Origin of the sequence: Arthrobacter sp. Soc17.1.1.1, from assembly GCF_036867195.1 — a bacterium.
In the GTDB taxonomy this organism is placed as follows: Bacteria; Actinomycetota; Actinomycetes; order Actinomycetales; family Micrococcaceae; genus Arthrobacter_D.
Map to the genome: position 1 here is coordinate 1,486,810 of NZ_JBAJII010000001.1, position 57,671 is coordinate 1,544,480.

Annotated in this window: 42 protein-coding genes and 1 pseudogene (2 of these 43 only partly in view); 27 read left to right on the forward strand and 16 right to left on the reverse strand. The window is 72.3% G+C overall.

Annotated features, from left to right (window positions below; genetic code table 11):
* The 3 genes in view from lipA to V6S67_RS06695 are tightly spaced (at most 9 nt apart) and all read right to left on the reverse strand, a layout consistent with a single transcriptional unit that may run on beyond the window.
* Window positions 1–153: the start of a lipoyl synthase gene (lipA, locus tag V6S67_RS06685; RefSeq protein ID WP_334209493.1), read on the reverse strand. The gene continues 849 nt to the left of window position 1, outside the view; 153 of the gene's 1,002 nt are visible here — the first part of the coding sequence; its start codon is at window positions 151–153; its stop codon lies beyond the left edge, outside the window.
* On the reverse strand, window positions 150–884 hold the full coding sequence (gene lipB, locus V6S67_RS06690; protein ID WP_334209494.1) for a lipoyl(octanoyl) transferase LipB: 735 nt from the start codon (window positions 882–884) through the stop codon (window positions 150–152). The genes lipA and lipB overlap by 4 nt, the downstream gene beginning before the upstream one ends.
* 9 nt (window positions 885–893) lie before the next feature.
* On the reverse strand, window positions 894–1,325 hold the full coding sequence (locus V6S67_RS06695; protein WP_334209495.1) for a hypothetical protein: 432 nt from the start codon (window positions 1,323–1,325) through the stop codon (window positions 894–896).
* 137 nt (window positions 1,326–1,462) lie between these two features.
* On the opposite strand from V6S67_RS06695, the gene V6S67_RS06700 reads away from it, so the two are divergent.
* Window positions 1,463–3,607, forward strand: coding sequence for a protein kinase domain-containing protein (locus V6S67_RS06700; protein WP_334209496.1), 2,145 nt, complete (start codon window positions 1,463–1,465; stop codon window positions 3,605–3,607).
* A 126-nt stretch (window positions 3,608–3,733) separates the two neighbouring features.
* On the opposite strand, the gene V6S67_RS06705 is transcribed toward V6S67_RS06700, so the two are convergent.
* Complete coding sequence (locus V6S67_RS06705; RefSeq protein WP_334209497.1) at window positions 3,734–4,642, reverse strand: TIGR01777 family oxidoreductase; 909 nt, start codon at window positions 4,640–4,642, stop codon at window positions 3,734–3,736.
* Window positions 4,643–4,831: 189 nt separating this feature from the next.
* Here V6S67_RS06705 and V6S67_RS06710 point away from each other — a divergent pair, with 189 nt between their 5' ends.
* Entirely contained in the window at window positions 4,832–8,305 is a 3,474-nt protein-coding gene (locus tag V6S67_RS06710) for a S41 family peptidase (protein ID WP_334209498.1), read from the forward strand.
* A gap of 167 nt (window positions 8,306–8,472) precedes the next feature.
* Here V6S67_RS06710 and V6S67_RS06715 read toward each other — a convergent pair whose 3' ends face one another.
* The 4 genes from V6S67_RS06715 to V6S67_RS06730 all read right to left on the reverse strand — a co-directional run bounded on the left by V6S67_RS06715 (window position 8,473) and on the right by V6S67_RS06730 (window position 14,325).
* Entirely contained in the window at window positions 8,473–8,904 is a 432-nt protein-coding gene (locus tag V6S67_RS06715; RefSeq protein WP_334209499.1) for an OsmC family protein, read from the reverse strand.
* Window positions 8,905–9,113: 209 nt separating this feature from the next.
* Window positions 9,114–10,961 (reverse strand): 2-oxoglutarate dehydrogenase, E2 component, dihydrolipoamide succinyltransferase, encoded by a 1,848-nt coding sequence (gene sucB, locus V6S67_RS06720; RefSeq protein ID WP_334209500.1) that lies wholly within the window; start codon window positions 10,959–10,961, stop codon window positions 9,114–9,116.
* A gap of 153 nt (window positions 10,962–11,114) precedes the next feature.
* A complete protein-coding gene (lpdA, locus tag V6S67_RS06725) occupies window positions 11,115–12,497 on the reverse strand; it encodes a dihydrolipoyl dehydrogenase (RefSeq protein WP_334209501.1) in 1,383 nt (460 codons plus the stop codon).
* A 280-nt stretch (window positions 12,498–12,777) separates the two neighbouring features.
* The gene (locus V6S67_RS06730) at window positions 12,778–14,325 is read right to left on the reverse strand and encodes a leucyl aminopeptidase (RefSeq protein WP_334209502.1); all 1,548 of its coding nucleotides are present in this window, start codon (window positions 14,323–14,325) and stop codon (window positions 12,778–12,780) included.
* A 124-nt stretch (window positions 14,326–14,449) separates the two neighbouring features.
* Here V6S67_RS06730 and V6S67_RS06735 point away from each other — a divergent pair.
* The 4 genes and pseudogenes from V6S67_RS06735 to V6S67_RS06750 form a co-directional block, all read left to right on the forward strand.
* A pseudogene (locus V6S67_RS06735) lies at window positions 14,450–15,400 on the forward strand (proteasome assembly chaperone family protein); the annotation flags it as partial.
* Between the two features lie 303 nt (window positions 15,401–15,703).
* A complete protein-coding gene (locus V6S67_RS06740; protein ID WP_334209503.1) occupies window positions 15,704–17,056 on the forward strand; it encodes an MFS transporter in 1,353 nt (450 codons plus the stop codon).
* A gap of 104 nt (window positions 17,057–17,160) precedes the next feature.
* Window positions 17,161–18,591 carry a DUF4192 family protein gene (locus tag V6S67_RS06745; RefSeq protein WP_334209504.1) on the forward strand — a complete coding sequence of 477 codons (1,431 nt, stop codon included), beginning with the start codon at window positions 17,161–17,163 and terminating at the stop codon, window positions 18,589–18,591.
* 333 nt (window positions 18,592–18,924) lie between these two features.
* On the forward strand, window positions 18,925–20,109 hold the full coding sequence (locus V6S67_RS06750) for an RNA polymerase sigma factor (protein WP_442884860.1): 1,185 nt from the start codon (window positions 18,925–18,927) through the stop codon (window positions 20,107–20,109).
* Between the two features lie 224 nt (window positions 20,110–20,333).
* On the opposite strand, the gene V6S67_RS06755 is transcribed toward V6S67_RS06750, so the two are convergent.
* Window positions 20,334–20,555 carry a DUF7455 domain-containing protein gene (locus V6S67_RS06755; protein ID WP_104049807.1) on the reverse strand — a complete coding sequence of 74 codons (222 nt, stop codon included), beginning with the start codon at window positions 20,553–20,555 and terminating at the stop codon, window positions 20,334–20,336.
* A 252-nt stretch (window positions 20,556–20,807) separates the two neighbouring features.
* Here V6S67_RS06755 and V6S67_RS06760 point away from each other — a divergent pair, with 252 nt between their 5' ends.
* The gene (locus V6S67_RS06760) at window positions 20,808–22,916 is read left to right on the forward strand and encodes a DNA gyrase/topoisomerase IV subunit B (protein WP_334209506.1); all 2,109 of its coding nucleotides are present in this window, start codon (window positions 20,808–20,810) and stop codon (window positions 22,914–22,916) included.
* A 114-nt stretch (window positions 22,917–23,030) separates the two neighbouring features.
* Here the strand turns inward: V6S67_RS06760 and V6S67_RS06765 are convergent, their stop codons facing one another.
* Together V6S67_RS06765 and V6S67_RS06770 are read right to left on the reverse strand one after the other, a co-directional pair.
* Entirely contained in the window at window positions 23,031–24,059 is a 1,029-nt protein-coding gene (locus V6S67_RS06765; protein ID WP_334209507.1) for a M56 family metallopeptidase, read from the reverse strand.
* A gap of 7 nt (window positions 24,060–24,066) precedes the next feature.
* A complete protein-coding gene (locus V6S67_RS06770; protein ID WP_334209508.1) occupies window positions 24,067–24,435 on the reverse strand; it encodes a BlaI/MecI/CopY family transcriptional regulator in 369 nt (122 codons plus the stop codon).
* Between the two features lie 221 nt (window positions 24,436–24,656).
* On the opposite strand from V6S67_RS06770, the gene V6S67_RS06775 reads away from it, so the two are divergent.
* The 4 genes from V6S67_RS06775 (at window position 24,657) to V6S67_RS06790 (ending at window position 32,146) form a co-directional block, all read left to right on the forward strand.
* A complete protein-coding gene (locus tag V6S67_RS06775) occupies window positions 24,657–26,228 on the forward strand; it encodes a cytochrome ubiquinol oxidase subunit I (protein WP_334209509.1) in 1,572 nt (523 codons plus the stop codon).
* A gap of 78 nt (window positions 26,229–26,306) precedes the next feature.
* Window positions 26,307–27,329: a cytochrome d ubiquinol oxidase subunit II gene (cydB, locus tag V6S67_RS06780; RefSeq protein ID WP_334209510.1), complete on the forward strand. Its 1,023-nt coding sequence runs from the start codon at window positions 26,307–26,309 to the stop codon at window positions 27,327–27,329.
* A complete protein-coding gene (gene cydC / locus V6S67_RS06785) occupies window positions 27,326–31,021 on the forward strand; it encodes a thiol reductant ABC exporter subunit CydC (RefSeq protein ID WP_334209511.1) in 3,696 nt (1,231 codons plus the stop codon). The genes cydB and cydC overlap by 4 nt, the downstream gene beginning before the upstream one ends.
* Window positions 31,022–31,084: 63 nt before the next feature.
* Window positions 31,085–32,146 (forward strand): GNAT family N-acetyltransferase, encoded by a 1,062-nt coding sequence (locus tag V6S67_RS06790; protein WP_334209512.1) that lies wholly within the window; start codon window positions 31,085–31,087, stop codon window positions 32,144–32,146.
* Between the two features lie 58 nt (window positions 32,147–32,204).
* Here the strand turns inward: V6S67_RS06790 and V6S67_RS06795 are convergent, their stop codons facing one another.
* On the reverse strand, window positions 32,205–34,880 hold the full coding sequence (locus tag V6S67_RS06795; RefSeq protein WP_334209513.1) for a DNA gyrase/topoisomerase IV subunit A: 2,676 nt from the start codon (window positions 34,878–34,880) through the stop codon (window positions 32,205–32,207).
* 109 nt (window positions 34,881–34,989) lie between these two features.
* Between V6S67_RS06795 and V6S67_RS06800 the strand changes: the two genes are divergently transcribed.
* From V6S67_RS06800 to V6S67_RS06820, 5 genes are all read left to right on the forward strand, one after another.
* Complete coding sequence (locus tag V6S67_RS06800) at window positions 34,990–37,827, forward strand: bifunctional acetate--CoA ligase family protein/GNAT family N-acetyltransferase (RefSeq protein ID WP_334209514.1); 2,838 nt, start codon at window positions 34,990–34,992, stop codon at window positions 37,825–37,827.
* Between the two features lie 70 nt (window positions 37,828–37,897).
* Window positions 37,898–38,575, forward strand: a complete 678-nt coding sequence (locus tag V6S67_RS06805; protein ID WP_334209515.1) for a DUF5998 family protein — start codon at window positions 37,898–37,900, stop codon at window positions 38,573–38,575.
* A 2-nt stretch (window positions 38,576–38,577) separates the two neighbouring features.
* Entirely contained in the window at window positions 38,578–39,777 is a 1,200-nt protein-coding gene (locus tag V6S67_RS06810; RefSeq protein ID WP_442884720.1) for an alkaline phosphatase family protein, read from the forward strand.
* Window positions 39,770–40,516: a thymidine kinase gene (locus V6S67_RS06815; RefSeq protein ID WP_334209516.1), complete on the forward strand. Its 747-nt coding sequence runs from the start codon at window positions 39,770–39,772 to the stop codon at window positions 40,514–40,516. The genes V6S67_RS06810 and V6S67_RS06815 overlap by 8 nt, the downstream gene beginning before the upstream one ends.
* Window positions 40,517–40,518: 2 nt before the next feature.
* A complete protein-coding gene (locus V6S67_RS06820) occupies window positions 40,519–40,728 on the forward strand; it encodes a hypothetical protein (RefSeq protein ID WP_334209517.1) in 210 nt (69 codons plus the stop codon).
* Here the strand turns inward: V6S67_RS06820 and sepH are convergent.
* Window positions 40,725–42,041 carry a septation protein SepH gene (gene sepH, locus V6S67_RS06825; protein WP_442884721.1) on the reverse strand — a complete coding sequence of 439 codons (1,317 nt, stop codon included), beginning with the start codon at window positions 42,039–42,041 and terminating at the stop codon, window positions 40,725–40,727. The genes V6S67_RS06820 and sepH overlap by 4 nt on opposite strands.
* Before the next feature lie 286 nt (window positions 42,042–42,327).
* Between sepH and V6S67_RS06830 the strand changes: the two genes are divergently transcribed.
* A complete protein-coding gene (locus V6S67_RS06830) occupies window positions 42,328–42,567 on the forward strand; it encodes a DUF4193 family protein (RefSeq protein ID WP_334211550.1) in 240 nt (79 codons plus the stop codon).
* 19 nt (window positions 42,568–42,586) lie between these two features.
* Here V6S67_RS06830 and V6S67_RS06835 read toward each other — a convergent pair whose 3' ends face one another.
* A complete protein-coding gene (locus V6S67_RS06835) occupies window positions 42,587–43,063 on the reverse strand; it encodes a DUF3093 domain-containing protein (protein WP_334209519.1) in 477 nt (158 codons plus the stop codon).
* Between the two features lie 116 nt (window positions 43,064–43,179).
* On the opposite strand from V6S67_RS06835, the gene dut reads away from it, so the two are divergent.
* The 4 genes from dut (at window position 43,180) to V6S67_RS06855 (ending at window position 45,861) form a co-directional block, all read left to right on the forward strand.
* Complete coding sequence (dut, locus tag V6S67_RS06840) at window positions 43,180–43,677, forward strand: dUTP diphosphatase (RefSeq protein ID WP_334209520.1); 498 nt, start codon at window positions 43,180–43,182, stop codon at window positions 43,675–43,677.
* An 87-nt stretch (window positions 43,678–43,764) separates the two neighbouring features.
* Window positions 43,765–44,652 carry a DUF3710 domain-containing protein gene (locus V6S67_RS06845; protein ID WP_334209521.1) on the forward strand — a complete coding sequence of 296 codons (888 nt, stop codon included), beginning with the start codon at window positions 43,765–43,767 and terminating at the stop codon, window positions 44,650–44,652.
* A gap of 5 nt (window positions 44,653–44,657) precedes the next feature.
* Window positions 44,658–45,068, forward strand: a complete 411-nt coding sequence (locus tag V6S67_RS06850) for a hypothetical protein (RefSeq protein WP_334209522.1) — start codon at window positions 44,658–44,660, stop codon at window positions 45,066–45,068.
* Window positions 45,069–45,078: 10 nt separating this feature from the next.
* Window positions 45,079–45,861: a DUF3159 domain-containing protein gene (locus V6S67_RS06855; RefSeq protein ID WP_334209523.1), complete on the forward strand. Its 783-nt coding sequence runs from the start codon at window positions 45,079–45,081 to the stop codon at window positions 45,859–45,861.
* Window positions 45,862–45,887: 26 nt separating this feature from the next.
* Here the strand turns inward: V6S67_RS06855 and V6S67_RS06860 are convergent, their stop codons facing one another.
* Together V6S67_RS06860 and V6S67_RS06865 are read right to left on the reverse strand one after the other, a co-directional pair.
* Complete coding sequence (locus V6S67_RS06860) at window positions 45,888–46,574, reverse strand: potassium channel family protein (RefSeq protein WP_334209524.1); 687 nt, start codon at window positions 46,572–46,574, stop codon at window positions 45,888–45,890.
* Window positions 46,571–47,245, reverse strand: a complete 675-nt coding sequence (locus V6S67_RS06865; protein ID WP_334209525.1) for a potassium channel family protein — start codon at window positions 47,243–47,245, stop codon at window positions 46,571–46,573. The genes V6S67_RS06860 and V6S67_RS06865 overlap by 4 nt, the downstream gene beginning before the upstream one ends.
* A 102-nt stretch (window positions 47,246–47,347) precedes the next feature.
* On the opposite strand from V6S67_RS06865, the gene V6S67_RS06870 reads away from it, so the two are divergent.
* The 6 genes from V6S67_RS06870 to rpmA all read left to right on the forward strand — a co-directional run.
* Entirely contained in the window at window positions 47,348–49,324 is a 1,977-nt protein-coding gene (locus V6S67_RS06870) for an APC family permease (RefSeq protein WP_334209526.1), read from the forward strand.
* A 5-nt stretch (window positions 49,325–49,329) separates the two neighbouring features.
* A complete protein-coding gene (locus V6S67_RS06875) occupies window positions 49,330–50,730 on the forward strand; it encodes a class I SAM-dependent RNA methyltransferase (RefSeq protein ID WP_334209527.1) in 1,401 nt (466 codons plus the stop codon).
* A gap of 142 nt (window positions 50,731–50,872) precedes the next feature.
* Complete coding sequence (gene dxs / locus V6S67_RS06880) at window positions 50,873–52,846, forward strand: 1-deoxy-D-xylulose-5-phosphate synthase (protein WP_334209528.1); 1,974 nt, start codon at window positions 50,873–50,875, stop codon at window positions 52,844–52,846.
* 458 nt (window positions 52,847–53,304) lie between these two features.
* Window positions 53,305–56,778, forward strand: coding sequence for an Rne/Rng family ribonuclease (locus V6S67_RS06885; protein WP_334209529.1), 3,474 nt, complete (start codon window positions 53,305–53,307; stop codon window positions 56,776–56,778).
* A 332-nt stretch (window positions 56,779–57,110) separates the two neighbouring features.
* Window positions 57,111–57,419, forward strand: coding sequence for a 50S ribosomal protein L21 (gene rplU, locus V6S67_RS06890; RefSeq protein WP_087073581.1), 309 nt, complete (start codon window positions 57,111–57,113; stop codon window positions 57,417–57,419).
* A gap of 56 nt (window positions 57,420–57,475) precedes the next feature.
* On the forward strand, window positions 57,476–57,671 hold the 5' portion of the coding sequence (gene rpmA / locus V6S67_RS06895; protein WP_028280075.1) for a 50S ribosomal protein L27. It continues 65 nt past the right edge of the window; the window shows 196 of its 261 coding nt (coding positions 1–196); its start codon is at window positions 57,476–57,478; its stop codon lies off the right edge, out of view.

Consider the following 57,671-nt stretch of genomic DNA (forward strand, 5'->3'; position numbering starts at 1 on the left):
CAGCCCCTCCTTCTTGACGAGGTTCTTCATGGCCACGAACTCGGGGCCGATGTTGACCTTCGCCTTGATCCAGTCCGGCTTGCGCTCCACCGGTGTCTCGGCATTGCGCGCCTCGATGCGCAGCAGGCGGCGACCCTCGGGTGCAAGGCTCACAGTAAGGCTCCTTCTGACGGGGTGTGCTGGGCCGGGCCGGTCTGGCCGGCGTCGGTACCTGCCCGGGGCGCGTCGGTCCCGACGCCGCCCACGAGCACTGCCTCATTCTCGCGCAGTCCCGCCTCGATCAGCGACACGAGCTCATCCGGCGTCACCGTCCGTCCGCACTCGGCGGAGATGGAGGTCACGCCGGCGTCGCTGATGCCGCACGGCACGATCTGCCGGAACGGGGCCAGGTCGTTGCTGCAGTTGACCGCGAAACCATGCATCGTGACGCGGTCCTTCACCCGGATGCCGATCGCCGCGATCTTCCGGGCGGGCCGGACGCCGTCCGCGGCGAGCCATACGCCGGACCGGCCGTCGATCCGGATGCCGTCGATGTCGAAGCGGCGCAGCGCGACGATGATGATCTCCTCGAGGGTGTGGACGTACTCGGCGACGCGCGCAGGATCGCGGAGGGCGAGGATCGGATAGCCCACCAGCTGTCCCGGCCCGTGCCAGGTCAGCTTCCCTCCGCGGTCCACGGGCACGACGGGGGTCCCGTCGAAGGGCCGTTCGTGGTCCTCGGTGCGTTTGCCCGCCGTGTAGACGGCGGTGTGTTCGAGGAGGAGCACGGTGCTGGGCGCGGAACCGAGGACCACCTGCTCGTGCAGGGACTTCTGCATCTCCCAGCCCTGCGTGTACTCGACGAAGTCCGGAGCGAGGCCGACGCGCGACAGCACAAGAGTCATGGGGCAAGCCTAGTCCTGTCCGCCGACACCTCCTGCCGGGACGGCGCCTGCACATCCTGCGACGACTCCCGGGGAGTTCCTGTCCGCGGCGTCGGGGGCCGGCAGATCGAAGGTCGCGCCGAGTCTCACCAGCCGCCAGCCGCTCCCGGCCCTGCGCACCTCGAAGTGCAGGATGGGCGAGACGGGGTTGGACTGGGCCTGGAATCTCCAGAAATCGGCTCTGAGCCCGCGGCTCGGCGGGTGGTCCTCGGGGTGGCGGGGTTCGACGGGAAGGGCGCGCCAGGTGGACCAGTGCAGGCTCTCCCCGACGACCCGCCAGAGCGATCCCCGCCAGCGCAGGGCGAGGGGCTGCGGCCCGCTCGTGGCGGCGCCGAACGTCACGGTGACCGGTTCGTCCAGCGGCCGCCAGCCGCCGGCCGTGCTCGATGGATCGATGGTCATGGCACACCTGTTCCGGGGGGATCTGGGATCTTAAAATTAGAACACCTGTTCGAGTAGCGCAAGCAGATCTCCGTCGACCACCGATCGGGGGTGTGGATAACGGCGGAGCCGCCATCCGCGTGACCTAGAACTGATGCATGAGTGAGGTTCCGCGATCAGGCCATGCCGGGGAGCGGGCCATGCCCGCGGTCGCAGGAGGGTCCGCGCCCGGGCCCGCGCCGCTGCCCGAGGATCCTGCGGAGGCCGCGGACCGGCCTTCCGTCGCGGGGCTGCGCGTCGGGAGGCTCCTGGGGCGCGGTGGCTCCTCCACCGTCTGGCTCGTGACCGACGACGCCGGTCGGCCTTTCGCGCTGAAGGTGGCGAGGGCACGGCGGCCCGCGGACGATGTGGGCCCCGGACCGGTGCCGGACGGGCGGCGGCACGGACGGCGGGCCGCCGCTCCCGGCGGCCCTGCATCGCCACCGGGCGGCCCTGCAGCGGTACCCGGGGTGCCGGAGTCCCGTCCCGTTCCCGCACGTCCCGGTGAGGGCCGGTCCGCGGCGGAGGCGCCGCAGCGAGCGGTGACGTCGAGTGGCGGTGCGGGAGGCGTGGAGCAGGAGCTCCGCCTCCTGCGGCGGTTCGCGCACGAGCACCTGCTCCGGGTGCACCGGATCGTCGACACGGACCGCGGGCCGGGGCTGCTGATGGATCTCGCCAAGGGAGGGTCCCTGCTGGGCCTCGTGACGAGCCGCGGTCCGCTGCCCATCCGGGAGATCGTGACGGCGCTCGTGCCCGTGGCCCAGGTGCTCGACTCCCTGCACGGCGCGGGTGCGCTGCACGGCGACGTGACGCCCGCCAACATCCTCTTCACCGAGGAGGGGAAGCCGCTGCTCGGCGACCTGGGGACCGGGAGGGTCCTCGGATCGGCGTCGGGTGCCGTCGCGGGTACACCGGGTTTCCTCGATCCGGTAGGGCGGCGCTCCTTCGACCCGGGAGCGGACGTGTTCGCCCTGGCCGCCGTGGCCTGGTTCGCGCTGACCGGGCGTGTCCCCGGTCCTACGGAGACGAGGCCGCCGCTCGCGGTCATCGTGCCGGAGGTGCCACCCCACCTCGTGCAGCTCATCGAGGACGGGCTCGACGCCGACCGGGACCGTCGGCCGACCGCCGACCAGTTCGCGCGCACGCTGCTGGCGAGCGCCGTGCCCGCGCCGGTGGATCTGGTGTCCGCGGTCCACGCCACTGTCCTGCCCGAGCTGCTCACGCGCCGTGCCGACCTCCCGGGTGCAAGCGCTTCGCGGTGGTACCGGGTGACCCGCCGGGTGGCCTTCCCGGAGACGCGACCCGCCGGTGTCCCGTCCCCTGTGCGGCCCGGCAGGTCCCCGGGCCGCGAGGTCCCGCCCGGTCCGCAGCCGGGTAAGCAGTCGGGTCCCCGCTCCGGCCGCCGCACTGCCCGTCGCGGTGGACGGGCGCGGAGGGCGGTTCTGGACGGACGGCGGACGCGCGGCGTGCTCGCGGTGATCGCCGGGCTGGTGGCCGTCGTGCTCCTCGTCGCGGGGATCGTGCTCACCCTCGACGCGACGGGTGCGTCGCGGGCGCTGTCCGGCAGTTCCGTGCCCGCGCGGCAGGGCGACGGCAGGGGAGCGGAGGAGCCGATGCCGGGCGGGGTGCCGGACCCGGTGCCGGACAGGGCACCCGGTGCGGGTGTCCCGCCGGTCGATGGCCCGCCCGTTGATGTCCCGCCGGTTGAGACGCCGCCCGTTATCGTCCCGCCCGTTGAAACGCCGTCGGTTGATGTCCCGCCGGTTGAAACGCCGCCGGTTGATGCCCTGCCGACCGAGGATTGGGTGGCCGACCCTGTGACTGCACTGGGCGGACTCGCCGCTCGCCGCGCGACGGCGTTCGCGACGGCCGATCCCGCGGTCCTCGCGGAAGTGGACGCCGAGGGGTCACCGGCGATGCGCGCGGATCTCGACGCCGTGGCAGCGCTCGCCGACACGGGCAGGGTGCTCCGGGACCTCTCGATCGGCATCCGGGATGCCGTGGCGCTGACCGGCGCCGATCTCGCGAGCCTCCCGGGGGTCGGATACCTCCCGGCAGTGGCTGCGCCACCCGGCGACGCCGAGGTGGCCGTCGTCCGGGCGGCGGCGGCCCTCTCCTCGTACAGGGAGACGGCGGTGGGATCACCGCCGTCGGACACCGGATCCCTCCCGCTCACGGCCGCCGGGCAGCAGGAACTCCTCTTCGTCCTCTGGCGGACGGAGCCCGGCTGGCGGATCCACTCCGTCCTGTCACCGACCGGGTGACCGCGCGGGCACGACGAAGGAGGTGCGCAGGAGGCTCCTGGCGGCAGCACCCCGTACCGACCGGTGGCGGTCCGGCGACGGCCCGGCGACGGGCCTACGGCGCAATGACGGGGGTGGCGCTGTCGGTCAGGCGCTGGCGTGCTGCGTGACCGTACGGTGCACCCAGTCGGCGAGCGCCTCGGGCGTCGGCTCGTCGAAGACGAAGCCGGCGCGCGTCAGGGCGCGCGGTTCCATGCGGGCACTCGTGAGGAGGAGCTCCTGGCCGAGCTGCCCGATCACGGCGGTGAGGACGGCACCGGGGACGCGGAACCAGACCGGTCGGTGGAAGACCCGGCCGAGCTGCAGCGTGATCGTGTCCAGGGTGGCCGGCGCCGGGGCGCTGACGTTGACCGGACCGGACAGGGGCGCGGTGAGGAGGAACTCGAGGGCGCGTACCTCGTCGTTCAGGCTGATCCACGGCCACCACTGGCGCCCGGAGCCGAGGGCCGTCCCGGCGAAGAGACGGATGGGGATCAGCAGGTTGGGCAGGGCCCCGCCCTCCTTCGCCATCACGATGCCGGTCCGCGTCAGCACCACCCGGACGCCCTCGGGCGCGCGCAGCGCTTCTGCTTCCCAGCGCCGGCAGATGTCCGCCATGAGGGTGTCACCGGAGGACGACCCCTCGGTCAGCAGCTCGTCCCCGCGGTCCCCGTAGTAGCCGGACGCCGACTGGCTGATGAAGACGGCCGGCGGGTCCGATGCCCGGCGCATCGCCTCGACGAGTGTCCTGGTCGGCATGATGCGGGACGCGTAGAGCGTCTCCTTGTAGCTCCTGGTCCAGAGACCGCCCGCGATGCCCGCCCCCGAGAGGTTGATGACGGCGTCCGCCCAGTCGACGGCGGCGACGTCGAGCTCGCCGGCCGAGGGATTCCAGCGGACCTGCTGGGGGCCTTTCGGTGCCCTGCGGACGAGCCGCCTGACCTCGTGGTCCTGCTCGAGGTGGCGGGTGAGGGCTGTACCGATGGTCCCGGACGCGCCGGCGAGGAGGATGCGCATGGAACCATCGAACCACTTGCGACCCGCGAAGGGTACCGGACGGTGCGTCGCAGGCAGGACGACGGACCCGCCTCGCGCGAGGAGATACGCCGTCCCCCGTCCCGGGCGACGACGGGCGACGGCGCAGCCCCGCCGGCACTGGTGCGGCGCGCACCGCGCCGGCAGTGGTGCCGTGGCTAAGATCGACGGATGCGCTCCGATTATCTCCGCTTCCCGCACCTCCACGGCGATCGCATCGCCTTCGTCGCCGAGAACGACGTCTGGGTGGCCCCGCTCGGCGGAGGACGCGCATGGCGCATCTCCGCGCTGCAGCTCGCCGCGAGGAGCCCCCGTTTCTCGCCCGACGGGTCGACCCTCGCATGGACCGTGATCCAGGGAGGGGCGCCCGAGGTGGTGGCGGCCGACGTCGAGGGCGGCAACTTCCGCAGGCTCACGTACTGGGGCCACCAGAGCACGCGCGTGAAGGGCTTCACCGCGGCCGGCGAGGTGCTGGCCACGAGCGCCTTCCGGCACGAGGACGCGAGACTGGCATGGGCCTACCGCGTACCGCTCGACGGATCGTCGCAGGCCGTTCTTCCCTACGGTCCCGTGGACACGATCGCCGAGGGCCCTGCCGTCGGTGGTACCAGGCCGCTGGTCATCGGCAGCGTCCTCACCCGGGAGCCGGCGTGGTGGAAGCGCTATCGCGGCGGGACCGCCGGCAAGTTCTGGCTGGACGCCGACGGGAGCGGGGACTTCCGGAGGTTCCTGCCCGAACTCGACGGCAACCTGAGCGATCCGATGTGGATCGCCGACCGGGTGGCCTTCCTCTCCGACCACGAGGGCCACGGCAACCTCTACTCCGTCGACCGCCGCGGCGGCGACCTGCGCAGGCACACGGACCACGACGACTACTACGTCCGCCATGCGAGCACCGACGGCACCGCGATCGTCTACGAGTCGGCGGGCAGCCTCTGGCACCTGCCGTCGCTCGACGAGGAGGCCGTGCGGCTGGACATCACACTCGGTTCCGCGTCGACCGCCCGCCGGCCGTTGCCCCTCCCGGTGGGCCGGCACCTCGCCGCCGCCGTGCCGACCGCCGACGGTTCCGCGTCCATCGTCGAGACGCACGGGACCCTCCACTGGCTGACCCACCGTGACGGACCGTCGCGCATCGTCGAGGCCGCGCCCGGCGTGCGGGCGCGGCTCGGCCGCCCCGTGGACGGCTCCCGCGCGGCGTACATCGCGGACCTGGACGGCGAGGAGGCCCTGTACGTCCGGGACGTCTTCGCCGACGTCCCCGGCGGAGGACGGGCGGACGCAGCGGAGCGGGACGGCGAACCCCGGCAGGGCAGCGGACACGGAGTACCGACCGGACTTGGAGTATCGACCGGACCCGAGGTGGCGGGCGGGCCCGCGGTGCCGCCCGGGTCGCAGGGCGGCCCGGAGGCGGACGGGGAGGCCGCGGTGCTCCAGGCCCAGGCATCCGGGACCGTCGCGGACCTGCAGCGCATCGGGTTCGAGGGCCGCTTCCGCGCCTCGGCGCTGGCCGTCAGCCCGGACGGGACGCGGGTCGCGGTGGCATCGGAGACAGGTGCCCTGGAGCTCGTGACCCTCGCCGGTGGCGAGCGCCGGCGGATCGCGTCCACGGACCACGGGCCGATCGACTCCGTCACCTTCTCGCACGACTCCGCCTGGCTGGCCTGGGCCGAGCCCGTGGCGCAGGAGGGGACGCGCAGCCGCATCCGCCTCGTCGACGTCACGGCGGGGGACTCCGCCGAGATCCACGCCGTGACCGACGGGCGGTTCCGCGACTGGTCGCCGGCGTTCACCCGTGACGGCAGGTACCTCGCGTTCCTCTCGGACCGCAGCTTCGACCCCGTCTACGACACCCACCGCTTCGACCTCAGTTTCCCGGCCTCGACCAAGCCCTACCTCGTGGCGCTCGCCGCCGCCACACCGTCACCCTTCGGGCCCAGCGCGGCAGGCACCCGAACCGGGGAAGCACCGCGGGACACGGCGGAGGGCGCCCCGGACGCAGGAGCACCCGCGGCCGTCGTCGTCGATCCTGCCCTCCTGATGGCCCGCACGATCGCGTTGCCGGTCGCCCAGGGCACCTACGACCACCTGCGCACGGTGGACGGCGGCCTGCTCTGGAGCGCCGGGGAGATCGGGGGCGTCACGGGGGACGGCCGCGCGTCGTCCTCCGCCGAGGCACCGCCCCGGCGCCTGGAGCGCTTCGATGTCGCCCGCAGGACCGTGGAGGTCCTCGCGACGGAACTCGACGCCTACGAGGTCAGTGGAGACGGCGCGACGGCGGTGGTGAGGGCCGGCGGGAAGGTCACGGCGATCCCCACCGACGGCAGGACCGACGCCGACTCCCCGAAGCGCACGGAGGTGGCTCTCGAGCGCATCCGGGTGACCCTCGACCCGGTCAGCGTGTGGCGGCAGGCGTTCGAGGAGGCCTGGCGGCTGCAGCGCGACTTCTTCTGGACCGAGGACATGGCGGGCGTGGACTGGGACGGCGTGAGGGAGCGGTACCTGCCGATCGTCGACCGGCTCGGCTCGCACGACGACCTCGCCGACCTGCTGTGGGAGCTGCACGGTGAACTCGGCACGTCCCACGCGTACGTGGCACCCGCGCTCACCACCGAGCCGGGCGGCCGCCAGGGCTTCCTCGGTGCCGACCTCGCGCCTGCGGACGACGGCTGGCGCGTCACCCGGGTCTTCGACACGGAGTCCTCCGACCCGCAGGCGGTCTCCCCCCTCAGCGCCCCGGGCGTCGGGGTGCGGGCCGGCGACGTCATCGAGGCGGTCGACGGGATCCCGGTGCCGGCCGCCTTCGGCCCGGCCGTCCTCCTGACGGGGGCGGCAGGCATCGCGGTCGAGCTCACGGTCCGCTCAGGGAGCGACACCGCCGACGGACCCGAGGGGTCCCGCCGCCGCGTCGCCGTGGTCCCGCTCCGCAGCGAGGAGCGCCTGCGCTACCAGAATTGGGTGGCGGCGAACAGGGCAGCCGTCCAGCAGGCCTCGGACGGCCGGTTCGGCTATCTCCACATCCCCGACATGGTCGCCCACGGCTGGGGGCAGCTGCACCGCGACCTCGACCGTGAGACCGCGCGGGACGCCCTCGTGGTCGACGTCCGCCGCAACCGGGGCGGTCACACCTCGCAGCTCGTGGCCGAGCTCATCGGCCGGCGTGTCACGGCGTGGTCCATGCCGCGCGGCGAGGCGCCCGGCACCTACCCGGCACACGCCCCCCGCGGACCGGTCGTCGTCCTCACCGACGAGTTCGCCGGGTCCGACGGCGACATCATCACGCAGGTCGCGAAGCTGCGGGGGATCGGGCCGGTCGTCGGCACCAGGACGTGGGGCGGGGTCGTGGGGATCGACGGGCGGTTCACGCTCGCGGACGGCACCGGCGTCAACCAGCCGAGGTATGGCTTTCACGTGACGGGCGGCGTCGGCTGGGGCATCGAGAACCACGGGGTGGACCCGGACATCGAGGTGCCGTTCCCGCCGCACGCCTACCGCGCCGGCGAGGACCCGCAGCTCGAGCGGGGAGTGGCGGTCCTGCGGGAGATGCTCGCCGACTTCCCCGCGGACGTGCCGCCCGCGAAGGAGGGCTACCCGTCCCGCCGGCCCGCGCCGCTGCCGCCCCGGCCGCAGGAGCTCCGGGACTGAGCCGGGTCGCACCCGGCCCATCGGCCCAGTGCCCCTCGGCACGGATCCGGCTCTGGGGGCCCGTCGGCCGGGCGACCCGGGCGAGCCTGACGAGCCTGATGCGACGGAAGGCCCCGGACGATGTCCGGGGCCTTCCGTCCTCGCCAGCCTGTCCCGGCCGGGTCGGCTCAGCTATTGAGCGTCGCCGTCAGTGAGATGTCCTTGACGGCCGCGAGGGCCTGCGAGACGGGGCAGCCCTCCTTGGCGGCCTGCGCGACGCGCTGGAAGTCCTCCTCGGACAGGTCCGGGACCGTCGCGTCGAGCGTGAGCCGGATGGCGGTGATGCCCGTGCCCGGCTGGAAGTCGACCTCGGCCTTAGTCTCCACGCGCTCGGGCGTCTTGCCCTCCTCGCCGAGGGCGTGGCTGAAGGCCATGGAGAAGCATGCCGAATGGGCGGCCGCGATCAGCTCCTCGGGGCTCGTCTTGCCGCCCGACTGCTCGGCGCGCGCCTTCCAGGTGACGTCGTAGGTGCCGAGACCGGACGAATCGAGCGACACCTGGCCCGAGCCGGAGGGAAGGTCCCCACTCCAGACGGTGTGGGCTGTACGAACGGTAGCCATGGTTCTCCTTGCTGTCTGACGGACGCGGCGATCGCACCCGCTGTCCCCATCCTAGGGAGGGCCACCGCCGAGTTCCATCGGGCCCCGAGGGGGTTGCGCACCGACGCCGGCGCGGGGCGGGATCCGATGTCCCGGACGCACAGGAGCCGCGCCCCGTCATGGGGCGCGGCTCCTGGTGATGCGGTGCGGTACGGGGTGCGGTACCGGTCCTACAGGCCGAGGTCCGCCTCGAACGCGCCGCCCTCAAGCCGCGCCTTGAGCGTCTGCAGGAAGCGGCCCGCGTCGGCGCCGTCCACGAGGCGGTGGTCGTAGGTCAGGCTGAGGTACATCATCGACCGGATGGCGATGGTGTCGTCGCCGTCGACGCCCGTGATCACCACGGGGCGCTTGACGATGATGCCCGTGCCGAGGATGCCGACCTGGGGCTGGTTGATGATCGGGGTGTCGAAGAGTGCTCCGGCGGATCCGATGTTCGTGATCGTGAACGTACCGCCCGAGAGCTCGTCAGGGCCGATCTGGCCGTTACGGGTGCGCGCACCCACGTCCGCGATCTTCTTCGCGAGGCCGCCGAGATTCAGCGTGCCGGCGTCCTTGATCACGGGGACCAGAAGCCCCTTCTCGGTGTCGACCGCGATGGCGAGGTGCTCGGCGTCGTGGTACGTGACCTCCTTCTTCTCCTCGTCGAAGGACGCGTTCAGCTTCGGGTGCTGCTTCAGCGCCTCGGTGACGGCCTTCGAGATGAAGGGGAGGAAGGTGAGCTTCGCGCCGTTCTGCGCCTGGAAGGAGTCCTTCGAGGCGGCCCGCAGCTTCGCGATGCGGGTCATGTCCACCTCGATGACCTGCGTGAGCTGCGCGGAGACCTCGAGCGACTCGCGCATGCGCTTCGCGATGGTCTGGCGGATACGCGGGGCCTTCTCGACCGTGCCGCGCAGCTTCGAGGGCTCGACCGCGGGAGCGGCGGGCCTCTGCGCAGCTGCCGGCGCTGCCGGTGCAGGGGCCGAGGGGGCCGCCTGCGGTGCGGCTGCCGGCGCTGCCTGCTCCGCCTTACGGGCCTCGGCGGCCTCGAGGACGTCCTGCTTCCGGATGCGTCCGCCGACCCCGGTGCCCTTGACGGTCGAGAGGTCGACGTCGTTCTGGTTCGCCAGGCGGCGCACGAGCGGCGTCACGTACGAGGTGTCCGAACCCGCGGATTCCTGCGGTGCCGACTCCTGGACTGCGGGCTTCTCCTGCGCCGCAGGCTTCTGCTCGGCGGTCTCGGCGGGCTCGGGGGCACCGCTGGCGTCGTCGTCGGTCTCGGACGTGCCCGAGGCGCGGCCGGCCTCCTTGTCGGCGCCGGGCTTCTCGGTCGGGGCGTCGTTGCGTTCCTCGGCGGGCGCGGCCACGAGGGGCTCGCCGGAGGCGGCTTCGACCTTCTTGGGGGCGGCCGCCCCGGATCCGATCACGGCGAGGACGGCGCCGACCTCGGCGGTCTCGTCCTCGTTCACCCGGATCTCCTGCAGCTTGCCCGCCACGGGGGAGGGGATCTCGGTGTCGACCTTGTCGGTGGAGACCTCGAGCAGGGGCTCGTCGACCTCGACGTCGTCGCCCACGGCCTTCAGCCAGCGCGTGACGGTACCCTCGGTCACGCTCTCGCCCAGGGCGGGGAGGGTGACCTCGGTGCCCTCGCCGGACTCGCCGGAATCGTCGGAGGTCTCGCTCGCTGCGGGGGCGGCGTCCGCCTGGGGCGCTTCCTCGGAGGCGGGCTGCTCGGGCTCGGGAGCTGTCTCCTCCGCGGCGGGAGCCGCGGTGCCGGAGTCGCTGTCGTCCGAGCCGCCGCCGGAACCGTCGCCGATCCGCACGAGTGGGGCGCCGACCTCGGCGGTCTCGTCCTCGGCCACCAGGATCTCCTCGATGACCCCGGCGATGGGCGAGGGGATCTCGGTGTCGACCTTGTCGGTGGAGACCTCGAGCAGGGGCTCGTCGACCTCGACGCGGTCACCGACGGCCTTCAGCCAGCGGGTGACAGTGCCTTCGGTGACGCTTTCACCGAGAGCGGGCAAGTTCACGGATTCAGACATAATGCGCCCGTTTCTCCTTCGTAGATCATTCCTTGGCAGCTGGTCGACGAGCCTGGCCCGCTCAGCTGGACGTGCTTTGATTTCCTGCTCCCGAGCTTAGTCCACGCCCTCATGGCATGGACCAGGCCCTTCGATGACACCCGGACCCCGGCCTCAGCCGTGCAGCGGCTTGCCGGCGAGGGCGAGGTGGGCCTCGCCGAGGGCCTCGTTCTGGGTCGGGTGTGCGTGGATGAGCGGGGCGACGTCCTCGGGGTACGCCTCCCAGTTGACGATGAGCTGCGCCTCGCCGATCTGCTCGCCCATCCGGCTGCCGAGCATGTGGACGCCGACGATGGGCCCGTCCTTCTCGCGGACGAGCTTGACGATGCCGCCCGTGCCGATGATGGAGCTCTTGCCGTTGCCGGCGAGGTTGTACTCGTGGGTCTCGACGCGGTCGTCGCCGAACTTCTCACGGGCGGCCTTCTCGGTGTACCCGACGGAGGCGATCTCGGGATCGCTGTAGGTGACCTTGGGGATGTTGATGTCGGCGACGACGACGGGCTTGAGCCCGGCGATCTCCTCCGCCACGAAGATGCCCTGCTGGAAGCCGCGGTGGGCGAGCTGCAGGCCGGGGACGATGTCGCCGATCGCGTAGATGGTGCCGACACCGGTGTGGAGGCGCTCGTTCGTGATGACGAAGCCGCGGTCCATGGTGAGGCCCGCCTCCTCGTAGCCGAGGTTCTGCGTCACGGGCCCGCGGCCGACGGCGACGAGCATGAGGTCCGCCTCGAAGGTCTTCCCGTCCTCGAGCGTGACCACGACGCCGTCGTCGTTCTGCTGGACGGCCTTGAAGCGCGTGCCGGTGTTGAACTTGATGCCGCGCTTCTTGAACGCCCGCTCGAAGTTCTTCACGATCGAGGCGTCCTCGTTGGGGACGAGCGAGGGGAGGGCCTCGATGATGGTGACGTCCACGCCGAAGGACTTCCACACGGAGGCGAACTCGCAGCCGATGACGCCGCCGCCGAGGATGACCGCCGTCTTGGGGACGAAGTCCATCGTCAGGGCCTGGTCGGAGGTGATGACCTTGCCGCCAATCTCCAGGCCGGGGAGGCTGCGGGAGAAGGACCCGGTGGCGAGGACGATGTGCTTGCCCGTGTAGACGGTGCCGTCGACGTCGATGGTGTTCTGCGAGGCGAGCCGGCCGGCGCCCTCGATGACGGTGATGCCCTTGGACTTGATGAGGCCCTGCAGTCCGCGGTACTTGCCGGCGATGATGCCGTCCTTGTAGGCGTTGACGGCGGCCATGTCGATGGACTCGAAGCTGGCCTTCACGCCGTACTTCTCGGAGTCCCGGGCGCCGTCGGCGATCTCCGCCGAGTGCAGGAGGGCCTTGGTGGGGATGCAGCCGTTGTGGAGGCAGGTGCCGCCCAGCTTGCCCTTCTCGATGAGTCCCACCGTGAAGCCCAGCTGTACCGCGCGGAGGGCCGCAGCGTACCCGCCGCTGCCTCCACCGAGTACCAGGATGTCGAATTCTTGCGCAGTTGCCGCTTCGGCCACTTGAACGCTCCCTCGCGTGGTCTGTCGACGCGCAGGGCGCGTCGATGGATGGATCGGTTGCTGATGCGGTCGCGGTGCGGCCCTCAGATGCTTGTGCTCTCGTTTTTCACCCTATCCCCACAGGGGGCCGCCATCCACCCGAACACCATGTCGTGTACGCCATAGTGTCCGGGATGTGCGCAGTGTCACGTGCCTGCTGTCGGCTGTCCCCGACGGCCGTGGACGGGGACGCGACGGGGGGAGCGGGGGCACCGTGCCGGGCACGGTGCCCCCGATCGGGTCAGACGGCGCGGGCGAGGACGTCCTCGACGTAGGCGAGCAGCGTGCGCACGCCGACGCCGGTCCCGGCCTTCGGGGTGTAGCCGTAGGGCGCACCCTCGTTGAACGCGGGTCCGGCGATGTCGAGGTGCGCCCACGGGATCTTCTCGCCGTCGACCTGGCCCACGAACTCGCGGAGGAACACGGCGGCGGTCATCATGCCGCCGTTCCGCTCGCCGATGTTGGCGATGTCCGCGACCTGCGACTCGAGGCTCGGGCGCAGCTCCTCCGGCAGCGGCATGGGCCAGAACTGCTCGCCGGCGCGGTCGGCGGCGGCCTTCACGGCGTCGCGCACGCCGTCGTCGCCCATGACGCCCGACACCCGCGTGCCGAGGGCGATCATCTGCGCGCCCGTGAGCGTCGCGATGTCGATGATCGCGTCGGGCGACTCCTCGCTCGCGGCGGCGAGGCCGTCGGCCATGACGAGGCGGCCCTCGGCGTCCGTGTTGAGGACCTCCACGGTGCGGCCGCCGTAGATCGACAGCACGTCCTCCGGGCGCTGTGCGGATCCCGACGGCATGTTCTCGGCGAGGCAGAGCCACGCGGTGACCTTCGCGGGGAGGCCGAGTTCGGCGACGGCGAGGAGTGTGGTCAGGACGACGGCGGCACCGGCCATGTCGAGCTTCATGGTCTGCATGCCGGCGGCGGGCTTGAGCGAGAGCCCGCCGGAGTCGAACGTGATGCCCTTGCCCACGAGGGCGAGGTGCACGGCGGACTTCGCGGGGGAGTACTCGACCTTGACCATGCGCGGCGGGCGGGAGGATCCCTTGCCGACGCCGAGGATGCCCCCGTAGCCGTCGCGCTCGAGGCGCTTCTCGTCCATCACGGTGATCTTCACCGGGAGCCCGCGCGAGAGGTCCTTGGCGGCCTGCGCGAACGTCTCGGGGTAGAGGTGGCTCGGCGGCTGGTTCACGAGCGAACGCGTGGCGTTGACGTTCTTGCCGAGGATCACCGAGCGCCGCAGCGCCGGGGCGAGGTCGGCGTCGTCGGCCACGCTCGTGTGCACGACGACGTTCCGGACCGCGTCCTTGTCCTTGGCGGGGGCGACGGTGCCGTCCGGCTTCAGGCCGGACTTGTGGCCCTCGTAGCTGTACGCGCCGAACGCGGCGCCCTCGGCGACGGCGGTCGCGGCGTCCACGGTCCCCGCGGGCAGGGCCAGGACGACCGTGTCGAGGCCGGTCAGCTGGCGGACGGCGGCACCCGCGGCGCGGCGCAGCGTCTCCGGGGCGAGCGCCTCTCCGGGCGTGGCGGGGCCGACGCCGGACAGCACGAGCGAATCGGCGCCGGTCTCGGGGAGGCCGGGCAGTCGGCGCACCTCGTCGGCGGCACCGGTGATACCGAGGACCTGGAGGCTGTCGCCCAGCGCGCGTGCCGCCTTCGCCGGCAGCGGGCTCTCGAGCAGGACCGGCCCGTCCGTCCCCTTGGCCACCGCGATCACGAGGGCGTCGCTGGGGATCTTCCTGAGCTCCGCGGCGGAAGCGGTCAGGTGTAGTTCGGTCGTCTTGATCACGGAATCTGTCTCCTCGTGTCCGGCTGGGTGGTCCAGATGCATTGCTCGTGGTCCCCGGGATCTGGTGGTCCGGGAACCGTCCTGACGATCGTAGTCCGTGCGCCCGGTGCATTCTTGTTCCGGAATGAAGCCGGCGCCGGCGGTGTTGAGAACAGCAGGACCCAACCGTCAGGAGAGAGCCATGCTGGATCCACGCACCCTGTACAACATCGACGCCGAGGTCTTCGAGGACCCCGCGAGCCGTGGCCTCCCCCTGCTCGTGAGCCTCACGGGCTTCATGGACGCCGGTCACGTCGTCTCGCAGGTCAGCGAGGAGCTGCTCGAGATCCTCGACCACGATCTCGTGGCCGAGTTCGACGCCGACCAGCTCATGGACTACCGCGGCCGGCGCCCGAAGATCACGTTCGCCGAGGACCACCTGACGGACTACCAGCCGCACCGCCTGGAGCTGCACCGCCTGTACGACGGGCTGGGGGAGCCGTTCCTGTTCCTCACCGGCGTGGAGCCCGACCTGCAGTGGGAGCGGTTCGCGAGCGCCGTCGTCGGGCTCGTGGAGGAGCTGGAGGTGACGATGACCTCGTGGGTCCACGCCATCCCGATGCCCGTGCCGCACACGCGCCCGATCGGCGTGACGTTGCACGGCAACCGGTCGGACATCATCGACGGCATGAACGCGTGGCGCCCCACCGCGGAGCTGCAGGCGTCGATCGGCCACGTCCTGGAGCTGCGGCTGATCGAAGCCGGGCACGACGTCGTCGGGCACGTCATCCACGTGCCGCACTACCTGGCCGAGGCCGAGTACCCGCCCGCCGCGGTGGCCGGGCTCGAGTACCTCGGCGCGACCGCGCGCGTGGTGCTGCCGACCGACCGGCTGCGTGAGACGGGGCGCGACGTCGAGCGCCAGATCGCACGGCAGGTCGGCAACTCCGCGGAGGTGCAGTCCGTCGTCGCATCCCTCGAGAAGCGCTACGACGAGTACGCGGACGGCGCCGAGCGCAGGTCGCTGCTCGTGAAGGACAACAGTGAGCTGGCGAGCGCGGAGGAGCTCGGTGCCGCCGTCGAGGCGTATCTCGCGAGCCCGCAGGCCGAGGAGGAGTCGACCCTCCTGTGGGACACGGAGTTCCCCGGCACCTCTCCCATCGACTACTCGGGGCACGGCGAGGGGCACGGCGAGGGGCACGGCGAGGGGCACGGCGAGGGGCACGGCGGAGACCATGCCGAGCCGGCCGGGCAGAACGCCCCGGACGCCCCGGACACCCGGGACGACGGCACGTCCCGATCCTGACCCGCCCGTCCGTCCGTCTTCCACAGCCGGCCTAACGGCGGGCGGAGGATGGTCGGAGGACGGGCGGCACGCCGGCCACGCGATAATGGACACGTGAATTCTTCGAGGGCACTCCTGGTCTGGGCGGCAGGGGTGGCGGCCTACCTCGTCGCGGTGACGCAGCGCACCACCTTCGGGGTGGCAGGGCTCGAGGCGACGGACCGCTTCGATGCCTCGGCCTCGCAGCTGTCGGTCTTCACCGTGGTGCAGCTGCTCGTCTATGCGGGCCTGCAGGTCCCGGTGGGCGTGCTCGTGGACCGGTGGGGGCCGCGGAGCCTGATCGTCGCGGGCGGCATCCTGATGGCGCTCGGGCAGGCACAGCTGGCCTTCGCCGATTCGGTGGGGGCCGGCATCGTGGGGCGCCTGCTCGTGGGCGCGGGCGACGCGGCGACGTTCATCAGCGTCCTGCGGTTGCTGCCGGCATGGTTCGAGCCCCGGCGCATCCCGGTCCTCACGCAGTGGACCGGGATCATCGGGCAGCTCGGGCAGGTGGTCTCCGTCATCCCGTTCGTGGCGCTGCTCGCGGCCTACGGGTGGCAGCCCGCGTTCCTCGCGGCCGCGGCGCTGTCGGTGCTCGCCGTCGTCCTCGCCGTGACCGCCATCAGGGACTCGCCCGTGCCCGGCAGCGGGCGTGCCGCCCAGACGCTGAGGCAGACCGGTACGTCCCTCGCGCAGGCCTGGAAGCAGCCGGGCACGCGCCTCGGCCTCTGGTCGCACTTCACCATCCAGTTCCCGGGGACGGTCTTCGTGCTCATGTGGGGCTACCCCTACCTGGTGCGGGCCGAGAAGATCGGGGAGGGCGCCGCGTCGGCCCTCATGACCCTCTTCGTGGCCGTGGGCATCGCGTGCGGGCCCTTCCTCGGCCGGTACGTGGGCCGGCACCCGCTGCGCCGGTCCACCATGGTCCTCGCGATCGCGGGGCTGATCACGACCGCCTGGCTCGCCGTCCTCCTCTACCCCGGGCCCGCGCCGCTGCCGCTGCTGGTCCTGCTGGTGATCGCCCTGGCCGTCGGCGGACCGGGGTCGATGATCGCGTTCGACTTCGCCCGCACCTTCAACCCCGCAGCCCGCATGGGCACCGCCACCGGCATCGTGAACATCGGCGGTTTCGTGGCCTCCCTGGTGTCGATGTTCGTCATCGGCGTGGTCCTCGACCTCCTCCTCGGCAGCGGGTTCTCGCAGGGCGAGCTCTACGCGCTCGAATCGTTCCGCCTCGCGATGGCCGCGCAACTCGTGGTCCTCGCGGCGGGGGTCGTCGCCGTCCTCATCGCGCGGCGGAGGGTCCGGCGGCGGATGGCGGAGCAGGGCGTCGTGGTGCCGCCGCTACGCGAGGCCCTGGCCCGCGAGCGGCGCCGCCGGCACGAGACGAGAGCGGACCGGAGGAGCCGGGGCGGCCAGGGCGGCTAGGGACGCGGCGGCGGTGCTCCGGTTCCGGCGGCCCGGCGCTGCGGTTGTCCACATACGGCCGGTGCAGCGGGCGAGGCTGCAGCCCGGCGAGCAGGCTGGCCTGCATGCCTTCCTCTTCGAGCCCCGTGCCGGGCAACCGGCGGTCCCCGTCCTTCGCCGTCACCTCGCCGGCGGACATCCTGTCCTACGTACCCCACGCGCTCGGCTTCATGCCTGCCCGGAGCCTCGTCGTGCTGACCACCACGGGCCGGTGGCTGGGAGCCACGCTCCGGGTGGACCTGCCAGCGAGCGTCACGGATCCGCTCGGATTCGCCGAGGGGGTGCTCTCGTTCCTGCGCGACGACGCCGCCGCGGACGGGACGCTCCTGATCGTGTACGGCGCGGACTGGCCGCGCCTCGGGCCGGTACCGCACGAGGCGCTGGTGTCCGCCCTCGGCACCGTGCTCGAGGCTGCCGGTCTTCCCGTCCGTGATGGCTGGTTCGTCTCCGCGGCCGGGTGGCGGAACTACTTCTGCAGGGACGACGACTGCTGCCCCTGGCCGGGCGAGCCGCTCGATGCCGTCGCGTCCAGTGCCCTCGGCGCGGAGCTGGTGTTCGGCGGGAGCGCCTTCGACGCATCGGCGCCCGAGGCAGTGCTCCGCGCTGCTCCGGCGGTCGCAGCGGGATGCACGACGAGCGAGGGGGAGCTGCGGGCCGTCGAGGACGCCCAGGCGCACTACGCCGCGGCCTGCTCCGGTCGCTGGACGTCCGCGTCCCAGTTCCCCGCGACGTCCGCCGTCTGGGACGCCGTCCTGCTGCTGCCGCACGGGTTCGAGACCACCGCCCATCCGGACGTGGCCGGATTCCTGCTGGCGAGTATCGAGTCGCGGACGGTCCGCGACTTCCTGCTCGCCAGCGCCTGCCTCGGTTCCGCCCGGGCGCTCGACGGCGCGGCGGCCTGCGGCCTGTTCGGCAGCGGCGCGTCGGGGCGATATGCGGGCGGGATCCCGGACGGAGCGGGGGAGCCTGCGGGAGCTCTTCCCCCGGTGCTGCCCGACGCACATGAGGCCGGAGGCCGGGATGCGGGTCCGGTGGAGGCCATGGAGGAGATCCGCACCGCCATCACCGCCATCGCCGCCATCGCCGCCATCGCCGCGACGGCCTCGCCGCCCGGCCCGCGGGGGCACCCGTCGCCGGGACGGGAGGTGGACGCCGCCGCGCTGCTGTACGCGGATGTCCTCGCCGGCCGGTTCACGGGCACGATCACCTGGCACCGCGTCGACGCGATGGCGCAGGTCCTCGCGCGGCTCGCCGCGGTGTCCGATGGTGAATCACGGGCAGCGGCCCTGACGATGTCCGCCTGGTTCGAGTACGCGCGCGGCCGCGGCTCCCGGGCGGCGGTGTTCCTCGAGGCGGCCGAGCTGACGGTGCCGGGCTACCGGCTGGCCCGGCTGCTCTCGGAACTCCTGCGCCGCGGCGGGCTGCCGGCATGGGCCCGGAGGCGCTCGACGGCGTGGACCGCCGACGCCGCGCGGACCTGCACGGGCGCAGCGTGACCGTCACGCACGCGTGACGGGGGCCGGATACGGTGCAGAACGGCGCCGACCTGATTTCCGGCGCGGCTGGCAGCCGTGAGACAATGGAGGTTGAGACCCGGTTGGGTCCGTGCATCAGACAACTCCCAGCATCCCCCGAGCGGTCCCGCCTTCCGGCGGATCCGAGGGGAATAGCTCAGGCGGCGGGACCGTTCCACTAGGGACCTGGCCCCGCCGGACATTTCTGATAACCAGCGCGGACTTGACAGGGTCATAGTGGTGTTGTCCCTCTGATTGCACCACACACCGCCGTATGAAAGGTTTTCTGTGCCGGTCAAGAAGACAGCAGCACCGGTGTCGCCAGACGCCGGTACCACCACCACGAAGCGACGGGTGGCGGCCAAGAAGCCTGCCGCCAAGGCTGCTTCCCCGGCCACGAAGGCCTCGACCTCCGACGCCGCGGGTTCGGTGGACACGCTCGACGCAGCCGAGCCCGCCGTCGACGTCGCCGTCGACGCCGATCCCGAGGACCTCAAGCCCGAGGCCGCCGAGGTCGGTACGACCACGGGCTTCGTCTACTCGGACGCCGACGACGACGACGCCCCCGCCCAGCAGGTCGTCTCCGCGGGTGCCACCGCCGATCCGGTCAAGGACTACCTGAAGCAGATCGGCAAGGTCGCCCTGCTCAACGCCGAGCAGGAAGTCGACCTCGCCCTGCGCATCGAGGCCGGACTCTTCGCCGAGGAGAAGATCGCCGCGGACCCGGACATGGATCCGAAGCTCAAGCGCGAGCTCGAGTTCGTCATCCACGACGGCAAGCGGGCCAAGAACCACCTTCTCGAGGCGAACCTCCGCCTCGTCGTGTCCCTCGCCAAGCGCTACACCGGGCGCGGCATGCTCTTCCTCGACCTCATCCAGGAAGGCAACCTGGGCCTCATCCGCGCCGTCGAGAAGTTCGACTACACCAAGGGCTTCAAGTTCTCCACCTACGCCACCTGGTGGATCCGCCAGGCCATTACCCGCGCCATGGCCGACCAGGCGCGCACCATCCGCATCCCCGTGCACATGGTCGAGGTCATCAACAAGCTCGCCCGCGTCCAGCGGCAGATGCTGCAGGACCTGGGCCGGGAGCCCACCCCCGAGGAGCTCGCGCTCGAGCTCGACATGACGCCCGAGAAGGTCGTCGAGGTGCAGAAGTACGGCCGTGAGCCCATCTCGCTGCACACGCCTCTCGGCGAGGACGGCGACTCCGAGTTCGGCGACCTGATCGAGGACTCCGAGGCTGTCGTCCCGGCCGACGCCGTGAGCTTCACCCTCCTGCAGGAGCAGCTCCACTCGGTGCTGGACACCCTCTCCGAGCGCGAAGCGGGCGTCGTCGCGATGCGCTTCGGGCTCACCGACGGCCAGCCGAAGACGCTGGACGAGATCGGCAAGGTCTACGGCGTGACCCGCGAACGCATCCGCCAGATCGAGTCGAAGACCATGTCCAAGCTGCGCCACCCCTCGCGGTCGCAGGTCCTGCGCGACTACCTGGACTGATCCGCCCGGACTGATCCGCGACGCGGACCGCTCCGCGACACGACGCGTCAGGCAGGGCCCCTCCTTCGGGAGGGGCCCTGCCTGCGTCTGGAGCGCGGGTCGGCGGCCATGCCGTGTCGGAGCCAGGCCCTGGACGCGGAAAGGCCCCCTCCGGCGGAGGGGGCCTTTCCGTGAGTCTCAGCGCCTGTTCACGAGGCGCCTGGAGTAGGGGGTTGCGTGCTGGATCAGTCGGCGACGACGGCGGGCTTCTCGTGAAGCCGCTGCGTCTCGTCCTGCCACTCCGAGGTGAGGGGCTTCAGGTTCGCTTCGACGGCGCGCGCATGGTGGCCGCAGAACAGAAGCTCTCCACCGGATGACTGAAGGACGGCCCGCACGTAGGCCTGGGCGCCGCACCGGTCGCAGCGGTCCAGGGCAGTCAATTCGCGAGTTGCTACTGCAGTGGTCATGGGGTCTCCTCCTGTGGATCGTGTACTCATATAACCACTATTCGTCGGCGGCCCTTCCCAGGCTGGGTCTCCTTTCGCTCCGGGCGTACCAGGGGGTATGGGGTTTCCGGGACGTCCGCCGCGGACATCGGAGCCGCGCCTGGCCGATGCTGTCGGTACCCGGCAATAGACTGGAGGTCCCCTTCCCTTTCGAACACACCGCCCGGCGCCCGCCCTGGTGCGTGCCTGTTCCGCCCAGGAGATCGCATCACCGTGACACCCCCCACCTCGGACTACACCGCCCGGCACCTCTCGGTCCTCGAAGGCCTCGAAGCGGTGCGCAAGCGTCCCGGCATGTACATCGGTTCCACCGACTCGCGCGGCCTCATGCACTGCCTCTGGGAGATCATCGACAACTCGGTGGATGAGGCGCTGGCCGGGTACGGGCAGAGCATCACCGTCATCCTGCACGCGGACGGCTCCGTGGAGATCCACGACGACGGCCGGGGGATCCCCGTGGACATCGAACCCAAGACGGGCCTCACGGGTGTAGAGGTGGTGTTCACGAAACTGCATGCCGGCGGCAAGTTCGGCGGCGGCTCCTACACCGCCTCGGGCGGCCTGCACGGCGTCGGGGCGAGTGTCGTCAACGCCCTGTCCTCCCGGCTGGACGTGTTCGTCGACCGCGGCAGCAAGACCTACGCCATGTCGTTCCGCCGGGGCGAGCCGGGCGTGTTCAAGGACGGTACGACGCCGTCGCCCGCCTCCTCGTTCGAGCCCTTCCTCGACGGCTCCCGCCTCGAGATCGTGGGCAGGGCCAAGCGTGGCGTCACGGGGACCCGCATCAGGTACTGGGCCGACCGCCAGATCTTCACGCCCGACGCGAGCTTCTCGTACGAGGAACTGCAGACCCGCGCACGGCAGACGTCGTTCCTCGTCCCGGGCCTGCGCATCACGCTGCGGGACGAGCGGCGGCTCCCGGGCACCCCGGGGGAGTCCGGGCCCGTGGAGGAGGTCTTCCAGCACGACGGCGGCATCTCCGAGTACGCCGAGTTCCTGGCCCTCGATACCGCCGTCACGGATGTCTGGCGGTTCCAGGGGTCGGGCCGCTTCAAGGAGTCGGTACCCGTCCTCGACGAGCGCGGCCACAGCCGCATGGCCGAGGTGGAGCGGGACTGCGACGTCGACATCGCGCTGCGCTGGGGCATCGGCTACGAGACGACGGTCCGCAGCTACGTGAACATCATCGCCACACCCAAGGGCGGGACGCACCAGACCGGCTTCGAGCAGGCCCTGCTGAAGACCTTCCGCAAGGTCATCGAAGCGAACGCCCGCAAGCTGAAGGCGGGCAGCGACAAGATCGAGAAGGACGACGTCTTCGCCGGCCTGACGGCCGTCCTCACGGTGCGCCTGGCCGAGCCGCAGTTCGAGGGGCAGACCAAGGAGGTCCTCGGCACGTCCGCGGTGAAGGCCATCGTGGCGAAGGTCGTGGAGAAGGAGCTGCAGGCGCGCCTGTCCTCCTCGGCGCGCAACGACAAGGCCCAGTCGGCCCTGCTGCTCGAGAAGGTCGTCGCTGAGATGAAGTCGCGGATCTCGGCAAGGGTGCACAAGGAGACGCAGCGGCGCAAGAACGCCCTCGAGACCTCCACCATGCCGGCCAAGCTCGCGGACTGCCGTATCGACGATCCCGAGCGCTCCGAACTGTTCATCGTCGAGGGTGACAGCGCGCTCGGCACCGCGAAGAACGCGCGGTCCTCGGATTACCAGGCGCTCCTGCCGATCCGCGGGAAGATCCTGAACGTGCAGAAGGCCTCCGTGGGCGACATGCTGTCCAACGCGGAGTGCGCCGCCCTCATCCAGGTCATCGGGGCAGGCTCCGGGCGGAGCTTCCAGCTCGACGCGCGGCGGTACGGGAAGGTCATCCTGATGACCGACGCCGACGTCGACGGCGCCCACATCCGCACGCTGCTCCTCACCCTGTTCTTCCGGTACATGCGCCCGCTCGTCGAGGCCGGCCGGGTCTATGCCGCCGTTCCGCCCCTGCACCGCGTCGAGGTGGTCAACGGCGGCGCGAAGGCCAACGAGATGATATACACGTACTCGGAGGCGGAACTCACGCGCCTGCTGGCCGCGCTCGAGAAGCAGGGCAAGCGGTACAAGTCCCCCATCCAGCGCTACAAGGGCCTCGGCGAGATGGACGCGGACCAGCTGGCCGAGACCACGATGGACCCCCGGCACAGGACCCTGCGGCGCGTGCGCATCCAGGAGGCCGAGTCCGCCGAGCGGGTCTTCAATCTCCTGATGGGCAGCGACGTGGCACCGCGCAAGGACTTCATCATCGCCGGGGCGGCGTCCCTGGACCGGGACCGCATCGACGCCTGACGGGCCGGCTGCGCCGCGCATCCGGCCCTGGCCCGCTGCGCCCGGTTCCCGGGAGTCCGGGTCCGCGAGTCCGGGCCCCTGGGTGCGCCCGGTTGCCGGGAGGCCCGGACCTCGTTAGCCGAGCAGCTCGGGCGCCACGAGCAGCGCCGGCGGCACCACCAGGAGCATGCCCGCGGTGGACAGGGCCAGGCCCTGCTGGAAGCGGCTGAGCGGCGGCAGGGGAGTGAGCAGGCGGCGTAGCCGGTGCGCCGTGGACCGTGCGTCCCCGGTCCCACCCGTCACGTCGGCCGCGCCGGTCGTCCCGGGCGGGCCCTGATCGGTTCGGGACCCGGCACCGGGACCGGTGAGGGGGTCGGCGAGCGGATCGTCGAGCTCGTCCCGTGAGGGCGGCAGCGCCCCGGAGCCGACGATCGCGATGGCCCGCACGAGCGTGGGCTCGTCCACGTGGCGCAGCGCCTCGTCGTCGGCCAGCATCTCGATCAGTTCGCTCACGGCGCGCTGCGCGAGCTGCGAGGTGGGGAGCCACGGCAGGGCCGCACGCCAGGCGGCGAAGGCCCACAGCAGCAGGTGGTGGCGCTGGTGCAGGTGCGCGTTCTCGTGGGTCAGGACCGCGTCGAGTTCGGCGCGGCTGAGGAGGTCCATGAGGCCGTCCGACATCACCGTCACGGAGCGGGCGCCGCCCGGGAGGCAGTAGGCCACGGGCGCGGGATGGCTGATCACGAGCGTGGCGGGCTGGTCGGCGGCAGGGGAGCTCAGCAGGTTGAGCATGTCCCGGTGGCGCCGGCGCTGCCGGCGGATGCGGACGAAGGTCAGCGCCAGGGTGAAGAGGAGGTGTGCGAACAGCAGGGTCGCGGCACTGATCGCGAAGACGTGGATCACGCCGAGCGTCGCCGCGGAGTCGTCATCGACCAGGATGCGGAAGAACCCGACCGACGCCGAGACGAGGTTGTCGCCGAGCGGCTCGAGACCCCAGACGAGCATCGCGCCGATCATGGACAGCCCTCCGGCGAGGGCGATCGACTGCCAGAGCACCATGGCCGTGAAGGGTGCGCGGGCGGGCCAGGAGGCCCGGGAGAGCGCGATCGGAGCGGGCCACGCGAGGATGATCGCGAGAGCCGCGAGCAGGTAGGAGGCCCAGAACACCGAAGGGTCAGCTGCCGCCGAGCAGCTTGCGGAGGGTCTCGGCCTCGGCCTCGGAGACGCTGCCGATGAAGCGTGCGAGGACGGCTTCGCGGTCCGGCGCCGTCACGAGCACCTCGTGCATGAGCTCCGCGGTGTGGTCCTCACGGCTCGTCACGGACCGGTACCGGTGCGGGCGGCTGTCGCGCTCCCGCTCCACGAGGCCCTTCTTCTCGAGCCGGGACAGCACCGTCAGGACCGTCGTGACGGCGAGTTCGCGTCCCACCTGCCCCGTCGGTGCCTCGGCGATCGCGTCCCTGAGTGCATTCGCGTGCATCGCCTCCGGTGTCGCCCACAGCAGGTCCATCACCGTGCGTTCGAGGTCTCCGAGCGTTGCCATGTTCTTCCTTCGATCAGTGCAGGACCGGATCCCGCCTGGGCTCCGGTCCGCTCCCAGGAGGGAGCGATGAGGCGTGGTGCATCTAACCTACCGCGTCGGCCCGCACATTTCTACTCCACGTAGAAATACGTGGACATTTGTTCTACGATATGTAGAAGAACTTCTTCTACAGCTTGTAGAAGTTCCGCGTCGCCGGCGTACGGCACTGCCGAAAGGGTCCGATGGAAGCCTTGGAGATTGCCCGCTGGCAATTCGGGATCACGACCGTCTACCACTTCCTCATGGTCCCGCTGACCATCGGGCTCGGTCTCCTGGTCGCGACGATGCAGACCATGTGGCACCGCACGGGCAAGGAGCACTACCTCAGGATGACGAAGTTCTGGGGGAAGCTCTTCCTCATCAACTTCATCATGGGCGTGGCCACCGGCCTCGTGCAGGAGTTCCAGTTCGGCATGGCGTGGAGCGAGTACAGCCGCTTCGTGGGGGACGTCTTCGGGGCGCCGCTGGCGATGGAGGCGCTCCTCGCCTTCTTCGTCGAATCGACCTTCCTCGGCCTCTGGATCTTCGGCTGGGACCGCCTGCCCCGGCTGGTCCACCTGCTGAGCCTCTGGGCCGCCGTCCTGGCCTCCGTCTTCTCCGCCTACTTCATCCTCGTGGCCAACTCCTGGATGCAGCACCCCGTGGGCGTCGAGATGGTCGACGGCAGGCCCGTGATGGTCGACGCGTGGGCCGTCTTCACCAACAACACCGCCCTCGTCGCCTTCCCGCACACGCTCTTCGGAGCCCTCGCGGTGGCCGGGGCCTTCCTGCTCGGGATCAGCTGGTACCACCTGTGGAAGCGGCGCCACGACGGGCTCGACACCCTCACCGCGGACGGCACCCTCACCGCCGGCGACGGCGGCGGTGCCCGCGACGCCGTCGACCACCGGGTGTGGCTGCGCTCCGCGCGGGCGGGCGCCGTCGTCGCCATGATCGCGTTCGCCGGGACCGGTATCACCGGGGACCTGCAGGGCAAGCTCATGTTCGACCAGCAGCCCATGAAGATGGCCGCCGCGGAAGCCGCCTGCCATGACGGCACCGGCTTCTCGATCCTCTCCGTCGGCAACCTGGGGGCGCAGAGCTGCGATGACATCACGGCCGTCATCGAGGTGCCCGGCGTGCTCTCGTTCCTCGCCAACGGCGACTTCACCACCGAGGTCAAGGGCGTCAACACCCTCCTGCCCGAGTACCAGGAGAAGTACGGCACCACGCTGCCTGACGATCCCATGTACGGCGAGCGCGCGGGCACCGAGATCGACTACCTGCCCGTCATGGAGGTCACCTACTGGGGCTTCCGCATCATGATCGGCTTCGGCGCGATCGCTGCCGCCGCCGCGGCGGCCGCCCTGTGGGTCCTCCGCAGGGGCACCGTGCCGCAGTCCCGCTGGCTCATGCGCCTCGCGGTGTTCGGCATCCTCGCCCCGTTCGGGGCCAACGCCGCCGGCTGGATCTTCACGGAGATGGGGCGGCAGCCGTTCGTCGTCGCGCCCAACCCCGATCTCTCGGGTATCGACAGCGTGTTCATGTTCACCGCCGCGGCCGTCTCACCGGGCGTCACCGTCGCCGAGCTGGTCGCCTCGCTCGTCGCCCTGACCACCGTGTACGCCGTCCTGCTCGTGGTCGAGGTGAGGCTGCTGTTCACCTACGTGCGCGGCGGTACCGCCTCCGCCATGCCCGAGCTGGCGCACTCCGACGACGCGCCGGGCGCCACCGGCGGGAAGGACGACGGCGATGTCCTCGCCTTCGCCTACTGACCCGTCCGCCGGAGTGCTCCGGCCCCCGATGTGCTGTTCCCCCCGCTGCCGACCACGCCCGACCGGAAGGACCCCCCGATGACCGAGGCACTGCCCACCCTCTGGTTCGTCCTGATCGCCGTGCTCTGGTCCGGCTACCTGTTCCTCGAGGGATTCGACCTCGGGGTCGGCATGCTCATGAAGCTCATGGCCCGCAACGACACGCAGCGGCGCGTGCTGCTCAACACGGTCGGCCCCGTCTGGGACGGCAACGAGGTGTGGCTGATCACCGCCGTCGGGGCGACGTTCGCCGCCTTCCCGTCCTGGTACGCCTCGCTGCTGTCGGCGCTCTACCTGCCCTTCCTCTGCGTGCTGCTCGGCCTGATCTTCCGGGCCGTGGCCTTCGAGTGGCGCGGCAAGCGGGACAGCGACGCGTGGCGCGGCCGCTGGGACTGGGCGATCGCCGTCGGCTCCTTCACCGCCGCGGCCGGGATCGGCGCCGCCCTGGCGCTGACGACGACGGGCCTGCCGCTCGACGCGAACGGCAACCGGGTGGGCGGCGCCTTCGCCTGGGCCACCGCACCGGCCCTCCTCGGGGCCGCCGCCGTCGTCCTGTTCTGCCTCGTCCATGCGGCCGCGTTCGTCGCGCTCAAGACCGAGGGCGGCGTGCGGGGCCAGGCCGAACGCCTGTTCCGCCGGCTCCTGCCCGTCGCGCTGCTCCCGTTCCTGGGCTGGGCCCTGATCGTCCAGCTGGACACGGGGTCGGTGATCACCTGGCTGGCCGTGGTGCTCGCCGTCGCGGCCGTCCTCGCCGCCCACCGCTGCTCGATCGTCGGACGCGACGGGCGGGCCTTCGCGGCGCTGGGCGTCGGGATGCTCGCACTCGTCGGATCGATCTTCGGTGCCGTGTTCCCGGTCGTGCTGCCCTCGACCCTGGATGCGGCGTTCGACCTGACGGTGCAGAACGCCTCGTCATCGCCCTACACGCTCGGGCTGATGAGCATCGTGGCCTGCTTCGGGCTGCCGCTCGTCCTCGCCTACCAGGCCTGGACGTACTGGGTCTTCCGCCGGCGCGTGTCGGAGGAGAGCATCCCCGCGGCGCATGCCGTGGCGGCGCTGTGAGCACCACCCCAGCGGCCGGCCCCGCAGCCCGGCGCGGACCCCTGGCCGTCCTGGCGGCCGGCGGACCGGTCGGCGCGGGCCCGGCCGTGTACCTCCTCGGCGTGCTCGCCGCCGCCCGCGCCGCGGGACTGGTCCTCATGGCCCAGGCGCTCGCACTCGGCATCGCGTCCCTCGCCGCCGGCGCGCCGGATGTCCGTGCTGTCCTCGTGCAGGGGGTGCTCGGGGCAGCGCTGCGCACCCTCGCGGCCTGGGGCCAGGACGCCACCGCCGCCCGCCTGGCCCTCGGCGCCAAGGAGGGGATGCGCGAGGCCGCCCTGCTGCGCGTGCTCGACGACGGCGGCACCACCCGCGCCGCCACCCCCGGCGGCGGCCAGGGCTCCCTCGCGGTGTTGCTGACCCGCGGTCTCGACGGACTCGACAAGTACTACACGCAGTACCTGCCCGCCCTCATCACCTGCGCCGTGGTGCCCCTGCTCATCGGCGCACGGATACTCCTCGCGGACTGGGTCAGCGCCCTCATCATCGTGCTCACGGTGCCGCTGGTGCCCGTCTTCATGGCGCTCATCGGCCTCCACACGCAGGAGCGCACCCGGCAGGCCGCCGTCGCACTGGGCCGCCTGTCCGACCACCTGCTCGAGCTCGCGCGGGGGCTCCCGGTCCTCGTGGGCCTCGGCCGTGCCGCGGAGCAGACGCGCGCCCTCCGCGAGATCGCCGGCACCTACACCTCACGCACCATGACGACGCTCCGGACGGTCTTCCTCTCCTCCCTCGCCCTCGAACTCATCAGCACCATCTCCGTCGCCGTCGTCGCCGTATTCGCGGGGGTCCGCCTCATCCACGGCGACCTCGGGCTCGAGACGGCGCTGATCGCCCTGATCCTCGCGCCCGAGTGCTACGGGCCGCTCCGCGACGTCGGCGCCGCCCACCACGCCAGCGAGGACGGCCAGGAGGCCGGCGCCCGGGTCCGCGCTGTCATCGATGCCCCCGCGCCCGAGGGTGCCGCGGTGCGCGCCGCGTCGGACCCGGACTCCACGTCGGACTTCACGTCGGACTCGGCGTCGGACTTCACGTCGGACTCGGCGTCGGACTCCGCGTCGGACCTCCCGTCTGCGCCTTCGACGTCGTCCACGCCGAGCACCGGGCACGTGGCCCCGGTCGAGGCACCCGGCGTCATCCGGGTCGGGAAGCTCGGCGCCCGGTACGACGGCGTCCTCGAACCGGTGCTGGAGGACGTCTCCTTCGTCGTCGCGCCCGGTTCGGTGCTGGCCCTGCGGGGTCCGAGCGGATCGGGGAAGTCGACGCTCATGCGGGTCCTGGCCGGGGGAGCGGCGCTCCCCGTGGGCCTCCGGTCGGAGGGACGCATCGAAGGCCTGCCCGAGGACGGCATCGCCTGGGTTCCCCAGCACCCCGAGCTCCTGATGGACACGGTGCGCGCCGAACTGGCCCTCTACGCGCGGTTGCCGGACGATGCCCCCGCCATCGAGGAGCAGCTCGCGGCCGTGGGGGCCGCGGATCTGGCGGACCGGCGGACGGGGGAGCTCAGCCCCGGCGAACTGCGGCGCGTCGCCGTCGCCCGTGCCCTCCTCCGGGCACAGGACCCCGCGGTCCGGCTCCTGCTCCTCGACGAGCCGACAGCCCACGTGGACGAGGAGGCCTCCCGTGCCATCCGCGGGGCCATCGCGGTCCGCCGGCCGGGACTGGCGGTCGTCCTGATCGCACACGACGACGAGACGGCCGCCCTGGCGACGGACGAGGTGCGCCTCGACGCCCGGCGCGACCTCGTTCCGAGCCGTGCGGTATCTGCCGCCCGGTCCGCCGTCGGCCACGGCCCCGAGGCCGGTGTCCGGTCGCCGGGCTCCGCCGGTGCTGCCCGGGCCGACACGTCCACCGTGTCCGCGGCGCCCGCCGCCGTCCCTGCCGTGCCCCGATCTCTGTCGCCCGCCGCCGTGTCGCCCGCCGGCAGCGCGCGCGATCACGCAACTGCCGTCGCCGACCCGGACGCGACGGCCCCGCCGCTCCGGGGCAGGACCTCGTGGTCCCGGTCCGCGCTCGACGTGCTCGCACTCGTGCGCCCGTGGGACCGCCGTTTCCTCGCCGCTGCGGCGCTGGGGCTCGGTGCCTCGGTCTTCGCCGTCGCCCTCACCGCACTCAGCGGCTGGCTCATCGTCCGCGCCGCCGAGCAGCCGCCGATCCTCTACCTCCTCACCGCCATCGTCGGTGTCCGGTTCTTCGGTATCGGCCGGTCCCTGCTCCGCTACGAGGAGCGGCTGTGGCTGCACCGCGCGGTGTTCCACCGGGCCGACGACACGCGCCTCCGCCTCTGGACGGGCCTGCTGCAGGCGGGGCGCTCGTGGCGCACGATCGCCCGGGGTTCGGGCGGCATCGAACGGCTCGTGGGGGACATCGACGAGCTACGCGACCTCTCGGCGAGGGCGCTGCTGCCCTTCGTCACCTCGGTGCTCACGGGCGTCGCGGCCCTGGTCACCACGGCCGTGCTGCATCCCGCGGTCCTCGGCTGGCAGGCCCTCGCGGTGGGTGCGGCCGTGGTCGTCGCGCCGATGGTGGCGGTCGCGCGTGAGCGGGCCGCCGGCGCCGCCGCCGTGCAGCTGCGCGCGGACGCCCTCGAACGCGTGACCGGCCTCGTCCGGGCGGCCCCCGATCTCCGCGTGAACGGCGCCCACCGTGCGGCGCTCGGGGTGACGCGGCGCCTGGACAGCAGGGCCGCGGCCGCCTCGCGACGGTCCGCCGCCGCGGCCGGAGCGGCGACGGCGGTGATCGTCGCCGCCAGCTGCGCGGCGTCGCTCGGCATCCTCGCCTCCGGCGGACGGCCGGCAGACATCACGGCGGTGCTGGTGCTGATGCAGCTCGCCCTGATCGAGCCCTTCGTCGCGGGCGCCTCGGCCGTGCAGACCTGGGGTGCGCTCTCCGCCGTCGTGCGACGCCTCCGGCCGAGGCTCGGGCCGCCGCAGGACGGGGACCCTGCCGGAGCCGGCGCAGGGAGCAGCCCCGCCGCGGTCCGACGGCTGGAGCTGGAGGATGCCGCCGTAGGGTACGAGCGCGGCCGGCCGGTGGTGACCGGCGTGGACCTGCACCTCGGAACGGGCCGCTGGACGGGTCTCACCGGACCGTCCGGCAGCGGGAAGTCCACCCTGATCGGTGCCCTGCTGGGGTTCCTGCCGCTCGAGCAGGGCAGGCTGCTCGTCGACGGCGTACCGCACCACGGCGGACCCGCACCGCGGATCGCCTGGTGTCCGCAGGAGAGCCACCTGTTCACCTCGAGCATCCGATCCAACCTGCAGCTCGCGCGGTCACCCGGCGATCCGGCCACGGACGACGAGCTCCAGCGGGTCCTGGGGGCCGTGGGCCTGACGGAGTTCGTGGCCGGCCTCGAGCACGGGCTGGACGCGCAGGCCGGACCGGGCGGCTCGCGCCTGTCCGGCGGGCAGCGGCAGCGGCTCGCCGTGGCCCGCGCCCTGCTGACGCGGTCCGGCGTCGTCCTCCTCGACGAGCCCACCGCGCACCTCGACGCCGACGGCGCCCGCTCGCTGCTGGAGGATCTGCGCCGCGGGCTGCCCGACACCGCGGTGCTCCTGGTGACGCACGACCCCGACGAGGCGGCACTGTGCGACCGGACGGTGACCCTGCCGGGCCCTGCCCCCGCAGCGCGGTCGGGAGGCGACCGGCGCGTGTGACGCCCGGCCCGGGGCCACGCGTCGCATCCGGACGAGCCGGTCGCCCTGCAATACGCTGGCACCATGAGCACCCGCGACCAGCCCGGACAGCAGCCCGGACAGCAACCCGGCAGCAGCCCGGCCGAGACCGAGGCACCGCCACTGCCCGCCGCGCTGCGATGGCGTCCGCTCAACTACGCGGACATCGACGCGTGGCTCGCCCTGATCCGGCGCATCGCGGCCGTCGACGAGCCAGACTGGGTGGAGCAGCGCGCCGACCTCGAGCAGGCGCTCCGCGCCTCGAAGAACGATCCGCGCCGCGACACGATCGCCGGGTTCGACGACGCCGGCGTACCCCGTGCCTTCGGGCGCCTGTCCATGAACTCCGGGTCCTCCCTGATCCACGGGGCGGGCGGCGTCGATCCTCAGTGGCGCGGCCGCGGGACCGGGCGTGCGGTGCTCGCCTGGCAGGCATGGCGCGCCGCCGGACGGCTGCGCGAGACCGGCCGGGCCGAGGGCACGTTCCGCAACTACGTCGAGGAACGCAACCCCTCGCACCTGGCCCTGCTCTCCTCGAGCGGGAGCACGATCGTCCGGTACTTCACGGAGATGACGCGGCCGCTGGACCAGCCGATCCCCGAGCTGCCCTTCCCGCCCGGGCTGGAACTGGTGAGCTTCGCCGACGGCGCCGACCGGGACATCGTCGAGCTGGTCCGCCTCGCGCACAACGACGCCTTCCAGGACCACTGGGGGAGCGAGCCGCGCGACCAGGAGTCGTGGCAGTTCACCGTCACGCACCCCGAGTTCCGCCCAGACTGGAGCCTCGCGCTCGTCGACACGGCCACGGGGGAGGTGGCCGCCTACCAGCTGGCGAGCTACGACCCCGATTCCCGCGAGCTGCTCGGGCACTCCGAGGGCTACACGGACCTGCTCGGTGTCCGGAGGTCCTGGCGTGGCCGCGGCCTGGCGCCGGCGCTCCTCGCCGAGGCGATGAAGCGGTACCGGGCCGCCGGGATGGAGAATGCGGGGCTCGGCGTCGACACCGAGAACCCCTCGGGCGCGCTCGGGCTGTACGAACGCATGGGCTACGTGCCGACGCAGCGCGCGATCGTCTTCGACCTGCCGCTCGTCGTCCCGGCGGACTGACCACCGCGGCGCTCGGACCGACCACCGCGGCGGGCCGAGGGAGAGCAAGCCAGGGCAGCTAGAGCAGCGTGCCCTGACCGTCGCCGGCATCCTTCGCGCGCCTCGACGCCGCAGGCCCTGAACCGTCCACGAGCCGGACACCCGCCGTCGGTCCACCCGACCCTGCGGTACCGGATCCGGCCGGATCGGCGGGGCCCGACCCGGCGGCTCCGGACCCCGGCAGGGCCGGTGCGGCCGGACCGGAGGACTCGACGAGCCCTGTCAGCGCCGGCCCGACGGCGTCGATCTGCTGCGTCAGCGGCACACCCGAACCGTCACGCCGCCCGTGCTCCGTGGGCAGCGCCCGGGCCACGCCGTTGGCCGACGCCGCCCGCGCGGGTCCGTGACCTGCCCAGGCGAGCGACAGGGCCTCCTCCCCGCGCAGGAACCGGTGGGCGCGCACGCCCGCCGTGGCCCGGCCCTTGACGGGGTACTCCGAGAACTCGGTGATCTTCGCGGACCCTGCGGCCGTGCCGGGCAGCGCGTCCCCCGGCGCGGCGACCGTCACCACCACGCCCTGCTCGTCGCCGTGCGCCACCGCACCGAAGTGCAGCACGGCGTCACCCGCCGCGAGCTTGATGCCGGCCATGCCGCCGGCCGTCCGGCCCTGCGGCCGCACCGCGGAGGCCGGGAAGCGGAGCAGCTGCGCCAGCCGCGTGACGAACACGAGGTCGTCGGCGTCGGCCGCGGTCGCCACGCCCACCACCCTGTCCTTGGGCTTGAGCGTGATGACCTCCCAGTCGTCGCGGTTCAGCGGGTAGTCCGGCTGCACACGCTTCACCACGCCCTGCGCGGTCCCGAGGGCCACGACGCCGCTCAGCGGCGCCAGCCCCACGAGGCTCTCGCCGCGCTCGAGCGTGATGAACTCCGACGACGGCACCCCTCCCGCCAGGTTGGGCACCCCGGCGGTGGGCGGCAGGGCGGGCATGTCCATGACCTGGAGGCGGATCATGCGCCCGGCCGAGGTCACGGCCCCCACCTCGCCGCGGGCGGTGGAGGGCAGGACGGACCGGAAGGCGTCGTGCTTGATGCGCTGGCCGTCGCCGAGGGCCTGGCGGTCCGACGTGCGGGCGAGCTGCCCCGACGCCGAGAGCAGCACCCAGCAGGGGTCGTCCGCGATCTCGAGCGGCAGGACGGCCTTGACGCCCTTGCCGGCCGCCGGCGCGGGCAGGGCAGATCCCTTCAGCGGGGCGGCCGCCTCGGACTCGAGCAGGACGGTCCGGCGCGGGGTGGCGAACTGGTCGGACAGTTCGGCGAGCTCGTCGGACACGAGGGTGCGCAGGCGCTCCTCGGAGCCGAGGATCGCCTCCAGCTCGGCGATCTCGAGGCGGAGCTGCTCCTGTTCCTTCTCCAGCTCGATGCGCGAGTACCGGGTGAGCTGCCGGAGGCGCAGTTCGAGGATGTAGTTGGCCTGGATCTCGGTGAGGTCGTAGATGGACATCAGGCGCTCGCGCGCGGCGGAGGACTCGTCCGAGGAGCGGATGATCTGGATGACCTCGTCGATGTCCACGATCGCCACGAGCAGGCCCTCGACCAGGTGCAGGCGGTCCCGCTTGCGCTGCAGCCGGTAGGAGGTACGGCGGCGCACCACGAGGATCCGGTGGGTCACGTAGACCTGCAGGAGCTCGCGGAGCCCGAGCGTACGCGGCTGGCCGTCCACGAGCGCCACGTTGTTGATGCCGAACGAGTCCTCCATCGGCGTGAAGCGGTAGAGCTGCGCCAGCACGGCATTCGGGTTGAACCCGTTCTTGAGCTCGATCACCAGGCGGAGCCCGTGCGTGCGGTCCGTGAGGTCCACGATGTCCGAGATGCCCTGCAGCTTCTTCGAGGTGACGGCGTCCTTGATCCGCTCGATCACCTTCTCCGGGCCCACGGTGTACGGCAGCTCGGTGACCACGAGGCCCGTGCGCCGGGCCGAGAGCTGCTCGACCGTGACCTTCGCGCGGGTCTTGAAGGACCCGCGGCCCGTCGCGTACGCGTCACGCACGCCGTCGAGCCCCACGATCCTGCCGCCGCTCGGAAGATCCGGACCGGGCACGAAGCGCGTCAGGTCCTCGAGCGAGGCGTCCGGGTTCGCGATGAGGTGGCGTGCCGCCGCGACGACCTCCCCGAGGTTGTGGGGCGGCATGTTCGTGGCCATGCCGACGGCGATCCCGCTGGCGCCGTTGACGAGCAGGTTGGGGAACGCCGCCGGGAGGACCTCCGGCTGCGTCAGCTGGTTGTCGTAGTTCGGCACGAAGTCGACGACGTCCTCGTCGAGGTGGTTCGTGAGGGTCAGCGCGGCGGCCGCGAGGCGGGCCTCGGTGTACCGGGCGGCCGCGGGACCGTCGTCGAGCGAACCGAAGTTGCCGTGGCCGTCGATGAGGGGCAGGCGCAGGGAGAAGTCCTGGGCCATGCGCACCATGGCGTCGTAGATGGCGGTGTCGCCGTGGGGGTGCAGCTTGCCCATCACCTCGCCGACCACGCGCGCAGACTTCACGTGGCCGCGGTCCGGGCGCAGGCCCATGTCCGTCATCATGTACAGGATGCGGCGCTGCACGGGTTTCAGGCCGTCGCGCGCATCGGGGAGGGCACGGGAGTAGATCACCGAGTACGCGTACTCGAGGAAGGAGTCCTCCATCTCGGATTCGACATCGATGTCGATGATCTTCTCGGTGAAATCCTCCGGCGGTGCGGAGTTCTGGCGCCTGGCCACGTGGCGGTTCCTCAACAACTCAGGGTTCGAATGGGGCGGATCGCGGGCATCCGCGCGTCCGGTCGCGGCCTCGGGCCGGGGACGGGGGGATGCCGACTACCCTGAGTCTATGGCGACGGACGGACAATACCCGGAATATTGGGAGGCTGATGTCGTCCTGCGCGACGGCGGGACAGGCCACTTGCGCCCCATCTCGCCCTCCGACGCCGACGCCGTGCAGGCCTTCCACGTGAGCCAGTCGCAGAACTCCATCTACCTGCGGTTCTTCACCTACAAGGCCACCCTCAGCACCAAGGAGCTCAAGCGCTTCACCGAGGTGGACCACCGCGACCGCGTGGCCTTCGTCATCACGCGCGGCGACGACATCATCGGGATCGGCCGCTACGACCGGCTCGACGACCCGCTCAAGGCCGAGGTCGCCTTCAACGTCTCCGACAACCACCAGGGCCGCGGCGTCGGCTCCATCCTCCTCGAGCACCTGGCGGCCGCGGCCCGCGAGAACGGCATCCGCCGCTTCTCCGCCGAGGTCCTCCCCGAGAACCGCAAGATGATCACGGTCTTCGCCGAGGCCGGCTACGAGGTGGAGCGGCACTTCGACGACGGCGTGGTGATGCTCAGCTTCGACATCGACCCCACACGGAAGTCCCGGGCGGTGATGGAGGCCCGGGAGCACCGCGCGGAGGCCCGGAGCATGGCGGAGCTCCTCACGCCGTCGTCGGTCGCCGTGATCGGTGCGAGCCGCGAATGGGGCACCGTGGGGTACGCCCTCCTGGAGCACCTCATCGACGGCGGCTTCACGGGCCGCGTGTACGCCGTGAACCCGGAGGCCTTCGAACTGCACGGCATGATCTCGCACGCCTCCCTGGCCGAGGTCCCCGAGCCCGTGGACCTCGCCGTGGTGGCCGTGCCCCACGACCAGGTGGACGCCGTGGTGGACGACTGCGCCCGCGCCGGCGTGAAGGGGCTCCTCGTGGCGACGGCGGGCTACGCCGACGACGGCGACGAAGGGCTCGCGCGACAGCGCGCCCTCGTGCACAAGGCCAGGGCGCACGGCATGCGCGTGGTCGGTCCGGCGTCGCTGGGCCTCGTGAACACCGACCCGGCGGTCCGCCTCAACGCCTCCATGGCGCCCGCGCTGCCCCGCCGCGGCGCCCTGTCGCTCTTCAGCCAGTCCGCGGGCCTCGGGGTGCTCCTCTACGCGAGCGCCCACCGGCGCGGACTCGGGGTGTCGTCCGTGATCTCCGCGGGCAACCGCGCCGACGTGTCCGGGAACGACGCCATGCAGTTCTGGGAGGACGACCCCACCACCCGCGCCGTCGGGCTGTACTTCGAGTCGATCGGCAACCCGAGGAAGTTCTCGCGCATCGCCCGGCGCCTGGCCCGGACGAAGCCGGTCATCGTCGCGAAGTCCGACGTCACCGGGCTGCAGCTGCCGCCGGGCCACGCGGTGCGCACCTCCCAGGCGCCGCCCGGCGCCCTCGACTCCATGCTCCGGCAGTCGGGCGTCATGAGGGTGGAGACGACCGAGCAGCTGATGGACATCGCGCAGATCGTCGCGAGCCAGCCCCTGCCCCAGGGCCCCGGCGTCGCGGTCTTCAGCAACTCCTCCGCGCTCGGGAAGGTGGTGGCCGACGGCGTGGTCTCGCAGGGCATGACCGTCGCGCGGCTGGAGACCGGCCTGCAGCTGGACACCGGGCAGTCCGTGGCCCTGCCCGCCCTCTCCGCGGCCGTGCGGGACGCCCTGCGCGAGGAGACCGTGCACGCCGCGATCGTCACCACGCTGCCGGCCCGCGGGCTGACCGCCGACGCCGTGGCCGCGTGCCTGCAGGAGTGCGCCGAGCGCGCCGGCAAGCCGGTCATCGCCTCCTTCACCGGGATCCTCGACGCCCGCCTGCAGCTCGACGGCCTCGTGTTCTCGCCGGCGACCGGTTCCCGCGCCGACGGGACGTCCGGCGCGCGAGCCGACGGGGCGACGGACGACACGGTCGCCGCGCCGCTGGAAGGGGCCGCGGCCGGGCATGCCGGGCACCCGACCGCCGCCGGGCCGGCCGAACGCGAGACCGCCGCCGCGGTGCTGCCCCTCCAGCGCGGCCTGCCGTGCTTCCCGAGCCCGGGGGCGGCGCTCGCCGCGCTCGGCGCCGTCGTCCGGTACGCGCACTGGCGTGCCCGCGACCACGGCGAGTTCCTGGATCCCGCGGGCGTCGACGTCGACGGGGCCGCGCGGGTCCTCGGGCAGGTCAGGGCGCGCGTCGCGGACATCGAGCTCACGCGGCTCACGTCCGAGGAGTGCGCGGCACTCATGGGCGCCTACGGCATCCGGCTCCTGCCCTCCGCGCGTTTCACCTCCGCCGACGAGGCCGTGGAGCAGGCCGGGCGGCTGGGCTGGCCGGTCGCGCTGAAGACCATGGACGAGCACCTCCGGCACCGCCTCGACCTCGGCGGTGTGCGGCTGAACATCGACGACGCCGAGTCCCTGCGGCGCAACATCACCCGCATGGAGAAGGTGCTGGCACCCTTCGGCCATTTCGGCATGGAGGTGCAGTCGATGGCGCCGTCGGGCCAGGCCTGCAGCATCAGCGCCATCGAGGACCCGCTCATGGGCCCCGTGGTGTCCTTCGGACTGGCCGGCGACTCCGTGAACCTCCTCGACGACTGGGCGCACGCCGTCCCGCCGCTGAGCACCGGGGACGTCGCGGACCTCGTCCGGGCGCCGCGCGCCTCCCGCAAGCTCTTCGGCTACCAGGGCCTGCCGCCGGCGGACGTCGCGGCGCTCGAGGACCTCGTGGCGCGCGTGGCCCTGCTGAAGGACAACCACCCCGAGATCGCGCGCCTCGAGTTCAACCCGGTGCTCGTCGCGTCGTCGGGACTCGCCGTGCTCAGCGCCGTCATCGACGTCGGGAACCCGCAGCGGCGCACCGACAGCGCCCGCCGCGCCATGCGCGACTGACGGGCGGCGGCGCGCCCGCACCGCCGCCCCGGGTTAGGCACAACACGGTCCGGTGGGGGAAACTGGGCATATGACCCCATCGCTTTCCGCCCAGTGGCGTGACCTCGATGCATCCCTCGAGCGGGCGGGCTTCTACCCGCGCCTCGTGGCCGACGTCGTCCACGACGCGCTCGACGGGCGTGAGCCGCTCTCGCACGTCGCGCACCTCGAGACGCATTTCGAGCGCACCGAGGTACACCGGCACATCACGGTCCTCGTGCTCACGGAGGACATGCTCGTCATCACCCACGTGGACGACCAGCAGCTCGACGACGCCGGTGAGCAGGTCATGGCGCAGATCTCGACGGAGTCCGTCCCGGTCAGCCAGATCCGTTCCGTGGTCCTCAGCTACCTCTACGCCCAGCCGCAGGACTACAAGCCCAGCGACCCGGTCCGCGAGATGACGCTCGCGATCGCCTGGTCCGGCGGCCAGCGCCTCGACATCGGCCCCGCGAGCTGCGGTGATCCCCAGTGCGACGCCGACCACGGACTCACCGGGACCATGGCACAGGAGGACATCGTCCTGCGGGTCAGCGCCGAGGCGGACGGCGCGCAGGCCGTGCAGAACGCGAAGGCGTTCGCCCGCGCACTGCGGAAGGCCAACACGGCCAGCCCCGCCGCCGGCGGACACATCGTCGCCCCGGACGTGACGGCCCGCCGTCAGCCGGGGTTCGGCGCGCGGTTCACCCGGGCGCACCACCAGCAGTAGCGGTGGCCTTCTCCCACCGGGAGCCGCTCCCGGCTCCGCCCCCCTACGGTGCCTCCACCGTGGCCGACGTGATGACGAGCGCGGCCGCGGCCCTCGGCGTCGACGGTTTCACCAACGCCCTCGCGCTGCCGCGCGCCCGGCGGATCGCCGTCGTCATGGTGGACGGCCTCGGCATGGCGCTCCTGCGCCGCTACGCGGCGCACGCGCCCTACCTGCGCGAGAGCCTCGACGCGGCACGGGTGCTCTCCTCCGCCTTCCCGTCCACGACCGCGGCGTCGCTCGCGAGCCTCGGCACGGGGCTGGCTCCCGGGCAGCACGGCATGGTGGGCTACGACGTCCTCGACCCCGCCCAGGACCGTGTGGTGAACATGCTGGGCCGCTGGGACACCGACGTCGACCCGCTCGCGTGGCAGCCCCACCCGACGGTCTTCGAGCGGGTCTCCGCCCACCTGCCGGTGGTCACCGTCAGCCAGCCGCGCTTCGAGGACTCGCCCATGACGCGGGCGGCACTGCGGGGCGCCACCTTCGTGGGAGCCGGCACCATCCAGGCGCGCATCGACGCCGCAGCGGTCCAGCTGGCCTCGGCACCCGCCATGCTCGTGTACTTCTACGTCAACGACCTCGACAAGGCGGGCCACCGGTACGGCGTCGACTCCCCGGAGTGGGTGCGCGCCCTGGAGGACCTGGACGCGGCGCTGAGACTCCTGGCCCGCCGGGTGCCCTCCGACACGCTCCTGCTCCTCACCGCCGACCACGGCATGGTGGACGTCCCGCCGACCCAGCGCATCGACTACTCCGAGCGTGCGGATCTCGTGGACGGCGTCGCCCACACCGGCGGCGAGCCGCGCATGGTCCACCTCTACCTCGAGCCGTCGCTGTCCGCGGCGGACCGGGACGCGCTGGCCCTGCGCTGGCACGAGGCCTTCGGTGCACGCGCCTGGGTCCTGACCCGCGAGGAGGCCGTGGCCCGGGGATACTTCGGGACGGTGAGCGACGCCGTCCTCCCGCGCATCGGCGACCTGCTCGTCCTGGCGCGCGAGGGGATCGCCCTGATCGACGGGCGGCGCGCGGATCCGGCAGCCTTCGACATGGTCGGGCAGCACGGCTCCCTCACGCGCGCCGAGCGCGACATCCCGCTGCTCACCCTGACCACGCCCCGGGCTCCCACGCGGCGGGGCGGCAAGGGGGCCGGGCGTGGCTGAACTGCTGTTCTTCTCCGGCACCATGGACTGCGGCAAGTCCACCCTCGCGCTGCAGATGGACCACAACCACAAGGCCCGGGGGCGCCGCGGGGTGCTCTTCAGCTCCCACGACCGCGCGGGTGAGTCCATGATCTCGAGCCGGCTCGGGCTGCAGGTCCCGGCCGTCGAGGTCTTCCCGGACACCGACTTCTGGGTGGAACTCACCGTCCGCCAGACCATGGGGGCGCGGATCGACTACGTCATCTGCGACGAGGCCCAGTTCTACACCGTCGACCAGATCGACCAGCTGGCGCGCGTCGTGGACGAGATGGACATCGACGTGTTCGGCTTCGGCATCACGTCGGACTTCCGCACCCGGCTGTTCCCCGGGTCGCAGCGCCTCATCGAGCTCGCCGACCGTGTGCAGGTCCTGCAGGTCGAGGCCCTCTGCTGGTGCGGGAAGCGCGCCACCCACAACGCCCGCACCGTCGACGGCGTCATGGTGGTCGAGGGCGACCAGATGGTGGTGGGCGACGTCGACCAGCCGCTCGATCCGGACGCAGGCATGCCCGTCGGTGCGGAAGGACCGGCGGCGGGGCCCGGGACGTCGGGGGAGGGCCACGGTCCCGTGGTCGGCTACGAGACGCTGTGCCGGCGGCACCACATGCGCCGCCAGACCGCCAGGACGTCGCCGTCGCTGTACTCCAACGAGGTGCCGCTGCCCTTCGAGCCGAAACAGCGGGAGTCTGGCAGAATCTGAGCATGCCGCACACCGGAGATCACACCGAGAACGGATCGCACGGCGACCAGGACGCCCTGCGGGTGCCGTTCTGGATCGTGCTGGCGGGGGTCGGAGCGGGTGCCTTCTGGGCCCTGGCCGGGGTCGCCCTCGGAGCCGCGCTGACGCGCCGCCGAGGAGCGGGCGGACCGCCCCGGAGGACGGGCCCGCCCTGGAGTGCCGGGCGGCGCTAGTCGCCCTTGCGGCCGAAGACGATATCGTCCCAGCTCGGCACGCTGGATCGTTTGGGCTTGGCACGCCGTTCCGCGGCCGCGTCGACGGCGGGTTTCTCCGCGGCGGGCTTCCCGGCGCCGCCCCTGCCCGGGCCCGTGTCGCCGGCGGTCTCCCGCACCGGCTCGTCGGCTGCGCCGCGATCCGCCGGAGCGCGCTGCGGACGGGGAGCAGCCGGTGCGTCTGCAGGCGCACGCTGCGGCCGTGAGGGCTGCGCGAAGACGCTGATCTCGCGCGTATCGGTGCTGACGCCGTCGTACAGCCGGGGTGAGCCGTCCTCGTGGTGGGCCGGGTCCGGCGCCGCATCGAGGAGCTCGGCGTGGTCGGCCGCGCCGGGGGCGAGGGCCAGACCGGGCACCTGGACGTCCTGCTCCTCGGGCGTCCCGTCGTCGCGCGGGTGGGCGGCCGGGATGCCGCCGCGGCTGAGGAGCGCCGCGAGGGCGTCGTCGCCGTCCTCGTCCGCCCCGAGCCGCTGACCGCGCCGTGAGCGGAGCACGTCCAGCAGGCCGTCCTGCTCGGCGGACGCCTCGTCCGCCTCCTCGGCCTTCTCCGCCTCGAAGTCGAAGACGCGGTCCGCCACGGCGCTGAGCCTGCGGGACGGCAGGGGTCCGTCGAGCGGTTCCAGTTCGCTGAGCACCTGCGCCCACCGGTTGCCGTTGGTGACGGTCTTCCGGGTCGGATTGTAGGTCCACCGGGCGGGCGGCTGCTCGCCGAGATCCACCTGGGAGTCGTCGGGCAGGTCGAACGACGCCTCGACGTGCCAGGAGCCGTCCTGGCGGCGCCAGGAATCCCACTCGACCGATGCCGGGTCGATCCCGTAGCTGCGGACCCGGAACGCCACCATGTCCCCGAGGTTCGCGGGGCTGTCGCCGAACGCTGATCGGTACCCGTCGTGGCTGGGCAGGGGAGTGGCTACCTCGACGCGCTGCGCGAGGTAGGCCACGTAGTCGCGCTCGGCCCGGACCGGGCCCTCGTAGCGCTCCACGTGGGCGAGCTCGAGCCCCGACTCGGCGGACACCTGCTCGGCCGTGGCTCCGGCACGGATGCGCGCCTGGATGTCCCGCGGGGTCAGCGGGACCGGCGGCTTCGCCGGCTTCCGCCGGGGTTCCTCCCGGACCGGCGACGCCGGGGCCGACGAGGCCGTGGCCTGCGGCTCCCCGGCCCTGGTGCTCGCGGTGCGCAGCGCGTCGTCGACGGGCAGCCGGTAGGACGTGCCCTCCTCGCCGCTCAACAGCAGATGTTCGCCATCCACACCCACCAGGCGTAACTCCTGCATCGATTCCTCCAGCCGACAATAATTCCTAGGTGAAACTGTGCCACTGAATGGCGGCCATTCCTACTACGCGGTACCGCGTGGCGGACGTCGCACCGGCGTCGGGCACAAAACCCGGGTGGCCGGCGTTATGGGATGTCGATGAGGCTCGCCCGTCGGGCGGGTGGTGATGAAGGGGGAAGAGGCGGGTATGACACTCGACAGTCACGCGGATGGTGTGGACACGGGCAACGACGGCGAGGCCACGGGGCTGCACGGGCTGCAGGGGGACGGCGCGGCGCGCGCCGGCATGCCGGGCGCGGCATCCGCGACCGCGCTCCTGACGCCGCTGGTCGACGACGACGAGCTCGAGGCGGCCGACTCCTTCGACCTGCCGGGCGCGGATCTCTCCAGCGAGGAGATCTCGGTGCAGATCCTGGCGGCGCAGGCCGACGAGTTCACGTGCGCCTCGTGCTTCCTGGTACGCCACCGGTCGCAGATCGCCGCCGACCGGGGTGGGCTCCTGTACTGCGTGGACTGCGAGGGCTGAGCCGCCCGACCGGGCGGGGTCAGCGGCCGAGGGCCGCCACGAGGCGCTCGGGGTTGCGCGAGGACGCGAGCCAGTAGGGGGTGCGGTCCTCGGGGTCGGTGACCTCGATGCGGACCACGGGGGAGATCCACCCGCGGATGCAGAGGTAGGCGAGGCCGTTCAGGCCCGGCCCGCGCTGGTACGTGGCGTCGTCCCCGGCGAACCACTCCACGGCACCGAGGTAGGACCGTTCGATGCTCGCGCGCCCGACGGTGAGGGTGGTCGCGGTGACGGTGATGCGCGGCGTCGAGAGGATGAGCAGCGTGAACACGATGATCGCGACGACGACGGCGACACCGACTGCCACCTCCACGGAGATGGGCGCGAACATCACGATCGTGGCGGCCGAGAAGCCCGCCGCGATGAGCCACACCCAGGGTGTCGGCCACAGGCGCTCCTGGTAGAGGACGGCCTGGTCGGGTGTGTTCCGGGGAGCTTCCCCTGGCGCGCTGGACATGACACAAGCATTCCATCATTTCTCCGGCTGCTCATCCCGGGCGCCGCCCTGCCGCCGGGCAAAGGCGCTAAAGTGGGGGGCTGGTAACCGGATAGCGTGCGTGGGAGATGCGGTCGATGAGTACACAGCAGGACCTCCCGGTCCAGATCTCGATGCTCGACGACGGTCTCGAGCCTCCCGCCTACGCCACCGACGGCGACGCCGGGGCGGACCTGCGCACCGCCGTCGACCTCGTGCTCGAGCCCGGCGAGCGTGCACTCGTCCCCACGGGAGTGGCCGTGGCCCTCCCCGCCGGCTACGTGGGCCTCGTCCACCCGCGCTCCGGTCTCGCGGCGCGGCACGGCGTGACCATCGTCAACGCCCCCGGGACCATCGACGCGGGCTACCGCGGCGAGATCAAGGTCTGCCTCCTCAACACGGACCGGACCGAGGCCGTCCGTCTCTCCCGCGGCGATCGCATCGCCCAGCTGCTCATCCAGCGCGTGGAGCACGCGGCGTTCACCGTCGTCGACGAACTGCCCGGGAGCATCCGCGGGACAGCCGGGTTCGGCTCCACCGGCGGATTCGGCCAGGGTCCGGCCCTGGCCTCCGCGGGCACTCCCGCGGAGGGCTGACCGCAGCGCGGTACGCCTGCTCGTCCCGGCGGCGACCGCACCCACTCGACACCCACTCGACCACGTGATCAGGAAAGGACCCCGGAGATGGCTTTTGGGCGCCTCAGGAAGAAGAAGAACGACGACGCGGCCGCGTCGCAGCAGGACGCCGCAGCGGCCGACGACGCGCCGGCGGCCACGGAGGACGCGCCCGCAGGTGCCGACACCGCCACGGATCCCGCCGCCACGGGCAGCGGCGCCACGGGCAGCGGCGCCACGGACAGGGGCGAGGACACTGGCGGCGAGGATGCCGCCGGTGCCCCCACCGCGGCGGTCGCCCCCGCACCGGCGGGTCATGTCTCGAGTGCCGACTACGACCGGTCCGCGCTCGGCCCGTTCGACCTCTCGGAGCAGGAGACCGAGAGCGGCTACATCGACCTCGGCGCCCTCCGCATCCACGCCACCGAGGGACTGCAGCTGCGCCTCGAGGTGGAGGAGCGCAGCAAGCGCGTCATCGCCGTGACACTGGACCTCGGCGGCTCCACGCTCCAGCTGCAGGCCTTCGCGGCCCCGAAGACCGAAGGGCTGTGGGACGAGATCCGCGAGCAGATCGGCGCCTCGGTCGGCTCGCAGGGCGGCACCGTGGAGGAACGTCCCGGCCGCCTCGGCACGGAACTCCTCGCGAAGCTGCCCGCCCAGACGCCGGACGGCCAGCCGGGCTACCGCGTGGCCCGCTTCGTCGGCGTCAACGGCTCCCGCTGGTTCCTCCGCGGCGTGTTCGGCGGCCCTGCGGCGCTCGACCAGAACGCCGCAGCCCCCATGGAGAAGCTCTTCCGCAGCGTCGTGGTGGTCCGCGGCGACCACCCCCTCCCGCCGCGCGAGCTCCTGCCGCTCCGGCTGCCCAAGGACGCCGCGGCGGGCCCGCCGCCCCTCACGCCCATCCGCCCGGACCTGAACCCGCTCGAGCGCGGTCCCGAGATCACCGAGACCCGCTGACCTCCGTGCCGGCTCGGCAGTACGCACCGGGTTCCGCCGACCCCGCAGACCGGTCCGCGACCGCCGGGCATGTCGGATCGGCGGCGCTGCCCGCCCGCCCGGTCCCGCCGGGCGGCTCTGGGGAGAGCGGTTCCGGTGCCCTGCCCGGACGCGGCAGGATCAAGGCGCACGGGGTGATCGTGAGGATCACGATCGCACCGGTCACGGCGTCGCCGTCGTTCGCGGCCCTCGCGAGGCTCGACTGGAACGGGACGCAGGAGGACGTGCGGATCATCTGGATGGGCCAGCGGCGTGTCCCGGGCGTCGAGGCCGGCGTGGCCCTGCGCTTCGAGGGGATGCTGAGCCAGGTGGGCGGCGTCCCCACCGTGTACAACCCCCGCTACGAGATCATCGGCCGCCCCGAGGAGTTTGAATGAGGAACAGCACATGAGCCACCCGACGAACGAGCCCGGCGCCGACCTCCCCGAGGGTGCGCGGGCGGTCCCCGGGCAGTCCGCAGCCCCGGGGACGTCTCCGGCACCCCCGGCGGGCCCGACGGCGGCCGAGCTGGCCGCGCAGTACGCGGCGAAGTCCGGGGTCCGGCGCAACCACGACGGCCAGATCGACGTGCTCTCGTCGGTCGGCGGGGTGCAGGGGCTCGCCGAGAGCGTGGCTCCCGGTCTCGTGTTCACGATCCTGTTCACCCTCACCACGGACCTCCAGGTGTCCCTCATCGCGGCACTGGCCGCCTCGGCGGTCTTCACCGCAGTCCGGCTCGTCTCGCGCACCCCGGTGACCCAGGCCCTCGCCGGGCTGGTCGGCGTCGCGTTCTGCGCCTTCGTGGCTCTGCGCACCGGCAACGCCGAGGACTTCTTCCTGCCGGGCTTCTTCATCAACGGCGCGTACATCGTGGGGATGGCCGCCTCGGTGATCTTCCGCTGGCCGTTCGCCGGGCTCCTGTTCGGGTTCATCCGCAACGAGGGCGTCGAGTGGCGCAAGGACCCGATGCGGGTCCGCGCCTACGCCCTGGCCACCTGGATCATCGTCGCGGTGCTGGCCCTGCGGCTCGTGGTGCAGGTGCCGCTCTACCTCGTGGAGAACATCGCGGCCCTCGGCTCGACCCGGGTGGCCATGGGCCTGCCGCTGTACGCCCTCGGCCTCTGGCTGGCGTGGATGGTCTCCCGCCCGGCGCGCGCGGTGCCGGTGGCCGGCGCCGATCCGAAGGGCTGACCTCCCGGGTACCGAGGAGCCGACCCTCAGGCAGGCCGGTCTGCGCCCCGGTCGTTCCGCGCGGAGAGGGCGGCGCGCAGCTCGTCCTCCGCGGCGATCGCGGCGAGGAAGAACATCTCGTCACCGCCCTCGACGACGTCGTCCGGGCTCGGCGTGATGGGGGAGTCGTCCCGCAGGACGGCGACGACGGCGCAGTCCTCGGGCAGGCTGATCGAGCCGATGGTGCCGCCCACGAGGGGGGAGTCCGCGGGCACGGTGAACTCGACGATCGAGGACACCCCGGTCTGCAGCGTCAGCAGGCGCACCACGTCGCCCACCTCCACGGCCTCCTCGACGAGCGCCGTCATGAGGCGCGGGGTGTTGACGGCCACGTCCACGCCCCAGGAGTCGTCGAACATCCAGTCGTTCTTGGGGTTGTTCACCCGGCCCACCGTGCGGCCCACCCCGAACTCGCTCTTGGCGAGCAGCGACACCACGAGGTTCACCTTGTCGTCGCCCGTGGCGGACACCACGACGTCGGCCTCCTCGAGGCGGGCGTCCTTCAGCGTGGTGAGCTCGCAGGCGTCGCCGATCAGCCACTTGGCCCCCTTGAGCCCGCTGCGGCCGATCACCTCCGGCTTCTCGTCGATCAGCAGGATCTCGTGGTTGTTGCCCAGCAGCTCGCGGGCGATCGAGGACCCGACGCTCCCGGCACCGGCGATGACGACCCTCATCGGTTCTCCTCCTTCGGGGCGGCGGCGAGGATGCGGGTGATCTCGTCCGTCGCCGTCGTCTTCATCATGGCGTGCAGGATGTCGCCCTGCTGGTAGCTCGTCTCGGCGGTCGGGAGGATGCCCTCGCCGAAGCGCGTGAGGTAGGCGATCCGCACGCCGCTGGCGGCCTCGATGCTGCGCAGCGACCGCCCGAGCCAGGCGTCCGCGAGCGCGAGCTCGGCGAGGATCAGGCGGCCGGAGGTCTCGCGGAAGTCGCCGTTGATGGTCTGCTCGGGCAGGATCCGCCGCAGCACCTGGTCCGCGCTCCAGCGGACCGCGGCAACCGTGGGGATGCCGAGGCGCTGGTAGATCTCGGCGCGCCCCGGGTCGTAGATGCGGGCGACGACGTGCGGCACGTGGAAGGTCTCGCGGGCCACGCGCGTGGCGAGGATGTTGGAGTTGTCGCCGCTGGACACCGCCGCGAACGCGTAGGCGTCGCCGATCTCCGCGTACTTCAGGGTCTCCCGGTCGAAGCCGACCCCGGTCACCTTGCGACCACCGAACGAGGACCGCAGCCGGCGGAACGCGCGGTCGTCCTGGTCGATGATCGCTACCGAGTGCCCGGAGTCGTCGAGCGTGTGCGCCAGACTGACGCCCACCCTGCCGCACCCCATGATCACGAAATGAGCCACCGAGGGCACCCCTGATTCTTGGTGTAGATCCTGCTGTTCCGTGCCGTACCAGCACCAAGCCTAGTGGCTGCCCGGGAGCGCGGACGCGCTAGTGTTTGGGCTGTGCTGACTTTTCTCGAGGCTGTCAAGAGGGTGCTGGTGGGCAAGCCCTTCGCCAGTGACAGGTTGAGGAGCAGGACCCTGCCGAAGCGCCTCGCCATGCCCGTCTTCTCCGCGAGCGCGCTCTCGTCCGTCGCGTACGCGCCGGACGAGATCCTCCTGACCCTCGCCCTCGCGGGGGTGGCGGCGGTGGCCATCTCCCCCTGGGTGGGTGTGGCCGTGATCGCGGTGCTGCTCGTCGTCGTCGCCTCCTACCGCCAGGCGATGCGCGCCTATCCGTCCGGCGGGGGCGACTACGAGATCGCCAAGCGGAACATCGGCCCGCGGGCCGGGACCACCGTCGCGTCGGCGCTGATGATCGACTACGTCCTCACGGTCGCCGTCTCGGTCTCCGCGGCAGCCCAGTACGTCGTCTCGCTCGCCCCGGCGCTCGAGGGCGTCCGGGTGGTGCTGGCCGTCGTGGGGGTCGCCGTGCTCGTGCTGCTGAACCTGCGCGGCATCACGCGCGGCGTCCGGGCCCGCGCCGTCATCACGTACGCCTTCCTCGCCGGGATCCTCGCCCTCTGCGCCACCGGGATCGCCCAGGCCCTCTCGGGCACCCTCGCCGAGGCGCCGAGCGCACGCTTCGAGATCATGCCGGAGGCGGCCTTCGACGCCGGCCTCATGGGCCTGGCCGGCGCGCTCCTGATCCTGCGGGCCTTCTCGGCGGGCGCCGCGGCCCTGACCGGGCTCGAGGGGCCCGTGTCCAACGTGCCGCGCTTCCAGGCGCCGCAGAGCCGGAACGCCGCGACGACGATCCTCATCCTCGGGCTCGTGTCCTCGGCGATGCTCGCGGGCGTCATCTACCTCGCCAACGCCGCCCGCGTCCACGTGGTGCAGGACCCCGGCGCGCAGCTGCGCCTCGACGGCGGGCCCGTCCCGGCGGACTACATCCAGGCGCCGGTGGTCAGCCAGCTGGCCCGGACCGTGTTCGACGCCGGGTCCCCGGCCTTCTACGGCGTGGTCGCCGTGACGGCCCTGATCCTCCTGCTCGCCGCCCATGCGGCCTTCGCCGCGTTCCCCGTGCTGGCGTCCACGCTCGCCACCGACGGCTACCTGCCGCGCCAGCTGCGCACCCGCGGGGACCGGCTGACCTTCAGCAACGGCATCCTCCTGCTCGGCCTCGGCGCCGTGGTGCTCATCGTCCTCTTCCGGGCGGACGTCACCGCGCTCGTCCAGCTGTACATCGTGGGCGTGTTCGTCTCCTTCACGGGCGGACAGCTCGGGCTGGTCCTCCACTGGACCCGTGCCCTGCGCAGCACCGTCGGCACCCAGGAGCGCTGGGCCATGCGCAAGTCGCGGGCCATCAACACGCTCGGCTTCGCGCTCACCGCGGCGGTGCTCGTCGTCGTGCTCGTCACCAAGTTCGAGTACGGGGCATGGATCGCCGTGCTCGCGATGGCCGTGCTCGTCGCCGTCATGCGCAGCATCAAGAAGCACTACGACGTGGTGGCCGCGGAGCTCGCCATCGACGACGCCGTCCACCTCCGGGCGCTCCCCTCCCGGGTGCACGCCGTGATCCTCGTCTCCCACGTCCGGAAGCCGGTGCTGCGCGCGCTGGCGTTCGCACGGGCCTCCCGGCCCTCCCGCCTCGACGCCATCACGGTGGACGTCGACCCCGAACAGACGCGCCGCACCCTCGCCGACTGGGAGCGATACGAGATCCCCGTGCCCATCACGGTCCTCGCCTCGCCCTACCGCGACACCATCACCCCGATCCTCGAATACATCACCACGATGCGGCGGGACTCCCCGCGCGACCTCGTGGTGGTCTACATCCCCGAGTACGTGGTGGGAAGGTGGTGGGAGCAGCTCGTGCACAACCAGACGGCCCTGCGCATCAAGGCGCGCCTGCACTTCGTGCCCGGCGTGATGGTGGCCAGTGTGCCGTGGCAGCTCGCGTCCTCCGACGCGACCCGCATCTACCAGGACCTGAAGTAGGAACAATGACCGCCCCTGAGCCATCACCAGCACCCGCGACCGACGCCACCGACGTCACCGGTGAGAACGCAACCGAACCCGCAGGACCCGCAGGACCCGCAGGACCGGCCCCGACGGCGGTGCTCACCGTCGAGCGGCCCGCGCACGGCGGCCACTTCGTGGCCCGGCACGAGGGCCGCGTGGTGTTCGTCCGGCATGCGCTCCCGGGCGAGCGCGTGCGGGTCCGCTTCACCGGCACGGACGACGACGCCAGCTTCTGGCGGGCCGACGTCGTCGAGGTGCTCGAGGCCTCGCCGCACCGCGTCACGCATCCCTGGCCGCTCGCGGACGCCCTCTTCACCGCGGCCCGCGGGCGTGCGCCCGTCGGCGGGGCCGAGTTCGGGCACATCGCGCTCGACGAGCAGCGGCGCCTGAAGGCCGCGATCTTCGAGGAGCAGCTCACCCGCCTCGCGAGGACCGAGCGGTCGGTGACCGCGGAACCCGCGCCGGGGGAGGCCGCCGACGGGCTCGCCTGGCGCACCCGGGCGGCCTTCGCCGTCGACGCCGCCGGCCGGCTGGCCATGCACCTGCACCGCTCGCACGCCGTCGTCCCCGTCCGGGTGATGCCCCTGGCCGTCCCCGCGATCAACGCGCTGCGGCTGTGGGCCCTCGACTTCTCGGGCATCGAGCGGGTGGACGTGGCCGCACCGTCCGGTGGGGGAGAGCCGCTGGTCCTCCTCGTCCCCGCCGCCGGCACCTCCCCGCGGCGCGTCGCGGCCGTGGCGTCCTCGATCGACGGCGCCTCGGTGGGCGTCCTCGACGCCGAGTCCGGCCAGGTGCGGCGGCTCAGCGGGCGGACCTGGCTGCAGGAGAGCGTGCTGGGCGTCGACTACCGCGTCACGGGGGCCGGTTTCTGGCAGATCCACCGCGGTGCCCCCGAGGCCCTCGTCTCGGCGGTGCTCGACGGCCTCCAGCCCGCTGCGGGCGAGCGGATCGCCGACCTCTACGCAGGGGCCGGGCTGTTCACCGTGCCGCTCGCGCGTGCCGTGGGCCCGGCCGGGGCCGTGCTGTCCGTCGAGGGATCGGCCGGGACGAGCCGCGACGCCAGGCGCAACCTCCACGGCCAGGACCAGGTGGCGATCGTGCAGGGCCGGGTGGACGCCGTGCTCGGCCGCTGGAGCGAGCCGCTCGACGCCGTGCTGCTGGACCCGCCGCGCGCGGGCGCCGGGAAGAAGGTGGTCCGGCAGATCCTCGACGCAGCCCCCCGCGTGGTCGGGTACGTGTCGTGCGACCCGGCGTCGTTCGCCCGCGACCTCGGCTACTTCCTCGCCGCCGGCTGGACGCTCGACACCCTCAGGGTGTTCGACCTCTACCCCCACACGCATCACATGGAATCGTTCGCGCGCCTCCTGCCACCGTCGGCCTGACGACGGGCCCGGCGACCGGCCTGACGATCGGGCGGGCGCGGATCGCCGGGTCCCATGGCACCGGGCCGGAAGCCCGAACGTTAGAGTTAAGACCAATCAGCGGCGATTCCTTCGCCACGCCGAACGAACCGAGGAGGCGCCGATGGGACTTCTGGAGACTATCCACGGCCCGCAGGACCTGAGCAAGCTCAGCGACACTCAGCTGACGGCTCTCGCCGGGGAGATCCGCTCCTTCCTGGTCAGCAACGTCTCGCGCACGGGCGGCCACCTGGGGCCAAACCTCGGGGTGGTGGAACTGACCCTCGGCATGCACCGTGTGTTCGACTCGCCCCGCGACAGCATCATCTTCGACACCGGGCACCAGTCCTACGTGCACAAACTCGTGACCGGACGCCAGGACTTCAGCACCCTCCGCCAGCAGGGCGGACTGTCCGGCTACCCGTCCCGCGCCGAATCGGTGCACGACGTCGTCGAGAGCTCGCACGCCTCGTCCTCGCTCTCGTGGGCCGACGGCATCTCCCGCGCGCGGGTCCTGAACGGCGAGGGCGACCGGTACACCGTCGTGCTCGTGGGCGACGGCGCCCTGACCGGTGGCATGGCCTGGGAGGCCCTCAACAACATCGCCGCGGACAAGCGGCGCCGCGTCGTGATCGTGGTCAACGACAACGGCCGCTCCTACGCCCCGACCATCGGCGGCGTGGCCGACTACCTGGCGTCGCTGCGCCCCACCCTGGACTCCGTGCGGACGCACCGCGTGTACGAGCGGACCCTCGACTGGGTGAAGCAGCGCATGCAGGACGGCGGCACGATGGGCGAGTTCAGCTACAAGAGCCTGCACGCCATGAAGAAGGGCATCAAGGACTGGTGGGCGCCCCAGGGCCTCTTCGAGGACCTCGGCATGAAGTACGTGGGTCCCGTGGACGGCCACGACCAGACCGCCGTCGAGCAGGCGCTGCACCTCGCCAAGAACTACGAGGGGCCCGTGATCGTCCACGCGATCACCGAGAAGGGCCACGGCTACGCCCCGGCCCGCGCACACGAGGCCGACCAGTTCCACGCCGTCGGCGTGATCGATCCCGAGACGGGGGAGCCCGTCGACGCGGCGGGCCAGCAGTCCTGGACCTCCGTCTTCGCGAACGAGATCGCGGACATCGCCGACGAGCGCCCCGACATCGTGGGCATCACGGGCGCCATGCTCATCCCCGTGGGCCTCCACCGCTTCGCAGCACGCCACCCCGACCGGGTGTTCGACGTCGGAATCGCCGAGCAGCACGCGCTCACGAGCGCGGCCGGCATGGCCTTCGGCGGTCTGCACCCCGTGATCGCCCTGTACGCGACGTTCCTCAACCGTGCCTTCGACCAGCTGCTCATGGACGTCGCCCTCCACAAGGCGGGCGTGACGGTGGTCCTCGACCGCTCCGGCGTCACGGGGCCCGACGGCGCGAGCCACCACGGCATGTGGGACCTCGCCCTGCTGCAGGCCGTCCCCGGCCTGCACCTCGCCGCTCCGCGCGATGCGTCCCGGCTCCGTGAGGAGCTCCGGGAGGCCGTCGCCATCAGTGACGCCCCAAGTGTGGTGCGCTACTCCAAGGGGTCCGTCGGCGCGGAGGTCGAGGCGATCGAGCGGCTCGACGACGGCGTCGACGTCCTGTCCCGCCGTCCGGCCGGGTCCCGCCACAACGACGTCCTGATCGTGAGCGTCGGTGCCATGAGCGAGCTCGCCCTGGACGTGTCCAACCGGCTCGGTGCTCAGGGGATCAGCTCGACCGTCATCGATCCGCGCTGGCTCCTGCCGGTGCGCCGGTCCGTCATCGACCTCGCCGCCGAACACCGCATCGTGATCGTCATCGAGGACGGGGTGAGGGCCGGCGGTGTCGGTTCCAGGATCCGCCAGGAGATGCGGTCCGCGGGCGTCGACACCGCGCTCAACGAGGTGGGCCTCCCGGTCGAGTTCCTCGACCACGGGTCCCGCAACCAGGTGCTCGAGCGCGTGGGCCTCACCGCCCAGCAGATCACGCACGACGTGGTCGCGCAGGTGCTGGGCACCAAGGTGCCGGTCGCGCGGCCGCTCGCCGGGGACCACGCACCCGCGACGGGTCAGCTCCCGAAGCTCTGAGGACCCCTGGGGTCCCGTCCGCGCCGGCGCGGACGGGGTCGTCGGGGCCGCCCCGCCCCGGAGCGCGCTCCGCGCTCCGGGCGGGCTCGCCGTCACGGGACCCCCTCGAGGAGGTGTGGTGTGAGATAATGACGAAGGCTGGCGAGGGAACCACATTCCTCCGCCGGTCCAGTGACAGGCTTCCGTTCAGCCAGCGACGCTTCCGTCCTACCGAGTCCGCCCCGTCGGCGGAAGTAGGTGGAATCCGCTGGAGGAACCCACCGTCGACAAGGGCGGCTGAGGTGGAAAAGCGCCACTGGTCTCCGAGTGATTCCGCACCCCCAATGACGGTGTGACCTCGGACGATATGACAACGACTTCCGGTCAGCCGCCGGGCGAAAGGCCCGCGGCCGGCCGACATACCGCCCTGGAGGGCGTTGGAATGTGGCCGACGCCGCAGGGGCTTGGAGCGAGCACCCATGGATCAGTCAGAACAGCTGGGGAACGACCAGAACACAACCGCTGCACCGGAGACCGTGCAGCCACCGGAGCAGGCCGCGCCGGTGAAGGCGCCGCGCAGGCGCCGCGCGGCCAGTGCCCCCGCGGGGGCCCCGCCCGCCGTGCAGGCGCCGGCCGTCGAGGCAACCGTCGCCGTCACCTCCGTCGCCGACACCTCCGGCACCGACACGGCCGGCACCGACACGTCCGCCGGCGAAGCGCCTGCCGCGCCGGTCCGCAAGCGGGCAACGCGCGCACGCAAGCCTGCCGTCGCCCCGACGGACACCCCGACGGACACCCCGGCGGACACCCCCGCAGAAGCCGCCCCGGCCCGTGCGGCGACGGAGCCGGTGACCGCCCCGGAGGCAGATGCCGCACCCGCCGCCCCCGTGAAGGCACCGCGGACACGGCGCCGCGCGGCCACGGCCGAGGCCGGCCCCGCCCGGCCCGTCGAACAGCCCCCCGTCGAACAGCCTCCCGTCGCCGGGACCACGACCGCCACAGCACCCGCCGAGGCCACCCCGAGCGCAGCCCCGCAGGAGACTGCAGCCCCGCAGGAGGCCGCAGCGCCGGCCGCCGCCGACGACGGCACCGACACCGCTACCGGCGAGAAGCCGGCGCGGGCGCGGCGCACCACCCGGACCCGCAGCCGCCGCGCCTCCGAGCCCGTCGACACCGCGAGTGATGCCGCGAGTGACACCGCCGGCGACGACACCGCGAGCAACGGCACCGCGAGCACCAGCACCGCGAGCGACGCCGTGGCGGGTGCGTCCGCCGGCCGGCAGGCCGGGCCGACGTCCGGCACCGCCAGCCCGGACGCCGACGCCGAGCAGGACGCGGACGACGCCGCGGACCAGCGCGTCGACGGACACCGCGGCGACCCCTTCGCCGTCCCGGAGTCGCCCCTGTCGCTCCTGTTCCACGCACCCGATCTCAGCACCGTCACCGTGCCCTCCGTCAGGGTCACCGCGCCCCGCGAGGAGGACACGGAGGACGACACCGAGGGCCCCGAGGGTTCCGAGGACTCCAACCGCCGGTCACGGCGGAGCCGCCGCACCCGCAGCCGCCGGGGCGACGCGGTGCAGGGCGGGACGGCGTCGGAGGACGCCGAGGCCTCGGACGAGCAGCCCCCCACGAACGGTCCCGACGACGGCGCGGCCGTCACGTCACGCCGTCGCCGCCGTCGCCGGCGCGGCGACCAGGACCTCGAGCTCTCGGGCGGCGACGACGACGATCCGCCCAATACGATCACGCGCGTCCGGGCACCCCGGCAGTCCAGCGAGCCCGTCTCGGACCGCGTCACCAGCGTGCGCGGCTCCACCCGGCTCGAGGCGAAGAAGCAGCGGCGTCGCGAATCCCGCGACACCGGCCGCCGCCGCCAGGTCATCACCGAGGCCGAGTTCCTCGCCCGCCGCGAGTCCGTGGACCGGCAGATGATCGTCCGCCAGCGCGACGACAGGATCCAGATCGGCGTACTCGAGGACGGGATCCTCGCCGAGCACTTCGTCTCCCGGACCCAGCAGGACTCCCTGATCGGCAACGTGTACCTCGGCAAGGTGCAGAACGTGCTGCCGAGCATGGAGGCCGCCTTCGTGGACATCGGGCGCGGCCGCAACGCCGTCCTGTACGCCGGCGAGGTCAACTGGGACGCCGCGGGCCTCGACGGCCAGCCGCGCCGCATCGAGCTCGCACTGAAGTCCGGCGACCCCGTGCTGGTGCAGGTCACCAAGGACCCGGTGGGCCACAAGGGCGCCCGGCTCACGAGCCAGATCTCCCTGCCCGGCCGCTACCTCGTGTACGTCCCGGGCGGTTCCATGACGGGCATCTCGCGCAAGCTGCCCGACGTCGAGCGCAACCGCCTCAAGCGGATCCTCAAGGACCGCCTGCCCGAGAACGCGGGCGTGATCGTCCGCACCGCGGCCGAGGGCGCCAGCGAGGAGGAGCTGACCCACGACATCAACCGGCTCCGCGCGCAGTGGGAGGAGATCGAGCGCAAGTCCGGCTCGACGAAGACCCTCGCACCCGAACTCCTGTACGGCGAGCCCGACCTCACCATCAAGGTGGTCCGGGACGTCTTCAACGAGGACTTCTCGAAGCTGGTCGTCTCCGGGGAGGACGCCTGGGACACCATCGAGGCCTACGTCATGTACGTGGCACCTGATCTCGTGGGACGCCTTGAGAAGTGGACGGGCGAGGAGGACATCTTCGCGGCGTCGCGCATCGACGAGCAGATCGCGAAGGCGCTCGAGCGGAAGGTGTTCCTCCCGTCGGGTGGTTCCCTCGTGATCGACCGGACCGAGGCCATGACCGTGGTCGACGTCAACACCGGCAAGTTCACCGGTAGCGGCGGCAACCTGGAGGAGACCGTCACCAAGAACAACCTCGAGGCCGCGGAGGAGGTCGTCCGGCAACTCCGCCTGCGCGACATCGGCGGCATCATCGTGATCGACTTCATCGACATGGTGCTCGAGGCGAACCGCGACCTCGTCCTCCGGCGCCTCGTGGAGTGCCTCGGACGGGACAGGACGAAGCACCAGGTCGCGGAGGTCACCTCGCTCGGCCTCGTCCAGATGACGCGCAAGCGCATGGGCACCGGCCTGCTGGAGGTCTTCGGGGAGGACTGCGAGCACTGTGCGGGCCGTGGCGTCGTGACGCACATGGAGCCGGTCGAACACCGCCGCTCCCTGCCCCTGCCCGAGAGCCAGCCGGCGCGCCAGGACAAGCCGTCCCGGAGCGAGCGCAAGCGCAACCGGGGCCGGAGCGGACAGCCGGTGGACGAGGTGCCCGTGCAGCTTCCCGCCCCCGTGGCGGAGAGCCCGGACCGTGCGGCGAAGGCCGAGGCCGCCCGTGCCGCGCTGGCGAGCATCGCGGCGGCGACTCACCACGCGCATGAGGACCAGGCGCACGAGGACCAGGCGGACGAGACGGTCGCCGAGGCCGACATCCAGGTGACCGAGGCCGTCCTCACGATCAACGGCGAGACGGTGACTCTGCCCCGCGCCGAGGGCCGGCAGCACGCCGGGCAGGAGCGTGACGCGGCTCCGTCGACCCGCCTGACGCTCGACAGCCTCAGCGAGGCCTTCAACCGGAGGCCGGCCGCCGACGAGGCGGAGGGCTCTGCCGCCTCGACGGACGACGGCGGACCCGCCGGGCGACCGGCGCCGGTGCCGGACGCACAGGGGGCGCAGGAGGCCCAGGAGGCCCCCGCGGCCCCCGCGGCCCCGGCGACGGTACCGCCCGTGGCGCCGGCTCCCCGTACCCGTCCGCGCCGCCGGGTGGCCCGCAGCGCCCAGGGCGCGGCGGACACGACGATCGAGACGCAGGGCGCCGAGACCGCCGTCGGGCAGTCCGGCACGCGGCACGTCGCCAAGGCCCCCGTGGCGGTGCGCACGCCCGCGCCCTCCGGGGCCGAGCCGCTGATCTTCGGCGTCGGCGTGCCGGCGTCGGAGCTCTAGCGCCACAGCACCGCCCGGCTGCACGCTCCGTGGTGGGAGGCCGGGGTCCGCGAGGACCCCGGCCTCCCGCATCCCCGGCCGGGAGGGCCGTGCACCCGCCGCTGATTTGCGGGAAGGTGCCGTACTGCCGTAATCTTGACCCTCGGTGCACTCGCCTGTTAACCGGCATGTCCGGCGCACGCAGATGTCCTCCCGACACCAGCAGCCGCAGGCAGCGGTGCCGGGGACGCGCAGCGCGGATCCGGTACGAGGAGCAACCTTCAGGATTGCTGACGAGGCGCACCCAGGTTTTTTCATCAGAAGTCAGATAGTCGAGAGAAGTGAGTTCCCAAGTGGTGTACGCGATTGTCCGCGCAGGCGGCCGCCAAGAAAAGGTTTCTGTAGGAGACCTCGTTACCCTTGACCGCGTCACCGGTCAGGCCGGAAGCACGTTCAAGCTTCCCGCCCTCCTTCTGGTAGACGGCGCCAAGATCACCTCCGCAGCGGAGGACCTCGCGAAGGTCACCGTCACTGCCGAGATCGTCGAGAATCTTCGTGGACCGAAGATTGTCATCCAGAAGTTCAAGAACAAGACCGGCTACAAGAAGCGCCAGGGTCACCGTTCGGAACTGACCCGCGTCAAAATCACAGGCATCGCGTAGTCCCCTCGGGCTACCGTTCGGTCACGTAGACACTTCAGCGAAGGCAGGCATAACTCATGGCACATAAGAAGGGCGCAAGCTCCACTCGCAACGGCCGCGACTCGAACGCGCAGTACCTCGGCGTGAAGCGCTTCGGCGGTCAGGTCGTCAAGGCCGGCGAGATCATCGTCCGCCAGCGCGGCACCCACTTCCACCCGGGCGCCAACGTCGGCCGCGGCGGGGACGACACCCTGTTCGCACTCGAGGCAGGCG

What these genes read in the sequence shown, in the direction of transcription:
- lipB (WP_334209494.1), bottom strand. Translation starts at nt 884, where the DNA reads ATGACTCTTGTGCTGTCGCGCGTCGGCCTCGCTCCGGACTTCGTCGAG.
- V6S67_RS06695 (WP_334209495.1), bottom strand. Translation starts at nt 1,325, where the DNA reads ATGACCATCGATCCATCGAGCACGGCCGGCGGCTGGCGGCCGCTGGAC.
- V6S67_RS06700 (WP_334209496.1), top strand. Translation starts at nt 1,463, where the DNA reads ATGAGTGAGGTTCCGCGATCAGGCCATGCCGGGGAGCGGGCCATGCCC.
- V6S67_RS06705 (WP_334209497.1), bottom strand. Translation starts at nt 4,642, where the DNA reads ATGCGCATCCTCCTCGCCGGCGCGTCCGGGACCATCGGTACAGCCCTC.
- V6S67_RS06710 (WP_334209498.1), top strand. Translation starts at nt 4,832, where the DNA reads ATGCGCTCCGATTATCTCCGCTTCCCGCACCTCCACGGCGATCGCATC.
- V6S67_RS06715 (WP_334209499.1), bottom strand. Translation starts at nt 8,904, where the DNA reads ATGGCTACCGTTCGTACAGCCCACACCGTCTGGAGTGGGGACCTTCCC.
- sucB (WP_334209500.1), bottom strand. Translation starts at nt 10,961, where the DNA reads ATGTCTGAATCCGTGAACTTGCCCGCTCTCGGTGAAAGCGTCACCGAA.
- V6S67_RS06745 (WP_334209504.1), top strand. Translation starts at nt 17,161, where the DNA reads ATGCCTTCCTCTTCGAGCCCCGTGCCGGGCAACCGGCGGTCCCCGTCC.
- V6S67_RS06755 (WP_104049807.1), bottom strand. Translation starts at nt 20,555, where the DNA reads ATGACCACTGCAGTAGCAACTCGCGAATTGACTGCCCTGGACCGCTGC.
- V6S67_RS06770 (WP_334209508.1), bottom strand. Translation starts at nt 24,435, where the DNA reads ATGGCAACGCTCGGAGACCTCGAACGCACGGTGATGGACCTGCTGTGG.
- V6S67_RS06775 (WP_334209509.1), top strand. Translation starts at nt 24,657, where the DNA reads ATGGAAGCCTTGGAGATTGCCCGCTGGCAATTCGGGATCACGACCGTC.
- cydB (WP_334209510.1), top strand. Translation starts at nt 26,307, where the DNA reads ATGACCGAGGCACTGCCCACCCTCTGGTTCGTCCTGATCGCCGTGCTC.
- V6S67_RS06790 (WP_334209512.1), top strand. Translation starts at nt 31,085, where the DNA reads ATGAGCACCCGCGACCAGCCCGGACAGCAGCCCGGACAGCAACCCGGC.
- V6S67_RS06800 (WP_334209514.1), top strand. Translation starts at nt 34,990, where the DNA reads ATGGCGACGGACGGACAATACCCGGAATATTGGGAGGCTGATGTCGTC.
- V6S67_RS06805 (WP_334209515.1), top strand. Translation starts at nt 37,898, where the DNA reads ATGACCCCATCGCTTTCCGCCCAGTGGCGTGACCTCGATGCATCCCTC.
- V6S67_RS06820 (WP_334209517.1), top strand. Translation starts at nt 40,519, where the DNA reads ATGCCGCACACCGGAGATCACACCGAGAACGGATCGCACGGCGACCAG.
- sepH (WP_442884721.1), bottom strand. Translation starts at nt 42,041, where the DNA reads ATGCAGGAGTTACGCCTGGTGGGTGTGGATGGCGAACATCTGCTGTTG.
- V6S67_RS06830 (WP_334211550.1), top strand. Translation starts at nt 42,328, where the DNA reads ATGCCGGGCGCGGCATCCGCGACCGCGCTCCTGACGCCGCTGGTCGAC.
- V6S67_RS06835 (WP_334209519.1), bottom strand. Translation starts at nt 43,063, where the DNA reads ATGTCCAGCGCGCCAGGGGAAGCTCCCCGGAACACACCCGACCAGGCC.
- dut (WP_334209520.1), top strand. Translation starts at nt 43,180, where the DNA reads ATGAGTACACAGCAGGACCTCCCGGTCCAGATCTCGATGCTCGACGAC.
- V6S67_RS06845 (WP_334209521.1), top strand. Translation starts at nt 43,765, where the DNA reads ATGGCTTTTGGGCGCCTCAGGAAGAAGAAGAACGACGACGCGGCCGCG.
- V6S67_RS06855 (WP_334209523.1), top strand. Translation starts at nt 45,079, where the DNA reads ATGAGCCACCCGACGAACGAGCCCGGCGCCGACCTCCCCGAGGGTGCG.
- V6S67_RS06860 (WP_334209524.1), bottom strand. Translation starts at nt 46,574, where the DNA reads ATGAGGGTCGTCATCGCCGGTGCCGGGAGCGTCGGGTCCTCGATCGCC.
- V6S67_RS06875 (WP_334209527.1), top strand. Translation starts at nt 49,330, where the DNA reads ATGACCGCCCCTGAGCCATCACCAGCACCCGCGACCGACGCCACCGAC.
- dxs (WP_334209528.1), top strand. Translation starts at nt 50,873, where the DNA reads ATGGGACTTCTGGAGACTATCCACGGCCCGCAGGACCTGAGCAAGCTC.
- V6S67_RS06885 (WP_334209529.1), top strand. Translation starts at nt 53,305, where the DNA reads ATGGATCAGTCAGAACAGCTGGGGAACGACCAGAACACAACCGCTGCA.